The sequence below is a fragment of the Thalassoglobus sp. JC818 genome, assembly GCF_040717535.1.
Classification (GTDB): Bacteria; Planctomycetota; Planctomycetia; order Planctomycetales; family Planctomycetaceae; genus Thalassoglobus.
Genome location: NZ_JBFEFI010000012.1, coordinates 57672 through 104042, shown reverse-complemented (window position 1 = coordinate 104042; position 46371 = coordinate 57672). Strand labels below are relative to the sequence as shown.

The 46371-nt window shown below is 52.1% G+C and carries 35 protein-coding genes and 1 other RNA gene (1 of these 36 cut by a window edge); 21 read left to right on the top strand and 15 right to left on the bottom strand.

What is annotated here, in order from left to right:
• Positions 1–87: 87 nt before the first annotated feature.
• The gene (locus tag AB1L42_RS21830) at positions 88–1296 is read left to right on the top strand and encodes a sialidase family protein (RefSeq protein ID WP_367061499.1); all 1209 of its coding nucleotides are present in this window, start codon (positions 88–90) and stop codon (positions 1294–1296) included.
• 243 nt (positions 1297–1539) lie between these two features.
• Here AB1L42_RS21830 and AB1L42_RS21825 read toward each other — a convergent pair whose 3' ends face one another.
• Positions 1540–2259, bottom strand: coding sequence for a PEP-CTERM sorting domain-containing protein (locus AB1L42_RS21825; protein ID WP_367061496.1), 720 nt, complete (start codon positions 2257–2259; stop codon positions 1540–1542).
• A 493-nt stretch (positions 2260–2752) separates the two neighbouring features.
• Between AB1L42_RS21825 and AB1L42_RS21820 the strand changes: the two genes are divergently transcribed.
• Complete coding sequence (locus AB1L42_RS21820; protein WP_367061494.1) at positions 2753–3673, top strand: DUF2262 domain-containing protein; 921 nt, start codon at positions 2753–2755, stop codon at positions 3671–3673.
• 6 nt (positions 3674–3679) lie between these two features.
• Here the strand turns inward: AB1L42_RS21820 and AB1L42_RS21815 are convergent, their stop codons facing one another.
• Positions 3680–6547, bottom strand: a complete 2868-nt coding sequence (locus AB1L42_RS21815) for a serine hydrolase (protein ID WP_367061492.1) — start codon at positions 6545–6547, stop codon at positions 3680–3682.
• A 400-nt stretch (positions 6548–6947) separates the two neighbouring features.
• On the opposite strand from AB1L42_RS21815, the gene AB1L42_RS21810 reads away from it, so the two are divergent.
• From AB1L42_RS21810 to AB1L42_RS21765, 10 genes are all read left to right on the top strand, one after another.
• Positions 6948–8003: a reverse transcriptase family protein gene (locus tag AB1L42_RS21810; protein ID WP_367061490.1), complete on the top strand. Its 1056-nt coding sequence runs from the start codon at positions 6948–6950 to the stop codon at positions 8001–8003.
• A 374-nt stretch (positions 8004–8377) separates the two neighbouring features.
• A complete protein-coding gene (locus AB1L42_RS21805) occupies positions 8378–9454 on the top strand; it encodes a DUF1559 domain-containing protein (RefSeq protein WP_367061488.1) in 1077 nt (358 codons plus the stop codon).
• A gap of 244 nt (positions 9455–9698) precedes the next feature.
• Positions 9699–10034 (top strand): hypothetical protein, encoded by a 336-nt coding sequence (locus AB1L42_RS21800; protein ID WP_367061486.1) that lies wholly within the window; start codon positions 9699–9701, stop codon positions 10032–10034.
• A 346-nt stretch (positions 10035–10380) separates the two neighbouring features.
• Positions 10381–12105 carry an arylsulfatase gene (locus tag AB1L42_RS21795; RefSeq protein ID WP_367061484.1) on the top strand — a complete coding sequence of 575 codons (1725 nt, stop codon included), beginning with the start codon at positions 10381–10383 and terminating at the stop codon, positions 12103–12105.
• Between the two features lie 141 nt (positions 12106–12246).
• Positions 12247–13185, top strand: coding sequence for a tRNA (adenosine(37)-N6)-dimethylallyltransferase MiaA (miaA, locus tag AB1L42_RS21790; protein WP_367061482.1), 939 nt, complete (start codon positions 12247–12249; stop codon positions 13183–13185).
• Between the two features lie 430 nt (positions 13186–13615).
• Positions 13616–15940, top strand: coding sequence for a tetratricopeptide repeat protein (locus AB1L42_RS21785; RefSeq protein ID WP_367061480.1), 2325 nt, complete (start codon positions 13616–13618; stop codon positions 15938–15940).
• A gap of 132 nt (positions 15941–16072) precedes the next feature.
• Positions 16073–17065, top strand: a complete 993-nt coding sequence (locus AB1L42_RS21780; protein ID WP_367061478.1) for a hypothetical protein — start codon at positions 16073–16075, stop codon at positions 17063–17065.
• Between the two features lie 260 nt (positions 17066–17325).
• Positions 17326–17481, top strand: a complete 156-nt coding sequence (locus AB1L42_RS21775; protein WP_367061476.1) for a hypothetical protein — start codon at positions 17326–17328, stop codon at positions 17479–17481.
• Between the two features lie 252 nt (positions 17482–17733).
• Complete coding sequence (locus AB1L42_RS21770; protein WP_367061474.1) at positions 17734–18198, top strand: metalloregulator ArsR/SmtB family transcription factor; 465 nt, start codon at positions 17734–17736, stop codon at positions 18196–18198.
• Between the two features lie 183 nt (positions 18199–18381).
• Positions 18382–19770, top strand: coding sequence for a DUF1080 domain-containing protein (locus AB1L42_RS21765; protein ID WP_367061472.1), 1389 nt, complete (start codon positions 18382–18384; stop codon positions 19768–19770).
• Positions 19771–19851: 81 nt separating this feature from the next.
• On the opposite strand, the gene nadD is transcribed toward AB1L42_RS21765, so the two are convergent.
• Both nadD and AB1L42_RS21755 read right to left on the bottom strand, forming a co-directional pair.
• On the bottom strand, positions 19852–20451 hold the full coding sequence (nadD, locus tag AB1L42_RS21760) for a nicotinate-nucleotide adenylyltransferase (RefSeq protein ID WP_367061470.1): 600 nt from the start codon (positions 20449–20451) through the stop codon (positions 19852–19854).
• A 250-nt stretch (positions 20452–20701) separates the two neighbouring features.
• Positions 20702–21175, bottom strand: coding sequence for a CBS domain-containing protein (locus AB1L42_RS21755; RefSeq protein ID WP_367061468.1), 474 nt, complete (start codon positions 21173–21175; stop codon positions 20702–20704).
• A gap of 297 nt (positions 21176–21472) precedes the next feature.
• Between AB1L42_RS21755 and ffs the strand changes: the two genes are divergently transcribed.
• Positions 21473–21568: signal recognition particle sRNA small type (ffs, locus tag AB1L42_RS21750), an RNA gene on the top strand.
• 102 nt (positions 21569–21670) lie between these two features.
• Here the strand turns inward: ffs and AB1L42_RS21745 are convergent.
• Complete coding sequence (locus AB1L42_RS21745) at positions 21671–22615, bottom strand: LysM peptidoglycan-binding domain-containing protein (RefSeq protein ID WP_367061466.1); 945 nt, start codon at positions 22613–22615, stop codon at positions 21671–21673.
• A gap of 440 nt (positions 22616–23055) precedes the next feature.
• On the opposite strand from AB1L42_RS21745, the gene AB1L42_RS21740 reads away from it, so the two are divergent.
• Positions 23056–25317: a transglutaminase family protein gene (locus AB1L42_RS21740; protein ID WP_367061464.1), complete on the top strand. Its 2262-nt coding sequence runs from the start codon at positions 23056–23058 to the stop codon at positions 25315–25317.
• On the opposite strand, the gene AB1L42_RS21735 is transcribed toward AB1L42_RS21740, so the two are convergent.
• From AB1L42_RS21735 to rimK, 6 genes are all read right to left on the bottom strand, one after another.
• Entirely contained in the window at positions 25303–26814 is a 1512-nt protein-coding gene (locus tag AB1L42_RS21735) for a hypothetical protein (protein WP_367061462.1), read from the bottom strand. The two genes, AB1L42_RS21740 and AB1L42_RS21735, sit on opposite strands and share 15 nt — an antisense overlap.
• Positions 26815–26821: 7 nt before the next feature.
• The gene (locus AB1L42_RS21730; RefSeq protein WP_367061460.1) at positions 26822–27931 is read right to left on the bottom strand and encodes a Gfo/Idh/MocA family oxidoreductase; all 1110 of its coding nucleotides are present in this window, start codon (positions 27929–27931) and stop codon (positions 26822–26824) included.
• Positions 27932–28219: 288 nt separating this feature from the next.
• Positions 28220–29008 (bottom strand): metallophosphoesterase family protein, encoded by a 789-nt coding sequence (locus AB1L42_RS21725; RefSeq protein WP_367061457.1) that lies wholly within the window; start codon positions 29006–29008, stop codon positions 28220–28222.
• Between the two features lie 51 nt (positions 29009–29059).
• Positions 29060–29965 (bottom strand): radical SAM protein, encoded by a 906-nt coding sequence (locus AB1L42_RS21720; RefSeq protein ID WP_367061454.1) that lies wholly within the window; start codon positions 29963–29965, stop codon positions 29060–29062.
• A gap of 160 nt (positions 29966–30125) precedes the next feature.
• Positions 30126–31352, bottom strand: coding sequence for a 3-dehydroquinate synthase (locus tag AB1L42_RS21715; protein ID WP_367061451.1), 1227 nt, complete (start codon positions 31350–31352; stop codon positions 30126–30128).
• 163 nt (positions 31353–31515) lie between these two features.
• Positions 31516–32751, bottom strand: a complete 1236-nt coding sequence (rimK, locus tag AB1L42_RS21710; RefSeq protein WP_367061448.1) for a 30S ribosomal protein S6--L-glutamate ligase — start codon at positions 32749–32751, stop codon at positions 31516–31518.
• A 502-nt stretch (positions 32752–33253) separates the two neighbouring features.
• Here rimK and AB1L42_RS21705 point away from each other — a divergent pair.
• Positions 33254–34231 carry a hypothetical protein gene (locus tag AB1L42_RS21705; RefSeq protein ID WP_367061445.1) on the top strand — a complete coding sequence of 326 codons (978 nt, stop codon included), beginning with the start codon at positions 33254–33256 and terminating at the stop codon, positions 34229–34231.
• Between the two features lie 131 nt (positions 34232–34362).
• Here AB1L42_RS21705 and AB1L42_RS21700 read toward each other — a convergent pair whose 3' ends face one another.
• A complete protein-coding gene (locus AB1L42_RS21700; protein ID WP_367061442.1) occupies positions 34363–35160 on the bottom strand; it encodes a hypothetical protein in 798 nt (265 codons plus the stop codon).
• A gap of 466 nt (positions 35161–35626) precedes the next feature.
• Between AB1L42_RS21700 and fbp the strand changes: the two genes are divergently transcribed.
• Positions 35627–36631: a class 1 fructose-bisphosphatase gene (fbp, locus tag AB1L42_RS21695; RefSeq protein WP_367061508.1), complete on the top strand. Its 1005-nt coding sequence runs from the start codon at positions 35627–35629 to the stop codon at positions 36629–36631.
• A gap of 49 nt (positions 36632–36680) precedes the next feature.
• On the opposite strand, the gene AB1L42_RS21690 is transcribed toward fbp, so the two are convergent.
• Entirely contained in the window at positions 36681–37745 is a 1065-nt protein-coding gene (locus AB1L42_RS21690) for an Ldh family oxidoreductase (protein WP_367061439.1), read from the bottom strand.
• A gap of 180 nt (positions 37746–37925) precedes the next feature.
• On the opposite strand from AB1L42_RS21690, the gene AB1L42_RS21685 reads away from it, so the two are divergent.
• Complete coding sequence (locus AB1L42_RS21685; protein ID WP_367061436.1) at positions 37926–39347, top strand: sulfatase; 1422 nt, start codon at positions 37926–37928, stop codon at positions 39345–39347.
• 26 nt (positions 39348–39373) lie between these two features.
• On the opposite strand, the gene AB1L42_RS21680 is transcribed toward AB1L42_RS21685, so the two are convergent.
• Positions 39374–41143 (bottom strand): serine/threonine-protein kinase, encoded by a 1770-nt coding sequence (locus AB1L42_RS21680; protein WP_367061433.1) that lies wholly within the window; start codon positions 41141–41143, stop codon positions 39374–39376.
• Positions 41118–41714, bottom strand: a complete 597-nt coding sequence (locus AB1L42_RS21675) for a sigma-70 family RNA polymerase sigma factor (protein WP_367061430.1) — start codon at positions 41712–41714, stop codon at positions 41118–41120. The genes AB1L42_RS21680 and AB1L42_RS21675 overlap by 26 nt, the downstream gene beginning before the upstream one ends.
• 333 nt (positions 41715–42047) lie before the next feature.
• Here AB1L42_RS21675 and AB1L42_RS21670 point away from each other — a divergent pair, with 333 nt between their 5' ends.
• The 4 genes from AB1L42_RS21670 to AB1L42_RS21655 form a co-directional block, all read left to right on the top strand.
• Positions 42048–42266, top strand: a complete 219-nt coding sequence (locus tag AB1L42_RS21670) for a hypothetical protein (RefSeq protein ID WP_367061427.1) — start codon at positions 42048–42050, stop codon at positions 42264–42266.
• A 494-nt stretch (positions 42267–42760) separates the two neighbouring features.
• Positions 42761–44188 (top strand): FAD-dependent oxidoreductase, encoded by a 1428-nt coding sequence (locus AB1L42_RS21665; protein ID WP_367061505.1) that lies wholly within the window; start codon positions 42761–42763, stop codon positions 44186–44188.
• Between the two features lie 144 nt (positions 44189–44332).
• Positions 44333–46153, top strand: coding sequence for a GTPase domain-containing protein (locus tag AB1L42_RS21660; RefSeq protein ID WP_367061424.1), 1821 nt, complete (start codon positions 44333–44335; stop codon positions 46151–46153).
• 127 nt (positions 46154–46280) lie between these two features.
• Positions 46281–46371, top strand: partial view of a hypothetical protein gene (locus tag AB1L42_RS21655; protein WP_367061421.1) — the 5' portion only. Its footprint extends 215 nt past the window's final position; only the first 91 of its 306 coding nucleotides appear in the window; the start codon lies at positions 46281–46283; the stop codon falls past the right edge of the window.

Sequence of the window (46371 nt, the reverse complement as noted above, 5' to 3'; positions counted from 1 at the left end):
CTAGAGTGAACGAGCAGCTAAGCCGGTGCAGCTTTTCTGTTTCCGGCTATGGAAAACATTCACTCCAGAGACAACAGCGAAGCCCAAATGATTAAAACCGTTATCGCGATCATCTTCACGCTTCTCGCTCAGCAGTTCATCTTTGGTCAAGAGACTGATCGAATCGCAGAGCTTGAGAAAATTGCCGATCACGCACTTGAAACACCGACTCTCAATACGTCACCTCTCCCCGATTACGACTACGATCAACTCGACTATGGGATGACGATTGGAATCGACCGCACTCCAGAGGGTCGCATCTGGGCCTGTTGGGTTGCTGGTGGTGACAGCCCGAAAGCATTTTTTGTACTGGCCACAAGTGACGACGAAGGGGAAACCTGGTCGAAGCCGCGACTAGTGATCGACACTCATTCCCCGGAACTTCCGATGGATCGCAGTACACTCGTCGGGAATCTCTGGACCGATCCGATGGGACGACTCTGGTTGTTCTTTGACCAGTCAATGAAGATGTTCGACGGAAGAGGCGGTGTCTGGGCCACTGTCTGTAGTGACCCTGACTCAGAAACTCCGCATTGGTCCGAGCCCAAACGCATCTGGCACGGTGTCACTCTCAACAAACCTGTCGTGGTTTCCTCTGGCGAGTGGATGCTGCCCATTTCTCTGGACGAACGTGGAGGACTTCACGAGTTTCAGGGTTGCTTCCGGGATCTTGACCCGTTGCGTGGAGCGAATGTCTTTGTATCGACCGATGAGGGAACTACATGGACACGACGAGGAATGGCGAACTTCCCGCAGCCTGACTGGCATGAACACATGGTCGTCGAAAAAACGGATGGAACATTGTGGATGTTGGCTCGGACTCGCAACGGAATCATGGAATCCACTTCGACTGACTCCGGATCGACTTGGTCAACTCCGGTGCTTTCTGCGATCAAACATCCCGTGGCTCGATTTCACATTCGTCGCCTGCGATCGGGCCGACTCCTCCTGATCAAGCATGGAGATAAAATCGATTCGCACTCCGGACGTGTTCAATTGAGTGCGTGGCTTTCCGACGATGACGGCGAAACCTGGAATGGGGGGCTGGTCTTGGACGAGCGAAACGGAATTTCGTATCCCGACGGCTTTCAGAGCCCAGATGGGACGATCTTTATTTCCTACGATCGAAACCGCTCGACCGATGGAGAAATTTTGCTCGCCCGATTTACAGAGGCAGATATTCAGGCGGGAAAGTTGGTGAATGAAGGTTCACGCCTCAAGATGCTGATTTCTCGTCCGCTGAAGAATCGAGAGTAAACTCACGAAATAAAGCCTCTTTGGCAATGCTACCAAAGAGGCTTTTCAAGCTTTCACTGCTCAGGTATCGAGCATAAAAATAGCATCAAAGCAATCTATCAAGTTGATTAGGACCTGGACATCAGGAATCAGCACTCCGATGCTGTCCAGTATTCTTACTCCAAGGCCTGTTCATGTTAACTAATGATAGTCACATAAAACAAACATTCTGATAGAGCCTCGACCAACCATCTTGCAAGCTCTTTACGAACGCTTTGTGGATCGACGTCGGCTCAGCCCCAGTCCAACCAGCCCCATTCCTAGCAATGCCATGGAAGTTGGTTCAGGCACTGTCGAAGGCGGCAAGACATCTTCTTCAACAGCTGCGTAGAGAACGCTTGGCTGTGAATAGTTATAGAAGCCGAATGAACCGTCTTCGAAAGTTCCGTTAATGTCAAATTGCAAGACACCATCAACGAAAACTTTAATGTTTGAAGACGTAAACTCAATATCGAACGCGTACTCAACATTATCCTGCCATCCAACGTTTCCGAGCGTTGCTCCACGTTGAAGAAAATTGACAGGGCCATTGTGATCCCATGCTGGGGAGTTCGTTGACGTGCCGCCCGACTGCATTGCCCCGGTGACACGAGAAATCGCCAATCCTGCGTCCCAGCCACTCTGGGTTCCCTGTTTCCAGTCGATCAGAATGAAGTCTGCTGTGGCGCTGCTCAGGTCACCGGCATCATAACCGAGTACAAACCCAAACCAGTCGTCATCACTTCCCGTCTGAACTTTAACTTTTCCAGACAGCGATTTTCCCTGACTGTTCTGGTTGTTGTAAAACACTGTTGTGTCACTGTTCAGTGTCTGTAGCACTGAATCGTTAGGAGAGACTGTTGTCTGTGGAACCCAGTTTCCGCCCCCTTCGTTGCTCCATGTTGAAAGATCAACCAGACCAGCAAAGGCCGATGAAGACGCCATTGCCACAACGGCACAACATAAGAAACTAAACTTCATAAATCGCATTTTTAGACCCTTGTCACCGTAAAAACTAAGATTGCTCAACAACAGAATTACCAGAAGCTAAATTAGCCTCCATACGCCTTGCAACGAGATTCTCGAAATCTCGTAAGCGGCCGAATTTGACGAATCGGCAGAATCTGCACAACCCGAATATTCCTCCCTCAGCGTGAAATCTTCCCAAACTACGCCAAATTCCTGATTGACGATTTCCGGCATGCGACCTCGCTCACATTTGCTGCATCAAGTGCGATGGTTTCCCCTGCATCAATGCATGATTTCTTTCGCACAAATGTGGCGATCAAAGCATTTCTCTCTGAAGTCGTTCCAATCGTTTGAGAGCGATTTCACCAAAAACTTGCGCAGCTTGATCCGATCCACAGATTCCGATATGAACACCGGCTGAGATCATTTTGTGACTGTGCACAGACCGAAGCTCGCAAGGAGTTGCCTAATGAAAGACGCAGTTGAGTGGGAGAAACAGCTTCATGAAGACTTACGGAAACAACCAGTTACTGAAATCACTGGAATTCTCAAGAGTGACGGGTTCCGAGCTGCTGATTGTGGCAAGCAGGACGGGTCGCATCGCTGGAAAATGACGATGACGTTCATCGCATGGAGAATTGGCGATGGCCCGATTCGAACTGACAATACGCTCTATTTCAGACGTTCAGGTGATGAAGCGGATGCACGGGCTCTTGCAAAGGCAATGACACAAGGCACGCTCCAGATTACTCGAGACGACCCCGACTTCGTCTGTGTTCGAATGCCAGCAGACTCGCCATCTCGAGAAATTATTCTGCGTGTTCAGGGAAGACCGATTCTGGAAGGATATCTCAGCATTATGGACACACCATGCTCCCCGAATGCGTGGTATGAGGCATTCATTGAAGAGGTGACCGACGATTCCGAGATGCAAAGCGTCCTCGTCGATCTACAAAACCCTGTCACACTCGATCACAAAAAGCTCGGTAAATTCACTCTGGAAAGAAATCTCGGGTGGTTTACTTCGGCAACGAAGTTTCAGCGCAGCAAGATCAACCTTCGCTTAGAGGCCAAAACAGTTGAAGAAGCAGAGAAGGCTGTAATCAACGCTGAGAAGTTGTTTAAGAGTGCTGCCAACTGGAATAAAACCGTTCGACAGCTCGCTGCGGATCAATTGCTGGAAACGAAGAATGAAGACTGGCTTGATGACGATGAATCTCCAGTCAACGCACGCACATTCAAATCACGGCTCAGCGTGAACTCGATTGTTGTATCTCCTGATGGATACGTCACCTTCTGGCTGGATGATGGCGACTTGTTCTGGGGCCACTCACTCGAGGTTTCCGGCACATTAGCTGACGGTCCGACTCGGGTTGAGATTCAGGGTTAAGCGACTTCATTCCGCGGTTGGCCAGTCTTCGATTTCGTCCAGTGCTTGAGTGAGCGAAGGAAGGACATCGCCGATAATTCGCGATGTTTTCGCGCTGACTCGCGTGTTGAACAAGACTGCAAGATTACGTCCATCCTCGCGACGAATCAGGATTGTGTTCGTGCCAGGCAATGATCCTCCGTGGCTCGCACTGAAGGTCTCATCATCATTGACTTTGATGGACCATCCCAGCCCGTAATAGCGATCTTTTGGATTGCCGTTTTCCTCGTATCCCGCCAGTCCTTCCGGGCGGGCGAACATTTCTTGAATGCTCTCTTCTGAGAGGAGCGGGCTGCTGTCGGGAGAATCGAATGCAGACGCGAACTTCACAAGGTCAGAGGCAGATGCAATCCACGCACCGTGCGAATCCATAGCCTCGAGGTACCAGGCTCCGTAGGCGTGAGGGACCGGCGAATGTAGATCTGCCTTGAACACCGACTCGCCCTGCCACGGATGATAATAACGCACTTCGTTCGATCTTCGTCCTGCAAGATGCGTTGAGCCGATTTGCATGTCACTGACACCAATTGGCTCTAAAACGTGATCACGGACATAACTTTCGTAATCCTGACCGGAAACCTTTTCGATGAGCCGGCCAAGAAGACAGTACCCATAGTTCGAATAGGCATATCGCTCACCGGGCGCGAAGTCGAGCGGCTTGCCAAGCATAACACGAATCACAGTCTCAGGCGTTGCGGGTGGATCAACTCCAAGTTCTTCGGCGAATTCGATCGACTTGAACATTGCGTCAAAGGACTGATCGCGATCCCATCCTCCACGATGCTGAAGGAGATGCCGAATCGTGATGTCGTTCTGACGCTCATCGAAGTCTACACCGTCGGGGAGATGAGGCTCATAGTCGAGCCGCTCGAAGACCTTGTCATCGAGCGATAATTTTCCCTGTTCGACAAGCTGTAGGACTGCGATTGCCGTAATCGGTTTCGAAACGCTGGCGATACGGAAAAGACTCTCGGGACGAACTGGCTCTCGTTGCCCGACATCCGCGTACCCAAAGCCGCGGGCATAAACGACTTTCCCTGCGTTCGAAATCGCGACCGATGCCCCAGGGATCTTGTGTTCCTGAATGAACGCTGTCAGAACGTCATCGACAGACTGAAAGGCGGTGCTTGTCTCACCGGATGAAATCGCATGAGATCCAATGGAATCCTGATAGCCTGGACCGCGTAAGACGATTCCCGGACGCTTTCCTGTGTATTCGCCGTCAGAGAGGACGAGTTCTCCGTTGACGACCACATGCTTCATCCCCACAGAGAGTGCATGGGGATCGGTGAATGTCGCTTTGTCAGCGATTTCGTTTTCGTCGAAGACAATGATGTCTGCGGCCAGGCCTTCCGCAATTCGTCCTCGATCATAAATCATCACGCTGTTGGCAGCTGTTGCACTCGCTTGAGCAATTGCTCGCTCTAATGGAATCGCTCCCAACCCGCGCACATAACGCGAGAGCATTCGCGGAAACGATCCAAAAGAACGAGGATGTGATGCTCCCCGGTTTCCTCCTGCGGGACCGACATCGGTGCAAAATGAGACAAAAGGCTGCTGCATGGCCAAGATCTTGTTCGCGTCGCTCATCGTTTCCGGGAGCGCAAATGATCCTGCGATGCACAGATTGAAGAAGGTGTCCCACACGTCTTCGTCGACAGCTTTCGCAATCTCAGCGACAGACTTGCCTGTCAACTCTCGATAACGAGCTTCGTTCGTTTGACCGACAATCACCCTGTCCCAGTTTGATCCGGTATGGCGATACCAGTTTTCCCAACCACTTGTTGTCTCGATTTCTTCTCGAACCGTTGCACGCAATTCCTTATCATCTTTGAGTCGATTTAGGAATTTGGACCGCCCTTCGCCGAAGTGCCTCGGATGAATGAGTGCGTCGATGCCGAGTCCGTTATTGATGTACGGGTAAATATCCGCAGTCACCTGTTGCCCTTCTGCCCGCGCTGCATGAATTCGAGCGAGCGCCAATTGCATTTTCCCCCAGTTTTGCTGACCAGCTGCTTTGAGATGAAAAATGTGAACGGGCGTTTTTCCGATGCGGCCGATTTCGAGAGCTTCATCGATGGCTTCGAGAAGGCGGTCACCTTCATTTCGCATGTGCGTGTAATACCGGCCGCCATATTCTCCTGCGACGGCGGTAAGCGCTCCGATTTCTTCAGTCGTTGCGTAAACTGCAGGGGGATAAATCAAGGCGGTGGACACACCAATCGCCCCAGCTTCCATTGCTTCCCGCACGAGATCCTGCATCGCGCTCAACTCTTCAGGAGTCGGTCGACGATCGGCCTCTCCCATCACAAGTACGCGAACTTGAGTATGACCAATCGTCTGCACGACATTGACGGGCAGCCCCCGCATGTCGAGCATTTGGAAATACTCCATCATGTTTTGCCAACCGAGCGACGCTGCCTCCGCTTCGCTGACCGGTGCAGCAGACCCACCCTCCCCAGCATTGATTGTGGTGATGCCCTGAGTCAGCAGATTGATCGCACTGTCTGGGTCTCGCAGCATGGGCGTCGCCGTCTGCCCCATCATGTCAACAAATCCGGGAGCGACAATCAGGCCATCGGCATCAATCACTTCATCCGCCGACTCCGGTGAGATCTTTCCAACCTTGACGATCTTTCCGTCCACAATTCCGAGATCAGCTTTGAACCACGGCGAACCCGTGCCATCGACAACACGTCCGTTGAGAATTGCGAGCTCGTAGAGCGGCTTAGATTGATCTTCAGCTTCGGACATTTCCGCTCCGTTGACAGTGAGCACCAGAAAGGCAGACAACAAAACGGACGAAGTTAAACAGGCAGGCAAACATGAAGGCATGAGCGAGGCTTCCCCTCTAACAGTCGATCAAATCTAGCGATCAGCCGACGTAAAAAGATGATGGCACCGGTGGGATTACTCTAAATGAATGGCGTTAAATACTGCGCGAAATGAAGCCTCCTTTGCAACTGTCTCACGTATTGGCGAAGCCATCTTTCTTGCAAGCTTTGAGGTAAACACGCGAGGAGTTGGCGACTACGGTGTTTCGATTGACGTTCCGAAGTTGGTAAACGATAGTTCAATTGCCTTGGTGGTGCGTTTCGCACAGGTCGATGTTTCGTCGACCCGGTCTCAATGAGGTCGTTAAGACTCCGCTGCCTGCGTAATCCGTTCACGGCTACGCTGCGCAAGGCTTTGAATGGAGTAGCATGGGCTGCTCCATTCTTTTTCAGGTTTTCGAATGTCTGCGCGAACAACCTTCCAAGTGACATCCGGTTGTGGCTGCACCATCATGGTGTTCGCTGGGGGAGTTCTCCTTGCGTATCAGGCGCCGGGGGTTGTCGTCACTTGCGTCTTAGGCGTGATCTGTGTTCTCATTTTCGCCGGATGGATCACCGCGCTGTTCCAGCTGACATCAGGCAACCCGCAACAAGCTTTTCGAAGTTGGATGGGATGGGGACTGACCGTCTCGGAACTGGCTCGACGACTGGATCTTCCTGAAGAGCAACTGATCCATCATTCTCCTCGATACTCTGATCGGGCGATTCCCAAACGATCCGGTGGGACTCGAATTCTCAGAATTCCTGATGCCACGACAGCTGAGATCCAGAAACGAATTCTCCAACGTCTTCTCCCATTGCTCAATAGCCATCGATGCGCAACAGGTTTTGAAGCTGGGTTGTCTATTGTTGATAACGCCCTGCCTCACGTCGGACAGGCTGTCGTCATCAAGCTGGACCTCGTGGACTTCTTCCGGAACACACTTCGAGATCGAGTTGAGCTCTATTTTCGGCGCATCGGCTGGGGGAAAGAAGCAGCTTCCGTTCTTCTCCGTCTGACTTGCGACGATCAAGGTCTGCCTCAAGGAGCCAGCACAAGTCCGCGGTTGAGCAACGTCGTGAATTTTTTGATGGACGAGCAACTCGATCAACTCGCCAAGAGCCGAAAAGGTGTCTACACACGCTATGCAGATGACATCACATTCTCTTTTCCCAAAGACTATCCCCGGCGAGTCCGGGGAATAATCCTCAAGACGCGATGGATCGTTCAACGTTTTGGCTATCAGCTGAATGCGAAAAAGCAGCTCATTCTTCGCCAGCATCAACGACAGTCAGTAACGGGTTTGAACGTGAATTCCAAAGCCTGCCTGCCGCGTGAACTACGACGTCGACTACACGCCGCCCGTCACAAATTAAAGATGACCGGAACAGCGACCTGGACGGAAGAACAACTTCGAGGTTGGGCTGCTCTCGAGTCGATGGTCGAATCTCAATCGTCGACGGAGACGAATCACTAGGCAATTTCCTCAGCCTCTCGAATTGCGGCCGTCCAAATTTGATCATTGAGACGTGATTCAATCGTCGCGAACCGGCATCGTTGCGCTCCGAAATGCCCGCGTACTTTGTGCCAGAGTCGCCGTAACGACGCACAGACCGACCGTCTGTGAATTTTTCGCAAAAACGTTCCTTGCGAGCAAAAGCTGCGGCGACAACCGACCGGGGAATCTGTGAATCGAATTGGTTTTACAAGTGTTTCCCGCAGAATCAACTCCAGCTGTTGATTCGTGTGACGAAATCCAACTGCACTTGCAACACTTCTTGACAACACAGTAGCCAATGTTACACTCCCGATGTGACCGCACCTGACGCTACAATGTAACAAGAGGTTCAAATGCCGATCAAACCGCAAACTCGGCCCGCATTCACGCTCATCGAACTGCTCGTTGTGATTGCAATTATCGCCATCCTGATCTCGCTCCTGTTGCCAGCTGTCCAGCAAGCACGCGAAGCAGCGAGACGATCTCAATGTCGAAACAACCTGAAGCAAATCGGATTAGCACTCCACAACTACCATGATGCTCATAGTTGCTTTCCCGCCGGGTACTACAGCTATCCCACCCGTGACGGAAGCGGCCCTCCACAAGCGATGGTTGATCCGAACACTTGGGATGGAGGACCGGGATGGTCATGGGCGACGATGCTGCTCCCCTTCATTGATCAGGGACCGCTCTATAGCCAACTCGATCTCAACAGACCCAGTTACTCACCAGTCAATCTGCCAGTCGAAGCGACAAAACTCTCGGTCTTCCTATGTCCGTCCGCCTCAGGTTCCCACGACTCGTTCTTAGTTCAGAATGAGACAGGACAACCGCTGCAGATCAACGGAGGTGGTATTGAATTTGGTCGCAGCCACTATGTCGCGAGCCATGGTCAAGAATCCTGTTGGGGTGAGTGCGGAGCGAGTCGCACAGGCGAAGTCTTCACGAACATTTATGAGGGGACCACTCAAGTCGTTCAAATCAACGGCGATGTCTCCAAAGTGGCAGACGGGCCCTTCTACAGAAACTCCCGCACTCGCTTCCGCGACATCACGGACGGAACGACCAACACCATTTTCCTCGGCGAGCATTCATCTCGACTAAGTGATAAGACCTGGGTCGGCGTCGTCCCCGGAGCATTCACTCACCCGCAATTCACATCGCCTGAAAATGGTCCGGATGCGGCAGCGACACTTGTGCTAGTTCACGGGGGGCCTTCCGGGGGAGAACTCGACATTACAGGCTTTCCGATTATCCACCCGGTCAACTTTCCAACGTTCCACGTTGGCCAGATGTACTCAGAGCACTTTGGCGGAGGACATGTCACGCTGGGTGACGGGTCTGTTCGATTCATCTCAGAGAACATCGACCTGTTCACATGGGCTGAACTCTCCAGCATGTCAGAAGGAGAGATCGTCGGCGAGTTTTAGACCAATGAAAAACGATTCGACACTCTCGTGAAGTCGGTAGCATCGAACCGCATCTCCGATCACTTTGCAAAGTACGATCAAGAAGTAGTGTCAAATTCTGTTTGCACTGACTCGCACGAGCAAACTTAGCTTTCGAATGTGTGACACCGCGGAAGCGAGTGCACAGGAAAGAGCAACTTGCTCAAGCCTACAAGTCTCGCTTGCTGCGTTCCCCAGAGAAGTTTTCAAAGACCGGTACGGAATTATGAACGAGAACGCTGACTGCCACCGCTTTTCATTTTCGAAAAACTCTCTGTTCGCTCTGCTGCTGACGTTCACTTTGATCGCGGGATGCGGCTATCCGGAAATCAGCCCGCAGTCTTATGACTTGACGAAAGCTCTGTATTCGATCTGCAATCGAAAGGATGAGATAAGACTCGCTGAGTTTGAGCAACACCTGTCAAAAGAACTCGCGGACGGAAGCATTTCCGATTCCGAAGTCGCCATGCTCGAATCCATCATTCAAATGGCGGAAGGCGGAGACTGGGAAAACGCGATGCAGGAGTGTCGACAAGTCATGGTCGATCAAGTCGATCGCTGACTCTTCGAAAACAGTCGCTCGACCAATGCAGGGACTGAAGAGACGAGTTCCAAACAGTCTCAATTCAATTGAAACTAAACAACACGCTCATCCAGTTTGCGGTCCAGATCATCAAGACTCTTGAAGTTCTTGCTCACGTTTGTGCATCCGTGCTATCGGGCTCCTTGACCCAAACATCAAAACTTGCTGTCCTGTTTGGATTGCTGTTTCATGCAACCGCTTCAACATGCTGCAAAGTCTGTTGAGGATACTTCCGCTCCTTCATATTTGACGTTTGCTCTCACTTTTTATGGGAACAGACACCTGATGTGAGCGTTTTGGGTTCAACTCCTTAGTCAGGCCGAACATGACCAATTTCACCGCAGCTGGAAGTCGACCTTTTCAATTTGTTCTCGCTCTGATTGCTCCGCTTTTACTTGGCTCGACGGTGAATTCCCACGCCGTGGCGAATGACGAAGATCGCCCGAATATCATCGTCATCCTTGTCGATGACATGGGATTTTCTGATATCGGATGTTACGGAGGAGAAATTCAGACGCCGAACATCGATCAAATGGCCGCACAGGGAGTTCGCTTCTCCCAGTTCTACAACTCCGCTCGATGCTGTCCCACGCGAGCAACTTTGATGACCGGTCTTCATCCTCATCAGACGGGGATCGGTCACATGACCAACCCACCCAACTCCAAAGGTCATGATCTCGGGATTCCCTCCTACCGCGGTTTCCTGAATCGCAATTGCGCCACGATCGCAGAGATTCTTCAGCCCGCCGGTTACAGCACTCTCATGACGGGAAAGTGGCACCTCGGCATGGAACTCGAAGATCAGTGGCCGCTGCAACGTGGGTTTGAAAAGTATTTCGGTTCCCTGGCTGGTGCAACTCGCTTCTTTCACCCGTTTCATCCGCGCGGAATGACACTAGGCAACGAGCAGATCGAAGACCCTGAGAGCACGACCGACGAACCGTTCTACACGACAGATGCATTCACCGACTACGCGATCCAGTTTATTCAGGAACAGCAGTCAGAAACCAACGGCGACAAACCGTTCTTCCTGTATCTCGCTTACACCGCCCCGCACTGGCCACTGCAAGCCCACGAAGACGACATTGCCCGCTACCGAGGAAAGTATCAAATCGGATGGGATCAGCTGCGCGAACAACGTCTGACTAAGCAGATCGAACTCGGATTGCTCCCGGAAGGAACTCAGCTCAGTCCTCGTGATAGCGACGTCCCCGCTTGGGAAACACTTGAGGCTGACGCCCAAGACGAGATGGATCTCAAAATGTCGGTCTACGCAGCCATGATCGATCGCATTGATCAAAACCTGGGACGACTCTTCGACTCCCTGAAAACAGCAGGAATCGCTGACAATACGCTCATCATGTTTCTATCAGACAACGGAGGCTGCGCTGAAGGCGGAACTCTCGGACGCGGTGAGTTTTATGACGTCGAAAAACGGAATGAAGAGACTGCCAACAGCTACGGAACCGCTTGGGCCAATGCTTCCAACACGCCATTCCGACTTTACAAGCACTACGCCCACGAAGGAGGGACCTCGACCCCATTCCTGATGTCCTGGCCGAAACAAGTGAAATCGAACTCAGATTGGTATCGCGACCCCGCACAGTTGATCGACATCATGCCCACAATTCTCGATGCTGCTGGCGTTGAATATCCGGAGCAGATGCACGGCAATCCGATTCCCGCACTTGATGGCGTCTCGTTATTGCCCGCGATCACACAACAGCCGCTCGATCGTACGTCTCCGATTTTCATTGAACACGAAAACAATGCTTTCGTCAGAGATCAGGAGTGGAAACTTGTCGGAAAAGGTGTCGCTGCGACTCAGGGAGTCATGCCTGAGAAATGGGAACTCTATAACATTGAAAAAGATCGTACCGAGTTGAACGACCTCGCATCTTCTCACCCCGAGAAGGTTGAGGAGCTGTCGTCAGCCTGGCATCAATGGGCGGAGCGTGTCGCTGTGTACCCAAAAAAGAAAAAAGGTGCCGACCAGAACAAGAAGAAGAAAACAGCGAAGAACGACAAAAAAGAAAAATCTGAAGAGTGACGCTTCACTCTCGCTGAAGATGAGCGAGGATACACGCTCCCGAGATCACAGTCACACTGTGAAATCGGACAACAACACCACTGAGTCAGTTTCGCTTTCACGACATCGTCTATCGGCGATTGAGTTCATCTGAAATCGCTAATGAAGTTTCCCGTCGACATCCTCAAAAAGTGCTGGTTTCTGGCTGGCCCCACTGCGGTTGGTAAATCCGAGCTCGCTCTTCAACTCGCCGAGAAACTCGATGGAGAAATTCTGTCGCTCGACTCGATGGCGATTTACCGCCAAATGGACATTGGCACAGCTAAGCCGACGCCAGAACAACAAGCCCGCGTTCCTCATCACCTGATTGACCTCGTTGATCCGCATGAAGAGTTTTCGACCGCCGAATACCTGGTGAACGCAGAACAAGTGTGCCGGGATGTTTTGAATCGCGGTAAGACTCCCATCTTTGTCGGGGGGACAGGACTCTATCTGCGGGCGATTCTAAGAGGCGTCTTCGAAGGCCCGCCTGCCGACTGGGAGTTTCGAAACAAGTTGCAAGAACAAGCTCAATCCGAAGATCAGGACTGGCTTCACTGTGAGCTTTTAAAAGTCGATCCCGTATCAGCTGAGCGTCTGCATCCGAATGATCATCGACGGCTCATCCGATCGCTCGAAATCCACCATTTAACAGGTCAACCAGCCTCCGCCATTCAGAACGAGGAGCCGCTTCCAAAAGAGGAACGCCCCTTACATGTCTATTGGCTCTCACCCGATCGAGCGTGGCTACGAGATCGGATCGACGCGCGGGTCGAATCGATGATTGAGTTAGGCTTGGTGGCTGAAGTGCAGCAACTTCTTCAGCGTGATCCCCCCATCGGGCGATCCGCTCGGCAAGCACTTGGATACCGCGAAATGATCGACTATCTCGAGGGTCGCTTAGAGAGTCTCGACGCGACGATCTCCCAAATCCAAACCGGCACGCGGCAGTTCGCCAAGAGGCAACACACCTGGTTCCGAAATCTCGTCGAATGCCGCCCGATTGAGCGCCGACCAGAAGATACAGCAACCGATCTGCTGCAACGGATTCTCTCACGATAGCCGACTTGCTTCGAAACGGTTTCCCAGCGTAATTTGGATGAACACGGTAGATCGACTCATCGGTCACCTCTCTATCGATCCCAAATCGCAACCGGTTTTCGATTGCGTTGCTCTTCGCCTGGAATTCTGGAGTTGGTCAACCTGAAATCAATCGACTATCATTGACTCTCTCTCCCAAGTTGCCGACGTGGCAGTGAATTTGCAGAGAGACTGTGCATCAACTGACTTGTGAACCACTGCTTCGTGAGTCACATGACTGTTGATCATAGTTCGAACTGGTTGGCGTCAATTGGAGCAAATGAGCTCAGTGACAGCCTGAAGCAAACCGTTCACGCGAGTACAAGAACTGAGAGACTCGCGCACAAAGATTGGTTACGACCACATGATGGTGGCTTATACAGACACCCCACTGTTGGGGAAAGGATTCGCAATGGCAGCCTGTTTTTCTTCATTCACCAAGCGATGGGTTCAATGGAGTTCAGCATCCGCTTTAATTCTCATCGCTTCGGTCATTCTGATCGGGTCATTGCCACTTTCCGCAGACGACCAGCTTCCTCCCCCTCCCGAACTTCCTCAGAGAATCAATCCTCTCGAGGGCATGATCGATCCAGTGACGGGAGAGGAACTCTCAGCTTTCGAGCCACAGAATCCCGAAACGAATGACGAAGAACTCGCGACGGAGGCACTCGCTCTCTACATGACCGGGCGGATCGCTCTTGAACGTCGTGATTTTGACGCAGCAGTGGAGGCTTTTCGAAAAGCCATCGAGCTCGCTCCGAATGTCTCCGACTCCTACAAAACGCTCATCCCACTCCTGCTTGCTCAACGGGAACATGATGAAGCAGCGAAACTCGCCTTGCAGGCAGCTTCGCGAACCGATTCAGGATACGAACTCGTCGCAGCAATGGCGGGTCAGTTTGCGAGTCGCAGCCAACTCGACAAAGGAATCGAGCTGATCAAAGACGCGCTTGATCAAGCCGACTATTCAGTTGGAAGCCGACAACACTTGCTCCTGCATCGTGACCTCGGTCTTTATTACCGGCTCAACAATGAAATCGAAAATGCTGCCACTGAATATGAGATTGTCCTGAATGCAATTCTGTCCGGTGAAGTGGATGAAGAACTGCAGCTGGAGGTTCTCAAAGACCCCGGCAAGAACTTCGACGAATTCGGAGACACATTTCTCAAAGCTGGCCTTCCGGATCTGGCACTGAAAGCTTTCGAAGAAGCGTCGAAACACCGCGAAGCCAAACCCGGACTTCACAGCTTCAACCTTGCGACTGTCTTCCACGAGACAGGCAAACCCGAACAGGCATTGGAAGCACTGCAGGAATACTTCGACGCACAACTTCAGGGACGCGGACGCGCAGCCTATGAACTCCTCGAGAAAATCTTAAACGAACTCGGTCGGGAAGACGAACTGAATGAGCGACTGGACGAAATGTATGCCAAGGACGAATTCAATGACGTCCTGCGTTTCTTCCTCGCTGACAAAGTGCTGGCGAGCGAAGACCTTGAGCGAGCCAAAGAACTTTACCTTGGGTCAAACCCAGATGTCACCGATCCGCGTGCCATGGTCGGGCTGCTGCAAATCTACCGAGAAGAAAATGACTCAGACAATCTCCTCGACGTTCTCACGAAAGCGTTTCAAGTCATCCCCAGAGCCGAAGATCCCGAAGCATTGAATCGCCTTTCCGAAGATGTCCAACGTCTCTCGAGAGGGTTTGAGGAAGAACTCGAAGCGTTGAAATCGGACGAAGAAACCCTGAATGGAGTTTACGCCTCCGCTCGCACATTGGCGGAGGGAGACGATCCACAACTGCAGTTCATTCAGGCTTACTTCCTAGGAAAAATGGCCACGGAGACCGAGAACACCGAGGCTGCGATCGAATTTTATCGACTTGCGATTGCAATGCGGAACGATCCGCCACCGCTGCTTTATAGCGAACTCGGCGGATATCTGATCGATGACAAGAGCTACAAAGAGGCGATCGATCTGCTCAACGAAGCTCTGACGAATCCATCGGACTCACTGCAGAATGAACGTTGGAGATTCCTCTACTTCCTGACGTATGCCTATCAATTCGATGGCCAGACAGAACGCGCTCTCGAAGCAGTTGATGAGGCCCTGAACAACGCACCTGATCCGATCATGGGACGTCTCCTGTACCAGAAAGCCTGGATCTACTACCACAACCGAGATTGGGACCAGGCGCTGAAGTACTTCAATCAAGTGCTCAGCCAGTACGCTTCAGAGACGGACCTTGTGCAGGACACGCAGTTTCGTGTCTCCAACATCTATGTCGAACAGGGAGACATGGAACAGGGTGAGCAGGTCTTGCTTGATGTCCTCGAAACCGATCCCGAAAACACTCAAGCGAACAACGACCTCGGATATCTCTGGGCCGATCAGGACAAGAACCTTGAGAAAGCCCGCGAAATGATCCAGAAAGCTCTGACCGCCGAGCCGGAAAACCCAGCTTACCTCGACAGCATGGGATGGGTCCTGTACCGACTCGGAGAGTACGAAGAAGCTGCGAAGGTTCTTCAAAGTGCGACCGAACAAAAGCATGGGGACGACAGTACAATCTTTGACCATCTGGGTGACGCGCAGCTCAAACTCGGTCAAGAGGAAGAAGCCAAGGCGAACTTTCAGCGAGCGCTCGAAATCGAGAAAGAGAAAGAGCATCCCAGCGAAAAACTCTTGAAAGATCTGAGAAGCAAACTTCAGATTGAAGACGAGTCGACCGAATAACAGTTTCTTTGGTCGATCTGGCACTGCCGGTGCTAAGCTCGTGAAGTCTCAGCGCATCGATCAAATTTCCAGTTTGACATCGCTGGAACGGTTTCGAGATTTGTTGGCAATTGCGTCGCGGAGTAAGTCATCTTGACTATTGAGTTCTATTGTCCGGAGTGCGAGGCCTATCTGCGCGCGAACTCAACAAAAGCTGGACTCTCAGTTCAATGCCCTCATTGCAATCACCGAGCATGGGTTCCGTACGAGAGTGAACCGCAATTCGACGACGAAGATTTTCACGACTGGGACGAAGCCGTTGTCGATGATTCAGCGAGCGACTCCGCCCTGCTGGTTCGTGAAGAGAGGTTGAGTCCATCCTCTCAGATCGATGATGCTGCACAATCTCAGATTTCTAAGTGTCCAAGATGTGGATCACCGAAATTTCAGGGAATTTGCAAATGCACTTCCTATGAGATTGAACACGAAGAGGTCTCAACGGCTGTTCCTGGCGAAGTCGATCTCTCGCGTATTCTTTCCCAAACCTGGACAATATATACGAAGAATCTGCCGTCCTGTTACGCCGTCACACTGCTTGATTTGCTGTTCACCGTTCTGGGGCTCATTCTTTCCCTGATGATCGGCGGCATGTGTGCTGCCGTTTCGCAACAACCACCGGGAATCGCAATTCTTATCTTCTTTATTGTCAGCTTGATGGGTATGTCCCTCTGCTTTTCGATCCTGGCGGTTGGACACCTCAACTTTTACCTCGATCTGTGTCGCACTCGAACGCCAAATCTTCAGAAGTCTTTCGAAATTCGCGGCCCGATCGGAACTCTTCTCATCTCGGGGATCATCTACTGGATGACTTTCGTTCTGATCTTCCCCTTATTCTTTCTCTGGCCGTTTGGCCGCATCGTGGTCGACCAACATCAGCGGGGAGTTTCTCCGCTCAGGTCAGCGTTGCGATTGACGCTTCGCAATGTTGAAGTCTGCCTGTCGCTGGGAGTGCTTAAGATTGGGGCATTTTTTGCGGCAAACCTAATCCCTGTCGTGGGTCAGATTCTGATTGTTCCATATTTAGCAGTTCTTAACACAGTCGCTTACCTGCATCTCAACGGCGAGCAGGATTTTTTTGACGACTGACGGCTGCAGCGAAGTGTCGCATCATTTACTGAGTCATTTCGCATCACCCCCCTGACATGACTCAATCTGATGCACACAGAATGCACACGAATTGAGCAATTTTGTCCAATTCCCTACCAATGGGACTGGAAATCAGAATCTCAGGTTTTGGAAATCTGTTAGAAGTCCGTAAACTCGCATAGGAAGTAATTGACCCATAGGAGTTCTCAGCTAACATCTCGGTAACAAACCGAGTCAGACATCCGCGAATGGAATAGCGATTGCTTACAGTGACCGAACAGAAAGAAGGCAACAACATTGATTGCTTCATCGGAATCGCTCACTCAAATTGTCTGGCAACCGGAGTTCTAATCTATCGAAACAATCGAGAATTCGACTGGATTGAGACATCAGCGATTCCGCTGGTGAGTTTCTAAAGACTTTCCAGGTGCAAGGAAGAAAGCTTCCTGGAAGAAAAAGCTCACGCTGACCTGACCACAGGTCGCAATAACTGAGCTCAAAGACCGCGACCACGTTCCGCAGATGAAAGCAAAAGCTTGACTAGCGATTTCACTCCCTCAGGGGAGCAAGAACCGCCTACTGGAGCTTCCCATCGGACAGATTCCGGGAATGAAGCCTCAGAGGCCCAATCCTCAAAAAAGAATCCCTTACCTAAACAGGATGACAAGATGATTACTCACTTTGCCGAGCCAACAACTGAAACTCCAGTCCCAGTTGAAGGAACCGGCATCCAGGCCGAACCCGGCATCCACTCAGCTTCGGACAAAGAGGCCAAAGGTCCTCAGATTTCCGAGCAACTCGAAAAAGACCTCGTTCAGGTCTTCAAACTTCTCGCTGACGAAACACGCCTCAAGATTCTCTTTTTCCTCGGACGCGAAAAAGAACTGCACGTTTCAGCTCTCTGTGAGCGACTCGGTCAAAGCCAGCCAGCTGTCAGCCACCACCTCGCACTTCTGCGAGTCGCTGGTCTGATCGAACCACGACGTGACGGCAAGCACAACTTCTACTCAATTCAACAGGGACAGTTCCACAAGATCATGGGCGAACTGTTCCACAGCTTCACCGATGAAGGAAACTTCTCAGAAGTTCGCTTCGAAGATTTCATCTTCCGACAAGCCCGCAACAACGACTAGAACTTGTTGAGCTCTCGTTGGCAGCGACTAAGCTGCGAACAGGTTTAGAATTCAAGTCCTGAATTCACCGCCTCGTGATCCACTGGATCACGAGGTTTTTTTGTGCCCTTCGTTCGGTCGGATTTTGCTGCGAACAACGCTAGGATGGGGGAAATTTCTTTTCTCTCGAGAGTGGCAGAATTCATGGCATCGTCGTTCGCCCCTGTTAGAAGAATCCGCTTCCAGTTTGCGTCTTTCGCGATCTGCTTTCTGTGCCTGTTCCTCAGCGCCTGCAGTTCACCATCCCCCAGTGGCGACGATCCCGCAGTCGAATCTGAGTCATCAGAATCGAGTCCCGCTTCTGACGAAGCAGCGAACGCCAAAGCCAATGAACCGGCTCCATCCACAGCATCTGACGCAACGGAAGTTGAGGTCGAACAAGTCGCGATCACAGAAGAGAACTACAACAATCCACTCACTCCGGAGCAGCAATCCGAAGGTTGGATCAGCCTCTTCGACGGAGTCTCTCTTTTCGGCTGGGAGTCGACCAATCCAGAAACGAACTGGAGTGTTTCCAACGGAGCCATCACAGCTTCAGAGGGACCTGTCGGATTTCTCATGACAACAGTTCCCTACGCCGACTACGAACTGATCTGTGAGTATCGAACGCAAACAGGAACCAACAGCGGGTTATTTCTCCGCACAGAATTCCCTCCCGGGAACATTAAGACCGACTGCTACGAAGTGAATATCGCCGACGAACACCCCAACGGTTTTTTGACCGGCAGCCTCGTCAATCGCGAAAAAACGAGCGTTGACATCCCCACCAACAATGAATGGAACACTTTCCAAATCGCCGTCAACGGCGATCAAGTTGACATTCATCACAACGATCAGCAGGTTCTCAGCTACAACGCGAATGGCACTGTTGCTCCGCTCGGACGCATCGCCCTTCAGAAGAACTTCGGCAAGATCGAATTCCGAAAGCTCATTGTACGGCCTCTCAATCTGACGTCTCTGTTCAACGGAACCGACCTTACAAACTGGCGGGAAGTCCCGGACTCAAAGAGTCAATTCACCGTCGAAGACAGCACGATTCATGTTCAAGATGGAGCTGGTTTCCTCGAGACAGAAGAGACCTACAAGAACTTCATCTTTCAAGCCGACGCCAAAACGCATGCTGCCGAGTTGAACAGCGGATTCTTCTTTCGAGCAGAAACAGGAACTGCCGAAGCTCCGTCCAATGGTTATGAATTCCAAATTCATAACGGCTTCGACGAGAGTCGTGGGACCCCTAACAACTCCGGTACGGGAGCAATCTTTCGAAGGGTTGATGCCCGCTACGTTGTCGCTGATGACAACGAGTGGTTCACCTCCACGCTCATCACCTACGGTCCAAGAATCTGTTGCTGGGTGAACGGGTATCAGGTTGTGGACTGGGTCGACACTCGAAAGCCCGACCCGAATCCGCGTCGAGGGCTCCGAGTTGAAGCAGGTCACTTGAGCTTGCAAGGGCACGATCCGACAACCGATCTGTCGTTTCAGAATCTCAAAATCGCGGAGTTTCCAACTCACTCAAAAAGTGATGAGTAACTCGACCGACAAGAAGAAGAGACTCCTCGATGCGCCATAGCTCACTAATTCCAACAGCGTCTTGTAGAGAGCTGAATCGTATCAGGAGTTTTCGGACTCTTGTTCCAGGTACAACTGATTCGACTGGATAAACAACTCCACTGCCCGTGGAGTCAGGTATCGAATGCTCCGGCTGGCTTGTGCTCGCTCACGAATTTCCGATGCAGAAATGTCGATCGCGGGCATTGATGTGAGTAGGACTCGATCGGGATCGATCGTCGACGGGATCACCGGGCTTTCCCGACCTCGGTTGACGGCCACAAGCGTCGCCAGATCAAGAATTCTCTCTGGCTCTCTCCACTTCGGAAAATCGTCAAGTGAGTCCGCTCCGACCAGCAGAAACAACTCTGCCTCTGGATGCTCTGCGGCAATGGCTTCCAACGTCTCATAGGTGTAGCTGGGGCCCTTGCGTTTGATCTCGATCTCGGACAGACGAAGCCCGGCATTTCCCGCCAATGCAAAACGCAGCATCTCCAGTCGCAGCTTCGGAGGGGTGACTGGCCTTCCCTGTTTGTGCGGGTTCACGAAAGCTGGAACGAAACGGACCTCGTCGAGTGACAATGATTCGCGGATCGTTTCCGCAAGAATCAAATGCCCAAGATGAACCGGGTCGAAGGTTCCGCCGTAGATACCAATTCGCATTCTTTCGCCGCCGAGGAGTTCGAGTCCCAACTGAATCCAACCACTTTTGCAAACACATCATGAAAAGCGGCTTGCTCACGCGACGAAAAGGTACAGCTTCAGTGTACGAAAATGAAGGCTCGCAGAATCATCTGCGAGCCTTTGAGATTCAAGCGGATTCTAAAAAGCACGCCTTCCTCAACGGGTTGTCATGGCTGCAAGTCGACTTTGTAAATCGACAAGATGATTTCAACTGACAGTTTTGTTGACCTTACGCGACAGGAGCTCTTGATCGATCACCAACAGAGCTGAGATAGAGCACGCTCGAATCAAGCGGTTCGATCGGGTCCATCAAAGCGTGGGCTGCCTTGAGCACATCACGACGACTGATCAACCCAATAACACGACCGGACTCAATGACGGGCAGACGACGATAGTGAGACGTCATGAAGATCTGAGCGATCGACCATAGTCCCGTGTCAGGAGTGACCGTTGCCGCGTTTGTGTCTACGAAACTCTCGATTCGATTCGTTGGAGTCCCGCGTTCTGCTGCATCCATGAGCAAGCTGATTGATGACTTTTCAGAGAAGACCCCAAGATACCGCCCGTTCCGGTCCACAACGGGTGCTCCGGAAATCTTGTTTTTGATCAGCAATCCAATGACTTCTAACAGATCTTGATCGGGAGTCACTGTGATGACCCGCCTGGTCATGATGTGTCGAGCCGTCGTGTTACTTGTCACCATACTTTGCGTCCTCAATGAAAAAGGAGTGAGGTGTGTCATCCCCGTCAAAGAGTTCTCAGGGGATTCCGCGAGAAAGGATCACCATCCAGTTTGGCGAGAGGATTTTACCAAAAACGAGAATGTCTCATCAACAATATTTGATACCTTTATTTTGCGTTTGGTAATTTCGAAGAATTCATGAAAACAGGGCTTGACGAAAATACTCGAGAATGGCCCTTTTCGAGCGGATCTCCCTTTACCTCATGGGTTTGCATTGCCTTCACAGATTCTGTAATCTGCTTCCTCGAGGTGCCGAAAGGCTATCTCCCTCGCGGTGGGGTCCTTAGGAACCAGGTCAGGCGGGAAACCGAGCAGCCTTAACTTTTGGCTTCAGGTGCTGGGGAGGTAGCCTTTCGGCTCTTTCTTTTGAACCAGCATGCATTCTTGTTTGAGCATCGCCGAGAGCAAAAAACGGGCACCAGCAGACACGAGGCGACAACAGGACACCGATCTAGCTTAGGGTGTGCCGCCAATTCTCAAGGTTGTCCCTGGCTGGAGACGATGATCCCCTCCTGTCAGAGTCGGATTCTCTGACCGAATCCGAGACACACCTTTTGGCGATCCGTAATAGCGAATCGCGATCGATTCGAGAGTTTCACCCACTTGCACGACGTGCCGACGCCCTTTCGGTGGGGGAATGAAATTAAGCGGGAGGACCGGTGTTTTTTCCGAGGCGGAAATCTGCAGCGAATCACCAGCAGCTTGCGATTCGTCCGCCCCGTTTGATGGAGCCGATTCGACTGTCGTGATCTTCGATTCTAAACTCCGATCACCAGACGGCGGGATTCGAAGCGTTAACCCGGGCCTCAAATCGTCGGGGCTGTCGAGCACATCCCGGTTGGACTCGAAGATCTTCTGAAAAAGACTTGCCTGCCCCAGCGTACGATGGGCAATTCCTGACAACGTATCCCCTGGCCGCACAACGTAAGACTGCTCCAACTCCGATTCGGAAACACTCGATGCCACTGACGACTCTGGCACTAGACCCGAGCGAGTTGCATTAAGAGCACTCCCCGTCGACGCATCGAGATACCTTTCGTTCTCTGAAACTGCACCCGATTGTGATTGGACAGAAGTCTCTTTTCGCCCAGCGACATCGGCTTCCCGATTTAAATGATACGGTTGGTCCGCATCCGCAGGGATGAGAGATTCCGGTTGGACTGTTGAGCGCTCGTCACGACTGGATGTCACCGTCGATTCTGGTCGAGCCTGCTCACGATTGCTGACATCGTCATGAACTGTCGAGGCTCCATCCGCAATCAACGTTCTTTCGTCACGCTGATAGTGCCGAATCGGAAGAAACTCGATTTCTGAGTCGTCCGGGATTTCTTCGACGGAAGACGTTTCTGAAGAAGGCTTCACGATGACGCGTGGAAAGCAGAATGCGATCGCAAATCCCACAACGAGGATTCCTAACGCCAAGCCAAGTTTGGCATCGCTTCGCATATCTTTGGATAAGTTTCAGAATGGCTTCGCGGACGACACGTTCGGAAGTTTCGAACAACACTCTCTTCTTCGGTCGTCGGCGTCGATTGCATCGACTGAGACCGGAAACTTGAGCCACACTTCCTTCGACTCGCCAACGATTCAACAATTGGCGCGACAGTCCGCCTCGTGGCGATCTTTCCGACTCTGGCTGCTCTGACGATCAGTCCATTTTTCCGAGTTCTGGCGTGAGCAGCATGCATCATCCCAAGTCTTTGGAAACACCATCTGAGAGTCAGTTCAAAACGAGCCAAATTGAGGTGATCGGTCGAAAGCTGCTTAGAGTCGTAGACACTGCGACGGCGAGTCTTAGAATGAATGGACGAAATTTCTTGAGGTTCGATTTAAGGCAGGTCATGAATCAAAATATTCAGCGTTTGACGTGGGGAATCCTGATCGCTGTCAGTTCGACGCTGAATGCTCAAGAAATCATTACGATCCCCGAGATCCCTGTTGAGTTCAGTGCGGTCGACAACAATAACTTTCTTCTGACTCTGACACGGTCGCAGGAGTCGACAGTCGTTGTCGAAATGCTGGGGCGAGACGGGAATCCACTCGGAATTGGGACCGGATTTGTCGTTCGATCTGATGGGCTCATTGCAACCAATCTGCACGTCGTCGGTGAAGCTCGTCCGATTCGAGTCCGCCTGTACGACGATCGCGAGTTTCAAGTCACCTCGGTTTATGCCACAGACAAACTTCGCGACGTCGCTTTAATTCAGATCGACGCCACTGATTTGACTCCCCTGCCTCTCGCAGAACCGGATTCGCTCGACCAGGGTGAAGTCATTTTCGCACTCGGCAATCCGCAAGGGTTGGAGCACAGTGTCGTGACCGGAGTCGTTTCCGGGTTTCGAGATGGCGAAGGCGAGATGAAGCTGATCCAGTTGGCCATTCCCATCGAACAGGGAAACAGTGGAGGCCCCTTGCTCGACATGGATGGACGAGTTCACGGATTGCTGACTCTCAAGTCGCGATTGACGGACAACCTTGGCTACGCCGTTCCGATTGAAGCTGTCCATGATCTGCTCGAATCGCCAAATCCTGTGCAGATGGAGCAATGGCTGACAATCGGAGCCTTGAACCCAGAGCGGTGGGAACCTCAAGGTTCAAGCGTGAATTGGAGACAACGGGCAGGCGAGATTCATGTCTCGGGTCAGGGAGATGGCTTTGGTGGACGTGCACTTTGTCTTTACCGAGGAGCCCTGCCGGAGTTGCCGTTCGAGGTGGCAGTAGACGTTCTCGTTCACGAAGAAGACGGAGCGGCTGGTCTGGCCTTTCATTCCGACGGAAGTGACATTCATTACGGATTCTATCCGAGCAGCGGCGCCTTAAGACTCACACACTTCAACGGGCCGACGGTGTACAGCTGGAACGTTCAGCAGAACCAGATGACACATCACTGGATTCCAGATTCCTGGAACAGAATCAAAGTTCGAGTCGAGCCCGACCGACTTCTCTGCTACTGCAACGATGAGCTGATTTTCGAACAGCCAAATCCGCAGCTCGATTCCGGGCGAATCGGACTCGTCAAGTTTCGGCACACGACAGCTTCATTCAAGCGATTTCAATTCGGCTCTGAACTTCCAGATGAACGTCCCAGCCCTGAGGTCTTGGCGCGAGTCAACTCGCTCGCGAGTGAGGTTCCGGTCGCCAACCCAATTCCGATCGACTTCGTTCGAAAACAAACAGACCTCGATATGGTCGGACAGAAAGCATTGCACTCCGCTGCGCAAACGCTGGAAGCACAAGCGCAACAACTGCGTGTACTGGCCAGAGAAATCCACGAAGAACAGACGCGGACGGAACTCGTCGCAAAGCTTGAAAGTTCCCCGCCTGAATTGCTTGAAGCAGCTTTGCTCATCGCACGACTGGACAATCCTGATCTGAACGTTGACGAGTATCGTCAGGCTGTCGATGCACTCGCGCAGCGTTTTCTGGACTCGACCTCAGACGAACTGACTCCTGCAGACAAGCTCGACGCGTTTCACGAGTTCCTCTTCGAGAAGAACGGTTTTCATGGCAGTCGAACGAACTATTACAGTGCGTCAAACAGCTACCTCAACGAAGTGATTGACGACCGCGAAGGACTTCCTCTCACCCTCTCGCTACTGTACATCGAGCTTGCAGAACGAGTCGGGTTAACGGCATCCGGAATCGGCTTGCCCGGACACTTTCTGGTGCGTGTTGATCTTCCAGAAGAAGAAAGATTCATCGACGTTTTCGACAAAGGGACCGTGCTCAGCGAGAAGATGTGCCGCCAACGGGTGCGGGAAATGACAGGTCTGACATGGCGAGACAGCTATTTAGATCCACAAGATGCAACGTCCATCATCAAGCGCATGCTGAGAAACCTGATTGGTATCGCGAATTCAGATTCCGACCTCGAAGCAGCTCTTCGCTACACGCGAACGTTGCTCACGATCGATCCAACTTCTGTTGAAGATCGACTCTATAAAGCGGTGCTCTGCTACAACACAAAACGCTGGGACGAAGGGCTGGAAGAGGTCGGAAAAGTTCTTCAAGAGCAGCCACCTGAGATCGAACTTGATCGCGTGCGTGAACTTCAAGACGCAATTCTCGAACGACAAAGAAACGCGGGATCAGGGAGCGACTGAGGCATCATCGACTGCTTCCAGAGTCAACTCGTACGATCCAACATTGTTCGAACGGTTGTTGCCAAAGTCATTCACCCGAAACATCAGTAAGCCGCCGACTTCTGATCGGACCAGTCCTGATTTCCCGATGTCGACAACTTCCATTCTCTTCTGATTCGATTCATTAACTTCTGCCGGATCAACTAAAACAGCTGCCATCAGTCGACCTACGGGAAACCCATTCGCGTATTCAAACGTGATTCCCTGAGGTTCACTTACCCAGTCAACTGGAGACGAATCGAGCACAGCTTGGCCGTCTGCAGTGACTTGAACTCCTTCACCGGCCTTCAAGTCATAACCTGACGACGTCCACCCTTGATCCGCCGCGATAGTAAGAGTCGCAGTCGGAGGAAGATCAACTGGAGGCTCAGTCCCCACGACAAACGCATTCGCTTCGAACTCCCATCCGAAATCAATGGCTCGGCAAAATTCTTCCCACTCTGCTTCGAGTAGCCACATGTCGGGAGCGAAGAGCTGTTCGGCGGTCTCAACAAAACCAGGGCCGATGAGATGATCGCGAAGCTGCCGGAACCGCTTTTGGTATCGAGGGTGAGTGTCCAGAAATTTGCAGAGTGCCCAACTCCAGGCGTAAGGAGTTGAACGCGATCTGCTGAATTCGACCTCCCCAAGTTCGCTCACTTCAACGACACTGAGAGCTCTTCCTGCTTCGACTTCTTGACGAATCATGTCGATCCGCCCGAAACCGAGAAAGTCTTTCGGAGAGTCCGGCATCACGCCAAACTCCAGGTGTCCGCGTTCATTGAACCGATGGGTCCCGTAGAAGTCCGCCATCCCTTCGAGGTACCACAGGGGAGGATGAATTCCCGGAACACGCATCATGAAACAATGCGTCGCTTCGTGAATGGCCAGATGGCGTCGATAATAATCGAGTTCCTGGTCATACATCCAAAACTCTTGTCCGGAGTGTTGACCATGCTGAAACCCTGCTAACTTCGCCGGCAACAACCCGGCAGCCAGAAACCGGTCACGATCGCCAATGAGGTAACCGGACATCTGAAACTCTTTTTCGTCGCGAGCGGGCGGCAAGGGACCGTAGTCTTCAAGCAATCGCTCGTAGACGAGATCAATCACCGGAGGGATGTTGCGAGCGATGTCTTGATCGACGTCGGTATAAAGACGCAGACGCTTAGACTCGATGACGTCAATGTCCGCGTTTTCCAGCACTTGAGGGTCGACAACACGCCGATCGTCGTCAGGGCGAAAGATCAGCCCCGGCTGTGTGTCGATCACTTCATCGGAATTTGAAGTCTCAGCTTCTTTGTTTGAAACTGTTTGCTCATGTTCGGCAGCAGGCGACCTCGTCGTCACCACCGGCCCCTCAAGAGCAGACCGAGTCGGCTCCTGCGGAGATTGCGAATCGTTGCAACCGACACCGCACATTGTCAGTGCGATTGCAACAATGCGACTTTGCCAACGGTTCAATTCCGAGGCGTCCACAATCTGCTTACTCCGTCAACTCAATTGTTGCTCCACCCTGTCGTGCCGATTCCAGGCAAGCGTCCATGACGATTTGCGTTTTCAATGCAGCTTCCGGCCAGAACGGATCGACTTTTCCACTTAACACGAGGTCACTGAAATTGCGGAAGAGATTCACTTCCTGCGCGTCCGGTGCGTTGTTGCTGTATTCGGCGACAGCATGCTGTGTTCGGTGACGTTCCATCACAAACTCACAGCCATCGACATTGAAGACCGGCTTGTTGACTTCGAATCCAAGTTCATTTCCAAAGTACGGCAATACGAAATCGTGAAGTTGCAGATTCCCTTTGGTACCGCTGACATGAACAAGCTGCTGATGGTCGGTTCGGAATGAGTTGTAGAATCCGGCGGAAACTCCTCCGTCGAATTGAAGCTCCCCGACAAATTCCATTGGAACTGGATTCGGGCTGTCCGCTCGACCATGTTCGCCGAGTTGTCTACCCGAGACGGTTTTCGGCAGTTGATAGTTCATCACGAACAGACACATTCGAATCGTATACCAACCGAGATCGCCGACACACCCTTGCGGCTCGAGTTCGCTGCTAACGCGGATGTTGTTCTGGACAAACTCTTCAGGAGCACAGAAGGAAAAGTGCGTTTGAATACGGCGAAGCTGACCGAGGTTGTTTTCGTCGTCGAGAACTTTTCGAATCGCTGGCAGTCGCTTGGAGTGCATGTACATCACCCCATCCATGAACTGAACGTTGTTCTCGCGGCAGGCGTCAATCATTTCACGCAAGTCCGCAACTGAAACGGCACATGGCTTCTCGCACATCACGTGCTTGCCCGCCTGAGCAGCTTTGATCACCCACTCTTTGCGGAGGCCAGTCGGTAGTGGAACATAAACAGCATCGATATCGTCACGGTCGAGAAGCGTTTGATATCCCTCGACAGCATCTGGACGATCGGCAACCGGTCGACTCATCTGGCAGGCATCGATGAATTGCTCCGAGCGTTCTTTGGAACGGCTGGCGACTGCGACCAGCTTTCCATTCCCTGAATTGCGAATGGAGTCCCAGTTTTTCATCGCGATGGCAGCCGCTCCGAGCACTCCCCATCGACACTTCTTGTCGGTCATTTAATCAGTCTTTCAAAATTGATCAGATGGCGAGATGGATTTCCGCACAGTGACGTCTTCGATCAAGTGGATCGTTCTCTTGACTCGCGGGAATTCGCCAAAACCATTCCGAGATATGCACTTACTATTTCATGAATCTTCCGACACATCGCTGTCAGATCAGACTGTGAGAAGACTCAGACGGTTTTCGGGGGGCCTTCGAAGCATCTTTGAGTGTTTGTTTTAAAATCGCAACCGAACCGATTTAATTTGAGAAGAAGTCGCAGACGCCTTGCGATTTTCGATAGATCAAAACTTTCCCGAACGTCGCTCTCGACCGGGCAAAACCTCCAAACACGTCGTCCACCAACCGGTTTCAATCGTCTGAACGAATTCATCCGGCAGTTTTTCTGCCTTCATTTCAGCAATCAAACGCTGATAGTCGTACTCCAGCGGCACGAACTCTACCTCAACTTCTCCGCCACTGACGGTTAAAAGCGTATACCAGACGTTGCGGTTTCCGTCGTTTTCTGGCCTCCCCAGAACACCGACGTTGATAAAACGCCCGCCATTTGAAAGTTCCCGTTCCCAATGCAGACCGGTATGCGTTCCGCAGATGACGTCGCACTCGAAGTCTCGGGTCAGCTTCTCCAGAAAGTGCGAACTCGTCGTCGATTCCCAGAGGAACTCATTTGTTTTGCGGGGGCTCCCATGACAGAGAAGGAACTGCTGGCCTTCAATCTCCAGCCGAATTTCTGGCGGCAAGTCTCGTAACCAGCGTCGATTCGTTGGGTCTGTGTTCTCGTAAGTGTACTCGTAGCTGATCTGCGCGAAGTAATTGTCTCGAGGGTCGGTGTATCCGCACTGACAGTCATTCAAATCGTGACCGATGCTGTGATCGTAATTCCCCTGCACGACTCGCACTTGATGGTCAAACAACAGCGGGAAGACCTTATCGGGGTGTGGTCCGAAGGCGCCTAAGTCTCCCAGGCAAAACAGATCATCAACACCTCGTGCTTTCGCGTCACGAATCGCAGCTTCTAGAGCCACCCAGTTGTTGTAGACCCCTCCAAAGAGTGCAACTCGCGTCTTCCCCATCTTCCACTTTCACTTCGTACCAATACTTTGCGATGCTGAGAGGCTCCGCCGTTACTCGCGGCGACTGGACGAGGGATTCGTGCAAATGGAACCGTACTGGTAACACGTGAAGCACGCTCCGTGAGCGATCTCGAACGGCTGCATTGAGTCACTTAGTGACTCTCCGAGAATCGAGTCAGGACTCTCCACGAGAATCGGGCAAACATGCACTCCGCGATCAGAAACGAGTCGACTGTGGCTGCATACGAGAATTGACGAATCGTACTCTTCCATCATTTTCTCATCGACGCGCTCATACGTTTCGTAGCCGCAGGTCCGTTGCGACTCAGCCCCGATTTTAAGACGAGGGAGCAGTTTCAGCCGGGGACGATCATAGCCGTGGTTCGCGAGAACATCTCGAAAACGCGACAGAATCTCATCGTCTTCGTGGTCCTCCCAGGTTCGCGTCATGGTGATGATCGGAAGAAACCCATGACGAACCAATGACTCTACGCCTATCATGGCACGTTCAAAAGTTCTCTCTCCCCGAATCGGATCGTTGATTTCCGGCGTGGGACCGTCGATCGAAACGCGAAACTCCAGTGTGAATCCGGACTCGTCCTCAGCACGTCTCAGTCGCTCGAGCCAAGCATCTTTGAGAACAGTTCCGTTGGTGAGGACGGTAGCAGGGCCAAAGGTGAGTGTCTCTTCCAGTATGGGAACCATTTCCCGATTGAGAAACGGCTCGCCGCCTGTGAAGTAATACTCCTTCACTCCCAGAGGAACGGACTCCAACAAGTATTTGCGAACTGTCTCAAGAGAAAGAAAACCGAACGAGTCGTTCTTCGGGCTACAACTGATGAAGCAGTGATGACATTCCAGATTGCAAAGCGTTCCGGCAACCTGAAACCACAACTCATCGAGATCATTGATCTCCACTTGCGGAGCACGTTCGATTGAAAGTGACTCGGCTTCCATACACGTTGACTCTGAGAAAACTGATTGACTGGACGAACTCGTCTCTTATTGAGTGTGACAAGAAACGGACTCGCTGAAAACTTAGAAAGCTTCACACGAGAGCATCCGCAATCAGAAGGACAGTTTCGGTGAACAAACTCACCAAAGATGTCGAGTCTTCCTATCCTTCGCGTTGATCCAGCGTGATCGAATCCGAAGGCTCAGACATGAAGTCGACGACCGTTTCAATCGCCCGCAGCATTTGCTTTTTGTCGACTTCGTGCACGTCGATTTTCTTTCCGATCTCTGGCAACATCGTCAACGTGAGTCGGCCTCCAAGATGCTGCCGGAACTCTTCAAGCCCTTCCAGCAACGTCTCTGTTTCATGAAGCATTGGATGATTCAAGTGCAAACCGAGGTTGCGGAGGCAGTGCAGGACACGCTCCGCGTCCTGTTTCGGCAAACCATGCACGAGCGAAGAATAAACCGTGTCAACAGCCACACCGATCGCAACAGCTTCTCCGTGGCGAACCTCAAAGTTGGTCATCGGTTCCAGCTTGTGGGCTGACCAATGTCCATAATCTAAAGGACGGGCTTCAAGTGCTTCGAAGGGATCTCCACCGGCTGTGATGTGTTCGATATGAAGCTGGGCCGACCTGCGAATGACCGGTCGTGCTGCCTCCATGTCGCGTTCACGAATCCGATGTGCGTCACGTTCAATGCGTGCGAATTCTTCTGCATCTTTCAGCAGAGAAACCTTCACTGCTTCCGAGAAACCGTTGCGAAACTCGCGATCCGGAAGCGTTTCCAGCATCGCCTCGTCATTGATGACTGCCCATGGGACGTTGAACGTGCCAATCCAGTTTTTCTTCGCGAACAGATTGACGCTGTTCTTCACCCCGACTCCAGAGTCAGCTTGAGCCAGCGTCGTTGTAGGAATCCGAATGAGTCGAATCCCGCGATGGGCAATCGCTGCTGCAAAACCGACCGCATCGAGAACTGCTCCTCCCCCGATGACCACAACATAGCTGCGGCGATCAAGATCTGCCGCGTTCATGCACTTCAACATCCGCTCAATGATATGGATGTCGTTCTTGACCTCTTCCCCGCCCGGGCATGTCTGAATGTTGCCGACGATATTCAATTCGTTTGAGTGCGTATTAGCGAATCGACGGATCTTTGAACTGAGATTTGGTAGGGCTTTCGCCAGCGATTCATCGACCCAGAATTGAACTCTGGGAATGCGATCACCTGAAGGTTCCAGAAGGTCTGCCAGGACATTCTGGTCACGTCCAAACAAATCCATCGTGAAGCGCAATCGATGCACGCAGGGGACGTGAAATTGAATGTCGAGTGAATTGTTCTGTGAGTCGGCACCCTCTGGGTGGGATGTAAGTTCTCGGTTCATGACGACTTTATGGCAGGGACAGCGAAAAATCGGCTGCTGTAGTTCGAAGGGAGTCCGCTAGGGACGCAGGATTGATCAATATAGTTTTGCGCATTGAATGAGGTGTTGCAAGTCAATCCCCGCACTGGCTGACAGCTTTGCTAGACCCACGTGTCGAAACCAATCACATCGGCTCATCAGGATGAGCGACTGAGAAATCGGGTTTCTGATCTGCACCTTCATTTGTGTGAAGTTCCTGAACGGTTGGACGACGACGACGTAGCGCTTTCTTCGGAATCAGTTGCCGCATCGACTCCAGTTTTCCGAAGCAGAGCAGTCGATCGCCTGGCTCCAGAATGCGATCCGATCGCGGATTGGGGATCACGGTCGTTCCGCGATACAGCGTGAGTGCGTTGATATCTTTCTCTCGCAATCCAGACTCGGCAACAGTCCTTCCGATGTATTCCGAGCCTTCCGGGATATGAATCTCAGAAACGCCGTAGCCCCGGCTGACAGTCAGACGCTGGCGAATGTCGATCTCAGGGAAGTCGACCTGAGCTGCGATGTAATCGATAATCGAGCCAGCGATGTCCAACTGAGTGCAGGTTTCAATTCCTTCGAGGCCCGGAGACGAATTCACCTCCATGATCTGCGGTCCATCCTTCGCTTCAAGCATGTCGACCCCCGCAACACGGAGGCCCATAATCTGAGCCGCTCGGACAGCCGCATCGCGATATCGTTCATCCAGCTCGACCGGTTCGGTCTTGCCACCACGATGGACATTGCTCCGGAACTCCTGCCCCTGCGCAACACGTCGCATCGCTGCCACGACCTGATCGCCGACGACGAAAGCCCGCACGTCTCTTCCTTTGCTTTCCGAGACGAATTTCTGAACAAGCACGTTTTGCTTCGTGCTTTGCAGCGTTTCAATAATCGCCTCAGCGACCTTCACCGTGTCCGCGAGAATGACTCCCACGCCCTGAGTTCCCTCGAGGAGCTTGATGATCACGGGAGCCCCACCGATCCGTTTGATGGCAGGCAAAACATCAGCCCGATCACGCACAAACGTCGTTTGTGGGATTCCGATCTGATGTCGACTCAAAATCTGGAGGCTTCGAAGCTTATCGCGAGAGTTAGCAATTCCATTCGAACTGTTGGCCGAATAGATATCCATCTGCTCAAACTGGCGAACCACTGCAGTGCCGAAGTACGTAATGGAAGCTCCGATTCGGGGAAGAACAGCATCGTAGTGCTCGAGCTGTTGGCTTCGGTAGTAGAGCTCTGGTTCCCCTTCTTCCAGATCAATCGCAAATTTCAACGTATTGAGGACCCGGACGGTATGGCCGCGTTGACGCGTCGCTTCAACCAGTCGACGAGTGCTGTAACACTTCGGGCTACAAGAAAGAATGGCGAGTTTCATTGGATTGGGTCGATTGGAACTGAAAAACTGATGAGGCGACATGCTTACCGAACTTTGAGCCACCGGACCCACACACGGCAAAACCGAACACTCAAAGCCAAATTCATTGTAAAACCTATCGCTCAAGATTTCGAATCTTCTTCTGTGACCACCTTTCCACGCTCTGATTGAGTCGGCAACTCGCTCAACGAAACTTCACCCCAGCTCGAAAAGTCCGGCTCTGCTCATCACAGCCTCAGGGATTCAGTTGCAGCGGCTATTGTCGGCAAAAACCGCTGATCGACTGTCCCTTCCCCACCCGCACGGAACTTCGAGGTTGAGGCGTTTTGGTGCAGTTTGTATGCAGCACGCCATCGTGATTACAACGTCCCGTCCTGCGCCCAGATCTTAGATTCTCGACAGCTTACTTCCCGACCAGTCCGAGTTCCCGATGACTACACGAACCGGGTCAACGGTTTGCGGCACATTCCATGCTTCGTGAAACCTCTCCAAGGATCATTTGATGTTCTGGAGTCGATCGAAATTCAAACGAGCCTGCACGCATCGATATTTGGACATGTGGGCGTTTATGAGTCTGCATCCAACGAATATCGAGTTGCTTCAACGTCTCAAGAAGGCGGACGATCAGCGATTCGGCGCCAATATGGATGTCTGCGGAACCGTTTCCGAACGCAACATCTCTGACGATTCCTGGGACTCAACCCACATCGTGGGGATTCGATCCGACATTTGGCACCCCAACCCGGAACAACGTGAGCGGATCCTTCGCAAGATTCTGGAAGATCGTGAAGAGTGGTTACGAAAGAAACATCAACGGACCGGGAAACTGAGCGTCGCCAAGGAACGCGAGTTTCAGCTGCGTCTCGAAAAAGATCGGGTCATGTCGACGCAGCCGGAAGAGATCGAGAACCGCAGACTCGTTCTCAAGCTTTTTCGGACCGGGACGAAACGCATCAACTGGGCGGGCTCAATTGAAGAAGTCGTCTCAAGAGAGGTTCACAACTCGCTGGGAGCCAAACGTACGATGCTCTCGTTCGCGAGTTCGCTCGAGCGGTACGAATACATGACCCTGCTGCAAGAGAACAACCGCCTGCTGCGTTTTCCGTCGACATTCAGCTTCAGCTATTACGACGACAAGCAAGACCGAATGTGTTACCTGAGGATCAAACGCAAGTGGGTTTCAATCGGAGCGGACTATTCGATTGTCGGTCAGAATGGCATTGTTGGTGAGATTGACGGTGCGCTGATCGGACTCGGGTACAACGCACACATTCTGATTTATGATGAAATGCTGGCGGATGACAGGCGGTTTGTTGACTTGATTACGCTGTTCGCCACAACGGTTGGGTATCAATCAGTTCTCAGACGCTCGGTGAAGCGGCGAATTCGAGCGGTGCGGGCGGGATTGAGCGTCCAGAGTGCCATCGAGGATGAAGAATTCGACCTCCTTAGAAACCCGCGTTCGAGAGGAGCAGCGTGATTCTAGAGCAAGTTGCTCTTCCCAATGCACTCGCTTGCACTGTTTCATAAGTTGAAAGGGCTGTGCTCGCTCAAGTGAGATCGTGCACACAAAATCAGAAAGTGCTCCATCTTTCACGACAGCGCGCCTTCTCAATTGAACGACGTTTCTTCAGTCGTCTGTCGAATGATCAGGTTGAGGTGATTGCGAATCGAATCCCACGCTTGGCGATGAGACTGATCATTTGACAGCGTGTCCAGAAGACTCAGCGCTGCCTGAGCAGTTTGATGACACGATCTCGATTCTCCCTCCAGGAATTCGATCTCGCATTGGAGAACAAGAGCCCGAAGTCCATCGTTGGATTCTCTAGAAAACGACTGGTTTTCCAGCAGCGATGAAAGACAGTTCCTCGCGCCGGTCACATCACCAGCGTCGAGGTCCGCTCGTATCAACGCCAGATACGCAGCCACTCTCACATCGGCTTCCAGATGAATCAGGGACATCAAAAGCCGTCGGGCGCCCCCTTTCTCTCCTTCTGCAATCAGGACATTCGCGTGACGAAGTAAAAGCTCGTAATAAGTCTCTTCTTCAACTTCGATGAACTCGTCTCGGAAGATCGCGCTCGTCGCCCGCTGAAGCGCTCGCTTCACTTCGTTTGAGTCTCCGAGTTGCGTCCAAAGACTTGCTTTCGCCATGCAGATTCGAACCACCCAATCATTCGAATCGGTCATCGAAGCCAGTTCGAGACCTTCATTCCAGACTTCCATCGCTTCGAACGGAAGATTGTCTTGTTCAAGTTCGTGCCCGCGTTGAAAGAGTGCTTGCGGGGCACATGCCACACCCGATTCAGAGGTCGCGGATGGGGAAGACGGCTGTCTCTGTTTGCTATGAAGCTGCTCGACTTCATCCAGAATTAGCTTCGCAGTTGCATTTAAGCGCAAGTCAGTCATGTGCCCACACCAGGGGCGGCGAATTATTGGAGAATCTACGGAGGACAACCTGAGAAATCCAAGTATTGTGGTTGAAGTCCACCAATGTCAACCATCCCGAATCACCTGTCATTCAGACTCCTCCGAAGTCGCGAACGTGGCATCGACAGTTGTTAAGCCTTGTGAACAAACTGTTTCGGGAAGACCTTGTTAGAGAGTCTCGAATCAGCTTTCACTGACGAATGCGGTTTCATGACGCTATTCAGTTCGAGGAAACCCATCCGAACAAACGCTGAGAAATCCCGGAAAGCGGTCTATACTATGGGAATTCCAAAGTTGCATTGACGTAATGAATGTTCAAGGACTAACAAGGTTGAGGACGAAGAGGCTCGCCTTCGTCCGAGCAACGGCTCACGAATTGGCTTGAGGAACTATTCAGATGAATTCGGAAGAAGCGATCCCACTCACCTCGCGCACGGAACGACGGATCACAACCCTGCAGCAGCACGTCCTGCAGGAACAGCATCGTTTTCCGGGTGCATCTGGGCAATTCTCGTGGCTGATGTCAGGCATCACGCTGGCAGCCAAAATGATTCAGGCCCAAGTGCGTCGAGCTGGTCTGACCGATCTTCTCGGTGAACATGGTGAAACCAACGTTCAGGGAGAAGTCCAACAGAAACTCGATGTTTACGCCAACGAGGTACTCGGCGAGTGCCTCAGCCATCGTGAAAGCATCGGAATTCTGGCATCTGAGGAGAACGAAAAGCCTGCGTTGATGCACCACGATTCTCCCAATGCAAATTACGCCGTCATCTTTGATCCGCTGGATGGCTCTTCGAATATCGACGTCAACGTGAGCGTCGGAACGACTTTTTCAATCCTGCATCGTCCACACGGGGAAGACTGGAACAAACCGGAGAAGTGGATTCAACAGCCCGGAAGCCGCCAGGTCGCTGCCGGATATGTTCTCTACGGCTCATCGACAATGCTTGTTTACAGCGCAGGGAACGGCGTTCACGGATTCACACTCGATCCGACAATTGGCGCGTTCGTTCTGAGTCATGAGAACATTCGCATGCCCGAGCAAGGCAAGTACTACTCGCTCAACGAAGCAAACTCGGATCAGTTCCCCGAAGTCTATCGTCAATACATTGACCATCTCCGACAGGGACAACTCAACCACGCGTACTCATCGCGATACATTGGCTCGATGGTCGCCGACTTCCATCGCACGCTCTTGAAAGGGGGAATCTTCCTCTATCCCCCAACCGAATCGCATCCAGACGGAAAATTGCGGCTCCTGTACGAAGCGAACCCGGTGGCGTTTCTCGCTGAACAGGCCGGTGGAATCGCCATCGACGGGGACCGACGAATACTTGATATCGAACCCGAAGGAATTCATCAGCGAACTCCACTCGTGGTCGGCAGCCGCGTCGAAATGGACGCATTCACTGAGATGATGAAAACCGCGAGCAGCGTGACCGCCGGATAATGTTCATGCTCGAACGCATTTTCTCTCGAAACATCCATTGTCCTGAAGTTCAGAACGACACTTCGACGCCGAGGGATTGCGCAAGCTGTTTGATTTCTTCGACAATCGAACAGTGAAGCGGAATCCCGGTCGTTGAGAATTCCTTGAAGCTGTCAGCCCCTTGCTCGCCGGGGAGCCGAAAGCTTTGACAGCCCTCATTCGCCTTTTCCCTCATCTCCGCGACTGCGACATCGACTCGCTTCTGAAAGCGATCGGTTTCGGTGAAGTGCTCGATGTCGAGAACAATAAAAAAGTGCTGTGAGTCGTCGCTGGAATCGGTTCCCTTCTTCCGAATGGCCATCTGCCCACCCGCAAGCGGGCCCGCGACGATCGATCCGAGCAGAGACAGGCCAAATCCGAGTTCTCCTCCCAGTGGCATCAAAGCGGCAGCAGCTTCAATGTCGGATGTTGGCTGGCCTTCCGTATCGAAGGCAATCTCATCCGGTATCGATACTCCAAATCGTTTCAGTAGACTCAGCTTCCCCCAGGACTCCACGCCACAAGCTGTATCAAAAACGATCGGTGGCGAGTCTTTCCTCGGGATCGCATAAGCAAAGGCGGCGTTTCCGACTACTCCTATCGTCGTTCCTGGAGCTGCAACGGTCGCACCACCGGTGCTGCTGAATCCAATCGCGATCAGCCCTTTCTCACTGGCCATGCGAAGTGGAACGGAAAGCGCGCCGAGCGTTTGACTGTTTCCAATACAGGAAATCCCAACGCCTGACGACTTGGCTTTCGCGATCGCAGCTTCAACACCCTTCGTTGCGGCCAGATGCCCCAGTGCTCGTCCTCCATCGAGGATAGAAAGCACATCATTTTCGTCGACGATTAGAACCCGGGCGCGCGGATCGACGTCACCGCAATCAATGGCAGAAACTAAATCGAGAATGCGTCCGCACCCATGCGAGGGAATCCCGTACAGGTCAGCTTCGACCAGACGTTGAGCTGCGACGGTCGCATCGAACTGAAAGAGGCTCTTCTTGACGAGAATCTTCTCGATGACAGCTACAATTTGTTCGACCGGAATTCGAATCTGATCGGGAGAGTCAGTAGGAATCGGAATCGATGGCGACATGGCAACTTCAGACTAGATTGAGAACTCAACGAAGGTTGATATCGATGCAGAGGGTAGCTGGATTTGCGAAACGAGTCACGCATGGACGCTTGCTGATATTATTCAGAATCGCCATTCTGGAGTCGAATCTCTCTCACCCACAAATACTGCTCCCTGCAGTCAGCAAGAAATCCATCATCAATGAATCTCTTCCCCCGCAGCATCATGCACTCGTTGATTCACTGCCTTGGCATCATTCTAGTCAGCACGAGTTTCCAACTGCATGCGGCCGAAAAACCGAATATTGTCTTCTTCTTTATCGATGATCTCGGATGGACAGATCTTGGCTACATGGGGAGCGAATACTACGAAACTCCTCATATCGATGCCCTGGCCGAACAGAGCATGATCTTCACCGATGCTTACGCCAATGCACCGAATTGTGCACCGAGCCGCGCTTGTCTGATGTCCGGGAAGTATACGCCGCGACATGGAATCTACACGGTTGGCGACCCAGCACGAGGGAACAACAAGCAACGCAAGCTTGAACCCATTGAAAACGAGACTGTTCTGGCGGACGAATTCGTCACCATTGCTGAGGCACTCCAGGGCAACGGATACACCACAGCCAGCATGGGGAAATGGCACCTCGGCGACGATCCCAAAACACAGGGATTCGACATCAACATCGCCGGTCGCGAATGGGGAAGCCCCAGTGGAGGAGGTTATCACAGCCCCTACAAATACCCGGAACTTGTCAATGAAGAACCCGGCGAATACCTCACTGATCGATTAACCACGGAAGCCTGCAACTTCATCAAGGACAACCAAGAAGGACCATTTTTCCTCTATTTGACTCACTACGCAGTTCACACCCCAATCCAGGGGAAAGAGGAACTGGTCGCGAAATATCAACAGAAGCAAGCAACGGAAAACCATAACAACGCAAAGTATGCAGCTATGGTTGAAAGCGTCGACGACAGCGTCGGCCGCGTGCTGGATGTCGTGAAGGAATGCGGATTGGATGACAACACAATCGTCCTCTTCTTCTCCGACAATGGCGGCTACGGTGGTGCAACCTCGAACGCTCCGCTCCGTGGAGCGAAAGGGATGCTGTACGAAGGTGGAATTCGAGAACCGTTGTTGATTAAGTGGCCGGGAGTAACCGCAGCAAATCAACGATGCAGCGAACCGGTCATCGGAATCGACCTGTACCCAACCCTTCTCGAAATGACCGACACCCCCACTCCATCGGGCGTCGAACTCGACGGCCTCAGCCTTTGTTCGCTTCTGCGGGACCACGAATCGTCACTCGATCGCCCTGCTCTCTTCTGGCACTTCCCTTGTTACCTTCAAGGAAAAGGCGATCCTCATGGCGGACCGTTTCGAACGACTCCAGCCGGTGCAATTCGAATGGGCAATTGGAAGTTGATCGAGTGGTTCGAAACAGGACGCCGAGAGCTCTACAACCTCGAATCCGATCTCGGAGAAGAAACAGATCTTTCCAAGTCACACCCGGAAGATCTCAAGAGGCTGCACGATGCCATGGTCGAATGGAGAAATGCTGTCAATGCCCCGATCCCGACGACTCCCAATCCTCAATACCGCGCCGATCGAAAATGATCGACGTCGCCATCGCCAGATTTAGTTCACAGCTGTGAACGTGTTTTGACAATGCGGACGTCTCGCGATTCAAAGTGACGGTCCATCGCGAGGGTCACATTCAAACGAGGTGAGGCGGCCGACTCGACCCAGGGAGCAACTGAGAAACCGCGAATTCGCGTTCCTGCCCGTGCTAGAGCGACGGAAATCGCTTCAGAAAACTCGGAAGCCATCGGTGAAACAAGCGGAGATTCTTCATCAGCTCCCAACAATGTGAACTTCTGAAATTCAGTCAGTTCAATTGAGTTGAGGTTTTGAAAAGCTGCGCGAATCCGACAACGAAGGCTTTCTTCAGTTTCGTTCGATTGAAAGACCATAAATGTCACAACGCCCGATTCGGGGTTGAGTTCAATCCCGTCGCTCCCGGTTCGAATTCGATAGACCGGGGCGTTCTCCGTCTCGACAACGTGCATTGGCAAGGTATTGAGACTTTGAGAATGACTATGATGAACAAAGAGTTTCACCTCTTCCGGATGGTCTGAAATGAAACTCAAATCGAGCCGCACGGGCTTGAAATTGTGGACGATGCTCCGTCGCTCATCAATCGATTGCGTTGGAGCAGTTTCTTCACTCATCGTGGATTGGGAAATCTGAGCAGCAGACAGAAACGACGAGAAGGTCAACACTCCTCCTACGAGGCTGAGAGCGCCCGCCAGAAAAAACATCATCGCCAGTCCGCTCGGCTTTTGCCGATAGCTTAGATCTTCCTGCAACTCGGTGACGCTCTGATAGCGGTCCCGAGGCTCAGGGGCGATGGCTTTCACGCAGATCGCGGTTAAACGTTTGTTCTGCCCGGCACGCTGAAGTTTGCGAATGCTCTCTTCCAGCGCGCGTCGATGGTTTCCGTATAACGAAGCTGACAGTGAACGAATCGGACTCCCGGTCAGCAGGAAGTACAGAATTGCTCCGACGCCGAACACATCAGTCTGAACATTGAAGTCTTCGAAAGCTCCGTCGAGTTGTTCGGGTGCGACATATTCTGGAGTCCCAGCGACCGACTGTGTCGCACCTGACTGCCGCGAGACGAACCAGGCTGTGCCTAAATCGATAAGCTTGCAGTTCCCCTGAGGAGTCACCATGACATTTTCAGGTTTCAGATCGAGGTGCAAAATCCCGCCGGTATGGATCGCTTCAACAGCGGAACAGACTTGCTTCAGTGTGTCACGAATCCAGATCGAGTTCACCGATCGACGTCGTAATTCTCCGACAAGCGTCCATCCTTCGACGTACTCCATCACCAGAAACGGATGCCCGTCGTGAACGCCAGTGTCATAGACTTGAGCGAGTCGCGGATGATTCACACGCGCCAGCAGTTCTCCTTCATCTTTACCCCATTGCTGAGCATCCATTCCGCTTCCGAGGGAATCTCGTGAAACTTTAATCGCGACCTGCCTTTTGAGTCGTCGATCAAATGCGAGATAAACTTCACCCTGCCCACCTGAATTGAGACAATCGCAGATCTCGTAACGATCAATCCGATCGCCAGCCTCAAGCATTGGCTCGCTTGTTTCGAGAGTGCTTCCGAGAAGCTGATTCGTGTGTTCCCAGGCTTCGTCGATTGCTTTTTCAAACTCTGCCAGTGACGACGTACTCGCACGATCGTCCAGAAATCCAAGATCCTCTTGAATACTCAAGGCGCGGGCCCGGCAAGTTTCACAGATGCTTAGGTGCTCGTGACTCTCGATCCACTCGCCGGCAGGTTCATCGTCGATCAGCTTCCAGAGTTCGACGTCACTCAGACACGACAGGTTCTTCACCAGCCAATCTCCGTTTGAGTTCCTGGCAACGTGTGCGAATTCGAGTCAGCGTGCGAGAGCAATTCGCGTAGACAGCGTTCTCAGAGAGTCCGAGTTCGGCCGCGACGTCAGCTGCTGGCTTTTTCTGAAGGCAGTGTAAATCAAAACACTTCCACGTTTTAGAAAGCGATGCTTCTTTCACTTGCGCGATCGCTTTGTGCATCAGCGAACGCTGCTCAACTCTCAAATCATCGCCGGACTCCTGAGCCTCGACAGCTGCGCAAGCTTCTTGCAGCGAAGTTGCTCTGCGAACTTTTCCAGCCCGCCAGCGATCACGAATCTTGTTCACGACGACGCACTTGAGCCAACTTCGAAATCTCCCTTTCGACTCATCACGCTCGAATCGTCCAATGGAGTGCATGATTTGAATCATCACATCCTGAACAACGTCATCGATGCCCGAGTTTTGAACTCCGTGACGCCGGCACATGTCGGCGATGAGCGGTCGATAGATTTTGACGAACTCAGTCCACTTGTCTGAATTGGAGAGATCCCGAATTTGCAACAACAACGACCGCCTGGTAGTCGGCATGATTTAAAATTCCCTTTTTCATCTGGAACGAGTGTGCATTTTCACTACGTGCTGAGTGGCCGGACCTTACAGGCAAATTCGAAACTTGGCGGGACAGGCATGACGAAGAGGCACGCAGATCACACCGACGGCAGGAGGCTTACCTGCGGACTCGCCGAAGAGCTTTCAAAGTCAACGTCGTGTTGAATTTGTTCGAGCGAGCTTGTGCATTTCGTTTCGAACGATGCACGAAATTGGATGGTGAATTGGGGAGTCAATCTGCGAGGGGGGCAAAGATGAAATTACTTCTCCGCTCTCAGCAAGCTCAAGACGATTCACGCGAAAATTGCAGTGATGCCCGAATCTCAGGATTCGACAGAAACTCCGGTTGCAATCAGTCAGCCAATGGAAACGACAATTTTCGAAGCTCAATTCGAATCCCGGATGGCCAATGGAAGAATTGTGATTGACACAACGGCACGTCAAAGCGCGTCAGCAATCAATGTCGTTGGATGCGAAGATACTCAACCGTTCATTCAATTTCAGTGGAAGGCTCAAGCAGCTCAAACATGATGAGAGTTCGAAGCAGAGAGAGACCAACTCGCGTTGAGAGAAAAGAAGTTGAGAGAAAAGAAGATGGCAACGCCCCATGCGTGATGGGAGCACCGTGCGGGCCAGGGATGTGCTGCATCCTGAAGATGCGCGTTGCCAAGTCGCTCTGTTCGATCGAGTCTATTGTTCCCGTTTCAGTCTGCATTGATGCATTCAGGAATTCAAGAGTCGTCACCACAACAAACTTCGTTTCCCGTCAGCTTGATCGAGAATGCCCGAATTTCGGTTCCAGTTTGTTGAACCGGCCGTGTCTCGAATTCGTTTGCAACCCTGAAGATCAAAAATCGTTGAGTCTCAGCAACATCAATTGAGTTGACGATCTGAGACAGTCCCTATTTCCGACAATCCTAGCTGATGAACTGGATGTTCACTTCAAAATTGTCAATGATGTCCCGGTGAAGCGGAGATTTCTTCCGCACCTGATTTCGAAACACCTTGTGAGTTCTCAATTTGCGATGGCGAAGAATTTCTTGAAGGAGACACGTGACCGATACGACGTGATTGTCATCGGTTCCGGATTGGCGGGCATGACAAGTGCCAACGTTCTGGCGAAGGCAGGTTATTCTGTCTTGCTGCTGGAACATCACTATCAGCTTGGAGGAATGGCGACCTGGTTCAAACGGAAAGGTGGCCACATCTTCGACATCTCGCTGCATGGATTTCCCCATGGGATGGTGAAAAGCTGCCGCAAGTATTGGACACCGGAGATTGCCGAAAGCATCGTTCAACTCAAGGGAATCCGCTTCGAGAATCCTCAATTCTCACTTCGGACGACATTCGATCGAAAAGACTTCACCAGAATCATCACCGAACAGTTCAAAGTTCCTTACGAGACGGTTGACGATTTTTTCGCCACAGCCCGGAAGATGAATTTCTTCGACGATCAGGGAATGACGACACGAGAACTGTTCGAAAAGTTCTTTCCCGGCCGAAGCGACGTCGTTCGCCTGTTGATGGAACCGATCACGTACGCCAACGGATCAACGCTCGAAGATCCTGCCATCACGTACGGAATTGTCTTCAGTAACTTTATGAGTAAGGGAGTCTTCACCTTCCAGGGCGGAACCGATGCGCTCGTCAACAAAATGAAAGAGGAGTTGATCCGAAACGGCGTCGATCTTCGCATCCGGGCACTTGTTGAACAGATTGAAGTTGGCCCCGATCGCAGCGTCAAAGCTGTTCACGTGAACGGAAAACGCATCGAGTGCGGAGCGATCTTGTCGAACGCGAATATTAAGTCGACGATCCAAAAACTCGTCGGCCCCGAACACTTCGACAAAGAGTTCATGGACGAAGCGAATGCCGTTCGACTCAATAACTCAAGCTGTCAGGTTTACCTCGGGTTGAAACCAGGCGAAGGATTCGACAACTGTGGCGACCTTCTGTTCCACTCAGAACATGAAGGATTCGACATCGAAGCAATGCTTTCGAAAGAAGTCAGCAGCCGGACCTTCTCGTTCTACTATCCGGAAACCCGTCCCGGTTCCGACCGCTGGTTGATCGTCTCCTCGACGAATGCCCGCTACGAAGACTGGGCCGATCTTTCTGACGAGCAATATGCTCGAGACAAAGAAGATCTCTGCCAGTCAACACTGGACTGCCTCGAAAAATACGTCCCCGATATTCGGCAAAAACTCGACTGGATCGAAGCTTCAACACCGAAAACGTTCAAGCATTACACCCGCCACATCGAAGGGGCCAGTTTCGGAACCAAATTCGAAGGGCTAAAAGTTTCTCAGTCATTGCCGGAGCAAATCGGCGGACTCTTCCATGCCGGATCAGTCGGGATCATCATGTCCGGGTGGTTGGGAGCAGTCAACTACGGAGTGATTGTCTCGAACGAACTCGACAAATACCTGACCCCTTCTGAAGCGACAATTTAGAGCATTTTCTGATTCTGTGTGCCCGATCTCGCACGAGCAAGTAAAGCCTTTTGATTTATGAAAGAGTGCAAGCGAGTGCACAGGAAAGAGCAACTTGCTTTAGGCAGCTTATGGTGAATCATTCGATTCTGTCGCGGAACGACCATGCACACTCCTGAGATCGACCAACTCGAACTTCTGGCCTCGATCGATCGAGTCCGACATCGCGCCGAAGAATGGTGCGATGCGCCTTCGATGTGGGAGCCAATGATCTTCTGTCAGGGATTGCTGAAACGCGTCTTGAAGCGAGTCGAGTCGCTCCAATTTCGGTTTGAAGCTCCGCTTGTCGTTGCGACTTTCGGAGGCACTGGAACTGGGAAGAGTGCGCTCGTCAATGCTCTCGTCGGAGTCGAGGTGAGCCACTCTGGACGAGAACGTCCCACCACGCGAAAGCCGGTTCTCATTGCTCACACGGACACTGAGTTAGATCTGCTGCAGCTTCCACTCGATGAGATTGACGTCTTTCGCTTCGAGACACCGACACTCAAAGACTTTGTCATCCTCGACTGTCCCGATCCAGACACCAGCGACACCAACGGAGCGGGAACAAATTTGGATCGGCTTCGCAGGCTGTTGCCTCATTGCGACGTGTTGCTGGTCGTTTCGACACAGCAGAAGTATCGGTCCTCACGCGTTACGAGCGAACTTCAGGCAGCAGCGGCCGGGTGTCGCATGATCTTTGTGCAATCTCATGCCGATCTCGATGAAGACATCCGAGACGACTGGAAGAGCCTTCTCTCGGAGAGCTATCAAGTCCCCGAATTGTTCTTCGTCGATTCGCTCTCGGCACTGCGGGAACAGCAAAACGGGATCACCCCCTCCGGGGAATTCGGAAAACTCCTGCAGCTACTGACCTCTGGATTAGGCGCATCGCAGCGGATTCGAATTCGGCGGGCGAATATTGTCGATCTCCTGCAATCCGGGCTGACACGTTCGGTCGAAATTCTCGATGCGAAACTCGGATCGCTCAACGAACTCGAAGATGTCCTCGCCCAACAGCGCGTCACACTCAGTCAGCGAATGGCAAAACGGCTGCAGGACGAGTTGCTCACAAGTCATGGGCTGTGGGAACGTCGTTTGTTAGCTGCAGTGAATGAACATTGGGGAATGAGCCCGTTCTCCGCAGTTTTGCGTGTCTACCACGGAATCGGCGGAATTCTCGCCTCGCTGACTTTCTTTCGAGCACGCAGCACCGCTCAAATGGCACTTCTGGGGACGATTCAAGGCAAGCGTTGGCTGGATCAGCTCAAGAAAGAACAGGAAGGTGCGGAAGCACTCGAGCGTGTGAGCAGATTCGGTCTCGATGATGCACATTTGCGAGAAGCGGAAATCGTCGTTTCGGGATACGTGCAGTCCGCTGAGTTTCAGCCGGAGATGTTTGCCCAGCACTCGATGACCGAACTGAAGCGAGATGCTGCGCAGGTCGAGAGCCAGTTTGTTCTCGATGCCAGCCAGCAAGTCGATGCTGCAATCGACACACTGGCCCAGAAGAACTCGACTCTGAATGTCCGGATCTGGTACGAAGTTCTGTTCGGCCTGTACGTCGTCTTTGTCATTCTTCGCGTCGGCTATAACTTCTTTTACGACTCACTTTTCAACGGGCAGACTCTTCTTTCATCGGACTTTTATCTAGCTGCCGGGCTGTTTCTGATTCTCTGGTCCGGGTTGCTGGTGACAACATTCACCTGGCGATTGCGACGGGGAATGAAATCAGCAGTCCAGCATCTCGTTTCCGAAATGGTGGACCGAAAACTTGAACGCGGTTTGTTTCCAAGTCTTGAAGACGAACTCCGCCGAGCCCAGCGCCGCACGAATGCTGCTCGCCAGATGTTGCTCGACGTCGATGTTCTTCGAAACGAAGTCGCTGCTCCCAGCGAACTGGCTGCCAAGAAAAACTTCATGGCGGCAAATTCGAAATCGTCGTAAAAACAGCTTCACAACCGTCCCTAGTAGATCGAATGTCGCGAGCCACCTGCTGCGGCAAGTTTGAGCGAACTGCGCAACTTGTCTCGATCAGTGTGATACTAACTCGCAATTCTCTCTGGGAGACAGGATGTCAGTCACTCGTCGCAATGGAACGAAAGTTCTTCTTCCGCGGACTGGACCGGATGAGTTCTGGAATTTGATTCACGACAACTTCGCCG

Bases quoted from the DNA above. Each gene is read 5' to 3' on its own strand.
- AB1L42_RS21675 (WP_367061430.1), bottom strand. From the start codon at position 41,714: ATGCCGACTACCAGGCGGTCGTTGTTGTTGCAAATTCGGGATCTCTCC.
- AB1L42_RS21725 (WP_367061457.1), bottom strand. From the start codon at position 29,008: ATGGGGAAGACGCGAGTTGCACTCTTTGGAGGGGTCTACAACAACTGG.
- AB1L42_RS21720 (WP_367061454.1), bottom strand. From the start codon at position 29,965: ATGGAAGCCGAGTCACTTTCAATCGAACGTGCTCCGCAAGTGGAGATC.
- AB1L42_RS21685 (WP_367061436.1), top strand. From the start codon at position 37,926: ATGAATCTCTTCCCCCGCAGCATCATGCACTCGTTGATTCACTGCCTT.
- AB1L42_RS21830 (WP_367061499.1), top strand. From the start codon at position 88: ATGATTAAAACCGTTATCGCGATCATCTTCACGCTTCTCGCTCAGCAG.
- AB1L42_RS21800 (WP_367061486.1), top strand. From the start codon at position 9,699: ATGAACGAGAACGCTGACTGCCACCGCTTTTCATTTTCGAAAAACTCT.
- AB1L42_RS21730 (WP_367061460.1), bottom strand. From the start codon at position 27,931: ATGACCGACAAGAAGTGTCGATGGGGAGTGCTCGGAGCGGCTGCCATC.
- AB1L42_RS21805 (WP_367061488.1), top strand. From the start codon at position 8,378: ATGCCGATCAAACCGCAAACTCGGCCCGCATTCACGCTCATCGAACTG.
- AB1L42_RS21670 (WP_367061427.1), top strand. From the start codon at position 42,048: ATGCCCGAATCTCAGGATTCGACAGAAACTCCGGTTGCAATCAGTCAG.
- AB1L42_RS21740 (WP_367061464.1), top strand. From the start codon at position 23,056: ATGAATCAAAATATTCAGCGTTTGACGTGGGGAATCCTGATCGCTGTC.
- AB1L42_RS21785 (WP_367061480.1), top strand. From the start codon at position 13,616: ATGGCAGCCTGTTTTTCTTCATTCACCAAGCGATGGGTTCAATGGAGT.
- miaA (WP_367061482.1), top strand. From the start codon at position 12,247: ATGAAGTTTCCCGTCGACATCCTCAAAAAGTGCTGGTTTCTGGCTGGC.
- rimK (WP_367061448.1), bottom strand. From the start codon at position 32,751: ATGAAACTCGCCATTCTTTCTTGTAGCCCGAAGTGTTACAGCACTCGT.
- AB1L42_RS21815 (WP_367061492.1), bottom strand. From the start codon at position 6,547: ATGCCTTCATGTTTGCCTGCCTGTTTAACTTCGTCCGTTTTGTTGTCT.
- AB1L42_RS21690 (WP_367061439.1), bottom strand. From the start codon at position 37,745: ATGTCGCCATCGATTCCGATTCCTACTGACTCTCCCGATCAGATTCGA.
- AB1L42_RS21665 (WP_367061505.1), top strand. From the start codon at position 42,761: ATGGCGAAGAATTTCTTGAAGGAGACACGTGACCGATACGACGTGATT.
- AB1L42_RS21705 (WP_367061445.1), top strand. From the start codon at position 33,254: ATGTTCTGGAGTCGATCGAAATTCAAACGAGCCTGCACGCATCGATAT.
- AB1L42_RS21770 (WP_367061474.1), top strand. From the start codon at position 17,734: ATGATTACTCACTTTGCCGAGCCAACAACTGAAACTCCAGTCCCAGTT.
- AB1L42_RS21715 (WP_367061451.1), bottom strand. From the start codon at position 31,352: ATGAACCGAGAACTTACATCCCACCCAGAGGGTGCCGACTCACAGAAC.
- AB1L42_RS21755 (WP_367061468.1), bottom strand. From the start codon at position 21,175: ATGGTGACAAGTAACACGACGGCTCGACACATCATGACCAGGCGGGTC.
- AB1L42_RS21700 (WP_367061442.1), bottom strand. From the start codon at position 35,160: ATGACTGACTTGCGCTTAAATGCAACTGCGAAGCTAATTCTGGATGAA.
- AB1L42_RS21660 (WP_367061424.1), top strand. From the start codon at position 44,333: ATGCACACTCCTGAGATCGACCAACTCGAACTTCTGGCCTCGATCGAT.
- AB1L42_RS21825 (WP_367061496.1), bottom strand. From the start codon at position 2,259: ATGGCGTCTTCATCGGCCTTTGCTGGTCTGGTTGATCTTTCAACATGG.
- AB1L42_RS21765 (WP_367061472.1), top strand. From the start codon at position 18,382: ATGGCATCGTCGTTCGCCCCTGTTAGAAGAATCCGCTTCCAGTTTGCG.
- AB1L42_RS21810 (WP_367061490.1), top strand. From the start codon at position 6,948: ATGTCTGCGCGAACAACCTTCCAAGTGACATCCGGTTGTGGCTGCACC.
- nadD (WP_367061470.1), bottom strand. From the start codon at position 20,451: ATGCGAATTGGTATCTACGGCGGAACCTTCGACCCGGTTCATCTTGGG.
- AB1L42_RS21795 (WP_367061484.1), top strand. From the start codon at position 10,381: ATGACCAATTTCACCGCAGCTGGAAGTCGACCTTTTCAATTTGTTCTC.
- AB1L42_RS21820 (WP_367061494.1), top strand. From the start codon at position 2,753: ATGAAAGACGCAGTTGAGTGGGAGAAACAGCTTCATGAAGACTTACGG.